A 54,896-nucleotide genomic window follows, 5' to 3' on the forward strand; every position below is an offset into this window, starting at 1 on the left:
CTCCACAGCAGCCACCTTGATGCCGTGCAGGGCAGCACCCTTTTGCACGTCTTGCAACCAGCCTTCGCCGTAGGCGTCGCTAAAGCCGATAAAGGCAATCGTCTTGACGTTGTTGGCCTTCATGTGCTCAAACAGCGCCGAAGACATCACATTGACCGAGTGCGGCAGCGGAAACACCCACTGGATTTGCTTGGGCTCAAACGGGGCCAGCGCAATCTGCGGTGTTTTGCTGGCTGTGGCGGCTTCGGCAATAGCCAGGGAGGTGGGCACGGTGGTAGAACCGATGATGGCATCTACCTTGTCCGAATCAATAAAACGGCGTGCATTTTTGGCCGCTTGGCTGGGGTCAGAGGCATCATCCAAGACGATGTAGTTCACCGGCAAGCCACCCAGAGTTTTGGGCAACAGCTCAATGCTGTTTTTTTCGGCAATACCCAGCGAGGCCGCTGGGCCGGTGGTGCTCAGTGATACCCCCACGTTAATGGTTTGTGCCTGCGCCAAAGCGGGCAGGGCCAAGCTGGCGGCGATAGCCAGAGCAGTGAGTGCGTTACGACGTTGCATGGATTTGTCTCCTGTGGATTTAGTGTTGTGTTGTGTGAAAGAAAAAGCAGCGCCACTGGCCTGCACAGTGCTGGTGTTAGCGCATGGGTCGGATTTCCCAGCCGCAGTCGCTTTGCAGAATGGCGGCGGTAGTGGCGCGGCTGTTGGCCTTAGACGCCAGCAGCACGTAGTGGCCGGTGTGGTCTTCGGGCTGGGCAATAAACTTGAGCGGCATAGCGTTGGCTACGCTGTCTTCAAAGCCCGGAATTTCGGACAGGCGCTTTTCCTGCTTGCCCAAGCTGGCGGGGCCGCGCAGTGGCGTCACGGTGCCGCCGGGGGCTACGCCATTGACGCGCACATCGGGGGCAAACTCATAGGCCAACTGTTTGATAAGACCCACACCGGCGTGCTTGGAGGCCACATACAGCGGGCCGCCGCCTCCGGCATAAAACGCCGAGTTGGACAGGGTAAAAATCATGCTGCCGCCGCTGGCGCGCAGGTGCGCTGCCGCCGCGCTGGCCGCCAGCACATAGCCTTTGACGTTGACACCAAAAATCTCGTCAAAGCTCTCGGCCACCTGTTCGGTGGACATCCTTTCCAACTTGGCAAAGAAATCCCACACCCCGGCATTGCCCACCAGTGTGTCGAGCTTGCCAAAGCGCGCCACCGTGGCCTCCACGGCGGCTACGTTGTCGGCAGGCGAACGCACATCACCAACCGAGACCACCACCTTGTCGCCAAACTCGGCCACCAAGCCATCGGCTTGATCGGCGCTGCGCACCATCACGCCGACACCCGCACAGCCTTCGGCAATAAAGCGCTTCACTACTGCCCGGCCGATGCCCGAGGCTCCGCCTGTGACCAAGGCCACATAACCATTTAGCCAACCCATAACCGTTCCTTGTTTATGTACAGAAAACAACCCCGGCGCGTGGCCGGGGTATGAGCGCAGGGTGCTGTAGCACCCCGGCCTTAGAGGAACGTGTTGAGGTTCTTGGACATGAACACCGATTGGGTGATCAAGATCTTGCGCCGGGCAATCTGAAAGCTCTCACCTACGGCGCGAATCACGTCTTCACGGCGGCCCACCAGCAGGTCGTTGTCTTTTTCGACCCGGCTGCGGTAGTTGACAAAGCTCGAATGCACGACAAACTCGCCGGGCTGCTCGCCTTGGTAAACCTCAATGCCGCTAACCACATGGGCGTGGCGCGTAGCCGGGTCTTCAGCCCACGCGCTGGGCTGCTTGAAGCGGGTGATACGGCGGGTCAAATCCAGCAGGTTGTCGTTGTACAACGCGCCGCCGTCGATTTGGTAAGCGCCCTTCTTGTCGTAGCGGCGGCGGTTTTCCATCGTCGGCATCCAATAGTGGATGTCTTGCGCCAGCAGAGCCAGCCAGTCGTCCCAGCGTTCGTTGTCCAACAGGCGTGCTTCGCGGTACAAAAACTGCTCAATGCGGCGCTGGGTTTCAGCATCCACAGAAATCTCGGCTTGGGGTGTGGCGACGGCGTTCATGCGGTCTCCTTGGTGCTGGTGGTGGGCAGGGTGGGAACGTCACGTTGGGGCACGTCTTGCCATTCCTGCGCTTTCATCAGATCGAGCCAGCGCTGGTAAAACGCGCGCTGATTGGCTTCATTGACCTGACCCCGAAACACATTGCATGGCAGGTCGGTGTCGGTGATGCGGGTGTTTTGGCCCAAGCCCAAATACAGGTCTTGCTGACGCGTGACAAACCCGGCATTGGTCTTGGTGCTGTATTCCCAGTTCTCGCCGTCGTCCATCTCAAACACACCGGAGGGGCTGAAGGTCATCATCGTGCCCTTGCGCCACTTGTCTTTGATCTCTTGCGGAGCCTTCTTGTTGACGAATGTCCAAGTGTGCAACTCGATCTGGCCGGGGCCACGGGGGTGCCAAGTGCGGAAGGTGTTTTGACCGGGCAAGAACGAGGTGTTAGGAAACAAGGTGCAAGACGAGATGGCACCAATCATCTTGGAGCGCACTTCACCCAGACGCTCTTGCACCTTGGGTTGCAGCACGTACAAGTACTTCATCAGGTCTTTGTCGCCCAGCGTGGCACAGTTGCCCACGATGTCTTGGTTGAACTCCCAACCATGGCCGTTAAAGTTGACTTGGTACGACTCATGGGGCAGCTTGTGGACTTCGGCCACCGAGCCGCCGACCATCGCCTTGGCACCGGAATCGTGCGTCCAACCTGCGTGCAAGATGTCGCCGACGAAGTTTTCCGAGGCGTATTTCCAGTTGCACTGGATGACAGACTTGACGCAACCACCAACAAACTCGGTGCCGCCTTCGTCCATATCAAAGATGGCGTCGAGGTAGTAGCGGAAGTCGCCCAGATACTCGGCCAGCGGGGGCGCGTTGGGGTCGAGCGTGGCAAAAATCAGGCCCTTGTAGCTGTCAATCTGCGCCACCGGGTGCAGACTGTGCTCGTTCTTGTCCATGCCCGTGGCTTCGTAAGCCTCGGAGGCATGCATCCCTTTCAGGCCGCCATCAATACCAAAGGCCCAGCCGTGGTAGTTGCACACAAATTGGCGGGCGTTGCCCAGGTCGGCAAACGTCACCTTGTTGCCACGGTGCGGGCAGGTGTTCAAGAAGCCACGGATGCTGTTGTCCTTTTGGCGCACGATGATGACGTTGTCTTCACCCATGTAGGTCGAGACAAAATCGCCCGACTTGGGGATTTGCGACTCGTGGCCGACAAACAGCCAGCAACGGGCAAAGATCTTTTCCAATTCCTGCTCGTAAATGTCGCGATCCCAAAAGATGTCGCGCGACATGCGGCCCTTGTCCAGATCCATCATGCGATCCAGACGGGCAATGGCCTCGGCCACGGGCCGACGCTTGAGCCGCTCGGGCAGGGATGTATTGTGTTGACTCACGTTGTTTGCTCCTTAAATGCCGCCAGCCGCTTCGTCGGCTTCTTGGCTCAAATCCACCAGCACATCGTCACCTTGCGTTGTCACCTTGTAGGTGCGCAACGCCACTTCACAGGGCCAGCCCATAGGCTGGCCGCTGGGAATATGGAAAGTCCCGTCATGCACGGGGCAGGCAATCAGATCGCCATCAACGATCTCGCCTTCAGCCAGCGAGGCCGTAGCGTGGGTGCAGCCGTCTTGGGTGGCATAAAAGGTGCCATCAACGTTGTAGACCGCCAATTCACAGGCACCGACCAATTGCTTGCGCACCTGCCCAGCGGGCAGTTCGCCTTTTTTGAACAGGTAAATGGGTTGTTCAGTCATGGGCCAACTTTCAGGCGGCGTGCAACTGCACAAAGCCCAAGCCCGTCACCCATTCGGGCACGGCGGCGTAATCGATGATTTCGCCCTTGGCACCGGGCATCGCGCCCATCGCACAGGCCCACTGGCGGATTTCCATGCCACCGTTGCCGCCGTTGGCCAAGATGTAGTCGTCGCTCAGGGCTTCCATCGCGGCCAAGTCGCCGCGCACGGCGTAGTCCATGATTTCGCGGTCAAAGGCTTCATTGACCTTGCCCATCTCTGGCACGCCCACCCAGTGGCTGATGCCACCGCTGCCAATCACGACCACGCGCTCGTCGTCTGGGCTGGCTTCAATGGCGGCCTTGATGGCCGCGCCCAACTCAATCACGCGGCGCATCTTGATGAACGGATCAACCCCCGAAGCCAAGTACACCGGAATGGTGCCGATCTGCTGGCCCTTGGCACGCACCGGCTCAATGATGAGTTGGTTCGGAATCGCCACAGCATGGTCTACGGTGAAGGCGCGGCCCACCGCCCAGTCAAAGCCGTTGTCCTTGCCGTGCTCGGCAATGAAGCTGGCCAGTTTTTGGTTGTCAGGAATCACGCCCCTGCGCAGGCCGGGCAGCGGATCAATCGGGCCATCGACGTCGCCAGTCCCAATCAGGTACTGCGGCAGGCAGCCGGTGCCAAACAACATATAGTGGTCAGCACCAATCACCACGGCGCTGGTGGCGTTCAGACCGGCCAGACGCTCAGCACAGGTGGCAAAAGCCCCCCACATACGCTGGGCAACAGCCTCTTGCGGCGCATTGGGCGCAATGAACATCACCGGATCGTGCGGCACTAAAAAGCCGCCAACAATTTTTCCCACAGCCAGTCCTTGGTTTATTGCTTGAGGGCAGCAGAGAACACCGGCTCTGTTGCGCTGGATTCGGGGCGTAGGGCCTGCATGTAGGCCACTGGCGAACGGTTGGGGGCGTTTTCTTGCCAAAAGCCCATCGTCAGCATCGGATGTACGCCATGCTTTTGCATCGCGGCCACATCAAAGGTTTGCACCCAGTGGCGCTCCTCGTCGGTCAGGGCATAGCGTTCGAGCAGCTTGTCGCTCTCTTCTTTAAAACGCTGCTTGATGCTGCGGTCAATGCACAGTTGGTACAGCAGCTTTTCCACCACATTGCGGCTCATGGAGTGATTCCTCTTAAGCGCAAAAATCGCGCACCAGTTGCAAGAAGCGGGCGCGGTGCTCGGTTTGCACCCAGTGGCCGCACTGACCGAACAGATGGAATTCAGCCTTGGGAATGGCGTTGGCCAACATCCAGCCGCATTGCACCGGCACCACCTTGTCTTCGCGGCCATGCAGCACCAGCGTGGGCGCTTGCACCTTGGCTAGCACGGCTTCAGGGAAGCCTTTGAGGACGGTCGGGCCATCCGGGTTGGGCTTGGGGATGAGCTGGCTCAGGGCCTCTTGCGCGCCGGGGCGGGCGCTGGCCTCGTAGCGGGTGCGGATCATCTCTTCGGTGATGATGGATTGGTCGTACGGGAACAGGCGCATCGTGCGTTCCATGTTCTCCATCGACGGTTCGTACTCGGTGGCCGAACGCAGGCCGGGGGTTTGCTCAAACTCGCCCGCAGGGGTGCCCAGCAGCACCAGCTTCTCAACACGGTCGGGGGCAAAGGTAGCCAAACCAATGGCCAGCGCACCACCAAACGAGTTACCCACAAACGAGGCTTTGTCGATACCCAGCGCATCCAAGATACCCAGCAGATGGCGCACCCACAGCTTCATGTCGTACTTGCTGTCGGACTTGAACTCGGTAAAACCAAAACCGGCAATGTCGGGGGCAATCACGCGGAACTGGTCAGCCAAATCGGGCATGACCTTGCTCCAGTTCGTCCACGCCGAAACGCCGGGGCCGGAGCCGTGCAACAGAAACAGCGGCTTGCCCATGCCCGCCTCTAGGTAGTTGGTCTGGTGATCGGCGGCGACCACGGTCTTGCCGATGCCGGGGTGATGGCTCATGAAATTTCCTCCATACAGATGTGTATGTGTATGGAGCGCGATTTTGATTTATCTCAAACTCTGACTGGACAGGGTATTCCCTAGTGCAGCTTGATTTTTATACAATTTCTTTTTAAAAACAAATGGTTGCTTATCAATTTTGATAATTCCCAAGCGAAAAAGTACAGCTTTCTGCCCTACCACGGCAAAGGCCCTAGGGGTAGGCAGGGTGGGGGGCCGTCCCTAGAATGACGCCCCACCTTGTGTCTTCCCACGCCATGCCCCACCCACCTGCTTCTTCTGCCGATGCTGCACACGATGTTTCGGCGTCGGCCCCCGCCAAAGTCCAGCTCACTCCAGCAGACTGGATTGCCGCCGCCACCCATGTGCTGCGCGATAAAAGTATTGATGCGGTGCGTGTAGATGTGCTGGCAAAAGTGCTCAACGTCACGCGGGGTAGCTTTTACTGGCACTTTAAAGACCGCAACGACTTGTTAGAGCGCGTGCTGCAACGCTGGCGCGATGCAGCCACCGAGCAGATCATCGAGCGCTTTGAAAAAACGCCGCCCGAGCAGCGCATCCGTGAGTTCTTAACACTGCCCTTTCGTGGCCAAACCGCGCAAAACTCGGCCTCGATAGAGCTGGCTATCCGTGCTTGGGCGCGGCGCGACGCACTGGCCCGCCAAGCGGTAGAGACCATCGACAGTCACCGCCTAGCCTACATCGCCCAATGCTTTGGCGAACTGGGCTTTAGCCCTGAAGAGGCCAAAATGCGCGCGTTTTTGGTCTATGGCTACATGGTGAATGAATCGCTGCTGCGCACCCAAGGCAATGAGCAAGAGCGCTACGCCCGCCGCGCGTTTGTTGAGCGCACCGTGCTGGCACGTTGAGAATACTGACAGCCGCTAACGGGGCGATACTGGCGACTTGTGCCCCCACCTTTCTAGGCAACGCCAAAGCATCCACGCAAACGCTACAGCACACAGGGCCAAGGCCAATCCACTGCTGATCCAAAAAGTGGCTGCTGAAGGCTGCGCGGGCCACGGGCCCACACCGTGGTAGGCCAAGGCGTAGCCACCGCCCAGCCCCGCACACCACAGCAGCACGCTATAGACCAGCAGCGGTGCCACGGTGATGCCATAGCAGCGCAATGCAAACAGGCAAAAGCATTGCACTGCATCGAGCAGATGGTAAAGCGCCACCCAACCCAGCAACTGCGCCGCCAGTGCCACCACTGCCGGGTGTTCAGAATACAAACTAGCAATAGAGCCTTTAAAGCCCCACACTGCCACTGTGAGCACACAAGCCATCAGTGCGACCAGCCCAAAGCCGGTCAGGGCGGCATGGCGGGCATGGGCCTCTTGGCCCGCGCCACGCCAAAAGCTGATGCGGGCGCTGGCGGCAATCGCCAGCGACAGCGGCACCATGTAGAGCACGGCAGCCAAGTTGGCCGCAATCTGGTGGGCACCTGCTGCTGTGGTGCCTTGGCGGGCAATGAACAATGCCATCAGCGTGAACGAGGTCACCTCCACCAGCACCGTCAGCCCGGCAGGCACGCCCAAGCGCAAAAACCGCCACAATTGCAGCACATCGGGGCGCTCTAAGCGCTGCCACAGGTGCAAGGGCAAGTAAATTTCTTGCGTGCGCGACAGCCAAACGGCCAAGCTGAGCATGGCCGCATACACCACTAGCGTGGCCCAAGCACAGCCCACGGCGCCCAATGCTGGCACGCCCAAGCCGCCAAAAGTCCACCACACCGACAGCAGCACCTTGAGCGGCAGTGCCAACACCTGAATCCACGTAATCAGCCGGGGATGACCAATGGCTTGGTTCAGGGTACTAAACAGCCGAAACAGCAAGGTCAAAGGCAAGGCCAAAGCCAACACGCCCAAATACTGGCCCACCATAGGATGCAGTAGCGCGGGCACTTGGGCCGCTGCCAGCAAAGGCTCTGGGTGCTGGAGCACTGCCGCCCCCAGCGCTGCGGCCAGCAGCCCCAAATACAGGGACTGGCGAAACGAGACCCCCATGCGCGTATTTTGCTGCGCCCCACGCAACTGGGCCCAGACCGGCAACAAAGCTTGTAACACCCCGACCAGCCCTACTGAGATACTAAGAAAAATGGCCGAAGCTACCGACAGCGCCGCCAGCGACGCCTCGGCATGGCGTCCGGCCACGATGGTGTCGGTGATGCCAAAGGCCATTACTGCCAGTTGCCCCACCAGCACCGTGCCCGCATGGCGCGCAATGGTGGCAAGGTCAGACCAGCGCTGGGGCATGGGGGGCTGGGGTACAGCAGGGGAGGGGACATTCATGCGGGCGCGCTTCTCCATCTCAAGGATGCAGGCCCGCCACGGCGGCCAACAAGGGCGCTGGCGACACAGCCGTGGGCGACTGAAACGGATTGCCCTGCACCAGCACGATGGCCGCCGTGGGCGCGGCGGCCAGCGCAAACAACAACACCGCCACCAATGCGGCGCGCGGCTGCGTGACATGCACCACCGCAATCGACAGCAACGTGACCAAGCCTAAAAAGCCCATTGCTAGCCATTTGAGCGGATTGACATGCGTTTGGCTCAGGCCCGCACGCACATCGCGCTGATCGCGTGTGCTCATCACCTGATCGAGCATCAGCTTTTGCACCACGGCCCCAGCACTGGCTGCGGTAGTGGGGCTGGCCAGCAGCGTCAACAAAGCATCAGCGTGCTGCGCAACACTGGTACTGCTGCGCCGCTGGGCCAGCAAAGGCCACTCGCTGGCGCTGGCTTGGGCGTAGGCCACGGTGGCCGTTTGCACCTGTTGGCGCAACGGCGGAGCCAGCGTACCCGACAGAGCGGCCAAACTGCGCAGCGCATCGGCCTCTTTAAACACTGCATTGGCGGCACGGTCGCGGGCGCTCCAAGTGTCATTGGCTAAAAAAGCCAGCGTCAGGCCAAACAGCACACTGATGACATTGATAAAAGGCGGTGCCACACCGCTCAGTGTGCCCAGCCAAGGGCCGGTACGCGGATGGTGCAAGCCACGCTGGACCAACGCGGCAGCCAAGCAAGTGCCAGCCACCGCCAACCCGGCATAGCCATAGTGGTCATACATTGACCAATCAGCCGTCAAGTGCAACAGAATGTCAGATTGTTGTTCATCCATGGGCAATTAAGTAAGCAAATGTAAGTGAATCCAAAGAAAATTATTGATAATTTCCTTGGCCGTGCTCATGCGTACAAGCGTCTGCATGCTTCATACCTGTGTTGGTTAGGGAGAAAACTCATGCGATTTGATGATATGCGGGTATCGCATAAGTTGTGGGGCGCGATTTTTGGCTTAGTGCTGGTGATGATGGCAGCCCTCTTTTTTATGCAGCAACGGGCCAACACAGCCATGGTGCAAGTGCTGCGCGATATAGCCCACCATGAAGAGATGATTACCTTGGCAACGCGCTGGGAGGGCCTGACCGAAGTAGTAGTAGAGCGTATCGCTGCCACGATCACAATTGAAAACCCCGAAGTCACCAATGCCCTGAACCAACGTTCTGCCGCTAACTCGGCCAGAGTCAATGAAACACAGGCCCGCATCCGTGAGTTGGCGACTTCCGAGCAAGACAAGCAGGCACTAGAGAAAATAGGCCATGCCCGCACTGCTACCTTGGCACTGTTCAAAAAAATTCCGGAGATCAAAGCCAACGGCAACATGGAGACGGTCGTCAGATTTTCTAACGAGCAGTTTTTGCCCGCCGCAGCGCGCTATGTGGGTGCCCTGCGCGAGTTTGTACAACTGCAAGAAACGCAACGCGATACACGACTACAGCAGGCTGAAGAGGCCCGCCAGCACAGCACTTGGCTGGGGGTGGGTGTAGCGGCGCTGGTGTCGCTAGTAGCCGTGCTGCTGTCGTTGGCGCTAGTGCGCTCCATCACCGACCCTCTGCATCATGTGGTGAAAGTGGCCCAGACTATTGGAGCTGGCGACTTGGCACAAACAATACAAACGCAACGCCAAGACGAGTTTGGTGATTTGATACGCGCCTTTACCCAGATGTCCGAACGCCTGCGCAGCTTGGTGGCCGAAGTGCGCGCTGGTGTCGATTCGGTATCTGCAGCGGCAGGACAAATTGCCAATGGCAACCACGACCTCTCAGCACGCACCGAGCAAACCGCCGCCAATTTACAGGAAACAGCGGCTAGCATGGAGCAGCTCACGGCCACCGTCACCCAATCAGTGGATACGGCACGCCAAGCCAACCAGCTAGCCAGTACGGCAGCGCAATCGGCCCAGCGCGGTGGTGAGGTCGTCAATCAGGTGGTCAGCAGCATGCAGCAAATCACCGATAGTTCGCGCAAAATTGCCGACATCATCAGCGTCATTGATGGCATTGCCTTTCAAACCAATATTTTGGCGCTCAATGCAGCGGTAGAAGCGGCACGCGCGGGCGAGCAAGGCCGGGGTTTTGCCGTGGTGGCCTCTGAGGTACGCAGCCTGGCTGGGCGCAGTGCTGCAGCAGCCAAAGAGATCAAGGCACTGATTGATACCTCGGTGGCTAATGTCGAGGCTGGCTCGCAACAAGTAGCCCAAGCGGGCCAGAGCATGAGTGAAATTGTCAGCAGTGTGCAACGCGTCAGCGACCTGATCGGCGAGATCACTGCCTCATCTACAGAGCAGCGCGATGGCATTGCCCAAGTCAATGTAGCCGTGACCAAACTAGACCAAATGACGCAGCAAAACGCGGCGCTGGTCGAAGAGTCTGCCGCCGCCGCCAGCGCTATGCGCGATCAGGCACAACACCTGTCGAAGGTGGTGTCTGTGTTTAACGTTGGTGCATCTTTGGCCGCCAGTCCAGCCAGCACCAGCAGCGCACCACGTCGCCCCGCTGCCTCACCACCCGTACGGGCCAAAGCCGTGTCCGCGCCAGCAGCACGCACCACTGCGCGGCCAGCGGTGGCAGCACCAGCACAGCCTAGCGCACCGCCCAAGGCAGCGCCTGCGCGCATTGCTCCACCAGCGCCCGCACTAGCGCACCGCAGCACCACGAGTGCAGACGACGACTGGGAAAGTTTCTAAGCACGGGGCTTAGGCACCCCCAACGTAAGGGTTACTTTGGCGCTCACGGCCAAAGGTGCTCTCAGGGCCATGGCCTGGAACAAACACGGTTTGATTGCCCATCGGCCACAGGCGCTGGGTGATGCTGTGAATCAATTGTTCGTGGTTGCCTTGCGGAAAATCGGTGCGGCCAATGCTGCCCGCAAACAGCACATCGCCCACAAAAGCGCGGTCAATCTGCGGCGCATGGAACACGACATGGCCCGGCGTGTGGCCGGGGCAGTGGCGCACTTGCACCGTCTCGTTGCCCACAGTCACGGTATCGCCATCGGCCAGCCAGCGCGTAGGCGTAAAAGGCTGGGCGGGTGCAAAGCCAAAGCGCTGGCTTTGCATGGCCAAACCATCAATCCAAAACTGATCGCCAGGGTGCGGCCCCACGATGGGCAAATGCAGGCGCTCGGACAGCTCGCCTGTGCCACCAGCGTGGTCGATATGGGCGTGGGTGAGCCAAAGCTGGGTAAGCGTCAGGCCCAAGCGTTCAATTTCAGCCAACAAGCGATCAATCTCGCCACCGGGGTCAATGATGGCCGCTTGGTGCGTGGCATCGCACCAAACGATAGAGCAGTTTTGCTGAAACGGCGTGACAGGAACGGTCAGGTATTGAAGCATAAGAAGGCGCGGCCAAAGCATGGCGCAGTGTGCAAGGAAAGCAGAACGATAGCGCAAGCTTGCCACAAGCTCCACGGTGTGCGTTGGGCACATGCACATCTCAAGAGGCCCACTCCCCCTAAAGAGAGCAGGAGAGGAACAGACAATTTAGTTATTGCCAAGCAACATCAAGATGATTAAAAATTTCTGTTCAGAATAAATCGTTCTTATGTTCGCATCTGCCAACCCACACGGGGCTGGTTGGATATCTCCATTTCTTTTCTCTACAAAGGTTTTTCATGAGCGCAAACAGCTTGGATCAAGACGTCTCTTCTGTGGCCTATGCACGCCACATTGGTACTGCCGTTTTATACGTTGGCACAGATGGCACTTGGTCGGTAGGCCGTGTCGGACAAAAAGTCAGTGAGTACCAAAGCGTTAAGTTCAACGGCCAAGGTGGCGTCCACGACGACAGCTTCGAGGTCACGGCGCTGGCAGCAGAGTTGCGTAACGATGGTGGCTACGTTTTGTATCTGCAAAGCAACCAAAATCCGGCACAGTTCTTCGAAGCCACCACCGATGCCCAAGGCAACCTCACGGGAGCCAAAGCCCTCAGCAACGCCGAACTGTTTGCCGCCGAAGTGCGCTACGGCATCGACCTAAACTACAACGGCGGGCTGGGTGATGCAATGGTGCTGGTCGATGCTGGCAGCGTTAACCTGTATCTAGACGGCTTGGGAGGCTACCAGTTACAGCAGACCGATGGCAGCTTCCGTCCGTTGCAGTTTGCTGGCCAAGCTGTGACCCTGGACATGCTCGAAGGCTTTGAAATTGAAACCGTGGTACCCAAAACGGGTGGCGGCTACCAGATTTATGTCCGCGATGAGGACGACAATCTGTTTGAATTGGGCACCGATCAGGCTGGTGGCGTCGATGCCGGGACAATCCACACAGTAGGTTCTGCCCAAATAGCAGAACTAGAAAAAAGCTTGGGCGAAGACATCAACGCGGGCGGCGACACACCGGTGGCCGCAGGCTGGACTTCGCTGCTCAAAACAGCTGGAGTCAAAGCACAAGTAGAGGCCCTGACGGCCAACCACGCCAAAATCAACCACGCTGGGCTGGTCAAGATCGTGGATGCGGCCATTGATTCTGCCGGTGGTGCTAACAACCAGATCGGAGCCGATCTGTTCAACGACCTCAAGGCCATTGCAGCCCGTGGCAAAGAGTTGTTTACGGCACCTGATCTGGCAGGCACAGAAACCGGCTATTTGCTGGATGTGTTCAACCAACTGGTCAATGGCTCCAAAGCCAACAATTTCTATACCGGGGGCCAGACGCAAACCCAAACCTTGGGTAACCTCAGCCCCAGCGCCACAGCCAGCACCTTGCAAAAGCTAGAAGCCAAATGGCTGCTGGGCCAAGACCTGCCCAACCCCACCACAGAAGGCGATACCGCCAACCCCAATGCTGCTGCGGCCTCCGGTGTCTACAAAGCATTCAATGCCGAGTTGATCAGCGGCGCTTCTGCATTTGACGTCAATCAGGGCAGTGCTGGCACTTGCTACCTACTGGCGTCGATGGCCGCCGTGGCCCAAGTCAATCCCACCGCCCTCAACAGTGTGTTTGTCGCCAATGGCAGCAGCACTGACGGGTTGCAAACTTGGGGCGTGCGCTTTTTTGACACCAATGGCAAAGTCCATTGGGTCACCGCCAATAACCAGTTTGTCGTTAAAAACCCCGAAGACACCGAAACCGCTTATAGCAAGGTCAAAGGTGTGGACGCTCAGGGCAACCAGACAAAAGAACTGTGGGCACCGCTGCTAGAAAAAGCCTACGCCCAAGCCAATGAATTGCAGATTTTTGGCCGCACTACCCAAACCAACTCTATGCTGGCCATTGAGGGCGGTTTGGCCGAGGCTGTGGTCAATGTAGCCGGTGGCAAAGTGACCACCTTTACCGACGAAGTCACCACCTACAACGGCAACAGCATCCTCCAAACCAGTGTGGTGCCCACCGGCAGCACCGCCTTAGAGCAATACACCAAAGCCATGAATGAGGGCAAGGTGTTGTTTATAGTGTCTGGTGCCACCACCAACGATGCCAACGGTGCCAAGCTGTTTGTGCCCGGCCATGCCTACATGGCCTACGATGCAGATACCAGCAATCCATCTAACACCTCAGTCAAGGTGTACAACCCGTGGGGGGTCTCGGTCTCCACAGCCCAAGAGCCAACACCGACCTATCTGGCCCCGTTTGACATGGATGTGGCCACACTGGTGGGCACCGATGGCATCAGCGTTTGGATCAGCGTTTGATCTGCTAGCGCCTCTGGTGCAAGGCAAGTTGCCATCCTGCCCGCCCTGACCGTAGCGGCGGGCATTGGCTGTTTAGCCAAGCCAGATCAAACAAGGCCCAATGGTTCAGGGCCATCCACTGCACCACCCGACCCAAAAGCTGCCCCACGCTAGCAGCATGGGCTAGTAACTGCGGGGATTATTGGAGCACGTTGGGCAAGGCGGGGTGGCCTTTAGCCCGGCGTGCTTGTTGCCACCCCTGTAGCGCGCCAGCGAGCTGGCGCGACCAATAGAAAACATTTCGGGCATGGCCGTCCTCGTAGAAATGGGCTTGGTGAAGAAATTTCCTGATATCGAGCAACGTCTGGAAATATTTTGACGGAATCAATTGATCCTGCCTCCTGTGTTCTTCTATAACCGCCCCCAGTCGGGCACAATAAAACCCAGAAAATCTATCACTCTCGGGGGATCTCCTATGGTTAGCAGTTTGCGCACGCGCCTCACGCTTTTTAGCATTGCCATCACCACTATTTCTTTGTTGGTGCTCACGGGTGCAATGCTGTGGATGGTGCGCGATCATCTGCTCAAGGCCCAAGATCAACGCATGAGCGAACTGACAAACATTCACGCCGCCGACTTGGCTGCAATGGTCAAGGACAAGCGTAAAGCCACCAGCGCCATTAAAGCGGCAGTGAACACAGCGCAAGACCCTTCGGCACCGGCACCCGACCCGATTCCGATGCTCAAGGTTATCAAAGAGGCAGGCGGACTCGATGGTGCATTTTTTGTCTATTCTGACAAGCGCTTTGCTTTCATCCGCAAGATGCCTGCAGACTTCGATGGTACCCAACGCCCTTGGTACAAGCAGGCAGTGGCAACGGGCGGATCCATCCTGACCGCCCCCTACATCGATATGATTTATAAAAAGCTCACCTTCGCCTTTGCCGAGCCGGTAATGCACAACGGCCAAGTGATTGCGGTGGTGGGCTCGAACATGACCATCGACAGCATCAACCGCACCATCGCTAATATCCACCCTACCGATAAAAGCTTTGCCTTTTTGATCAATGACGATGGAAAAATTTTGGCCTACCCCAAGGCCGATCTGGTGCTCAAGCCGGTATCGGCCATTGCACCCAGCCTCAATACCGAACTGATCCAACAATTGACCCGCCAAGGCGGCTATACCAAGGTCGCTATTGATGGTGCCGACCACATGCTTTATGCAGCCAAGGTCGAGGGCACCCCTTGGCTGTTAGCCATTGGCGTGGACTACAACGAAGCCATGCACCCACTGCACCAGCAGTTGCAGGTGGCTGCCCTCATTGCCGTGCTGTGCGTACTGGCTGCTATCGTGGTGGTAAAAACGGTGGTCGGCAGCCAGTTGCAGCGCCTGACCCGCGTGCGCGACGCCCTGCAAGACATCGCCAGTGGCGAAGGTGACCTGACCCGTCGTATCTCGGAAAGTGGTAACGATGAACTGACACACATTGCCAAAGCGTTCAACCAGTTTGTGGACAAAATGGCCTTGGTGCTACAGCAGATTCGCTCCTCGTCTGACGCTGTGCGCATGGCTTCGCACGAAATTGCCAATGGCAACCAAGACCTGTCTATCCGCACCGAACAGCAAGCCAGCTCCCTGCAACAAACCGCTACCGTAATGGAGGACTTGACCACCACCGTGCAGCAAAACGCCGAAAATGCCCGCCAAGCCAATCAACTAGCTAGTGATGCCTCTCAAATCGCTGCCCACGGCGGACAAGTGGTTGGACAGGTAGTGCAGACCATGGGCGGCATTGACACAGCATCGCGCAAAATTGTGGACATCATTAGCGTGATTGACGGCATTGCCTTCCAGACCAATATCTTGGCGCTCAATGCAGCGGTAGAGGCGGCCCGTGCTGGCGAGCAAGGCCGGGGTTTTGCCGTCGTAGCCGCCGAAGTGCGCACGCTGGCACAGCGCAGTGCCAATGCTGCCAAGGAAATCAAGACCCTGATCGACGCTTCAGTGGCTCAAGTCAATGCCGGCAGTCAATTAGTGCATGATGCCGGGGAGACGATGGAGAAGGTGGTCGAGAGCATCCGCCGTGTCAGTGCCATCGTTGCTGAAATCAGCGCCGCTAGTCAAACGCAGAGCAATGGCATTGCTGGAGTGGGCCAGTCTGTGACGCTGATGGACCAAAGCACGCAGCAAAATGCGGCCTTGGTTGAACAGGCTGCTGCGGCAGCGCAGTCGCTGCAGCAACAAGCCAGCCAGTTGGCTAACGTGGTAGCAGGCTTTAAGTTGTCTGGCGAGCAGTCCCCTGCAATGCAGGTGCCACCAGCGCGGCGCTTACGCTGACAGGCCACTGGGGGTTGCAGTGATGCTGCTCCCAGTGTTTCAGGGCTTTATTGCTTTTGAGGAAATAAGATATGCAACACACCGAAGCCCTCAAATCCATTCGCAATAAAATTGTCCCCCTTTTGCTGTTAGTGCCGATAGCGTTCTTTGGCTTTCACAGCTTTACGCGCATCAAAACCGGCGAGGTGGGGGTGCGGGTAGACTTTTCAAAAGAAGTACAGCCCGGAGAATTATTGCCTGGAAGTTGGAATCAAAACCTGATTGGCACTATTTTGACATTTCCGGTGCGTGATATCACCATCTCACTCGACAACAAAACACCCCTCACCGCTGATAATAGTGCCTTGGCCGATTTTGATATTTCGGTGGTTTATGAGATCAACCCCGGATCGGTGGCCGAGCTATATTCTAAAAAAGCCAAATCGTTTCACCAGATTAGTGATGGTGATTGGTTGCTCATGTACAACTATGTTGGCACGCTGGTTAATAATGCAGCATATAAGGCAATACGCCAATACAAGGCATTGGAAGTAGCCGACAACCGTTCTAAGCTAGAGCAAGAAATCCGCCAGCACGTGGCGGAGCAATTGGCTTCTGAAAAACTAGAAAATGCCATTCATATCACGGTGGTGCAAATTCGCAACGTACAACCCAACGCTGAAATTTTGCGCTCGGCCACCGAGTATGTTCGGGCACAAAACGAATTGCGTGTCAAAGAAACCGAAGTAGAAATCGCCAAAAAAGAATCTGAGCGCATGGCAGCATTGGCAGTCAATAGCGCACAAAGCATTGCTTATATGCAGGCACAAGCACAATTAAAAATTGCCGAAGGTATTGCAGCAGGCAAGGTCAATACCATTGTGGTACCAATGGATTTTCGGGGAATGGTCAATATTGGGGCCAAGAATTAAGCAACGCGACACCACTGCTCAATCAGCCAGTGGATGAGGCAGCGGCTCTAGCGGTGGTGCAGCTTCGTCGTGAGCGCCGGGCAGCACCAAGCGGCCATCGCGCAGCGCTTGCAGCAGCAGGTGTGGCGTCGTGCAGATGTGCGCTTCCAGCGCCAGCGCAGCACGGGCTTCGTGTCCGGCCAAGGCCAGTTCGTAAATTTCGCGGTGCTCGGCATGGACATCGCGCAACAAGCCCGGCAGGCCCATCGCGTAGCGCCGGTAGCGCTCGCTGTGGCGCGACAGCAGGCGCAATACCTTTTGTGTCCACGCTGAGGGGCGGCCATTGAGCAGCGCTTCATGAAAGCGCACGTTTAGCGCTTCCCATTGCGGGCGTTGCGCGGCGCGGATGGGGTAATCGACGGCATTCAGGGCGGCATAACTGGCGTGCAGGGCTTGCCGCCAAGCCTCGCCGCCATAGCGCATGGACTGGCGCAGGCCCTCGGTTTCAATCAGTACGCGCAAGCGCGTGAGTTCTTCTAGGTCTTCGATGGCAATGGGCGTGACGCGAAAGCCGCGCTGGCTTTCGGCAGTCACCAGCGCATCACTGACCAAGCGGGTGACGGCTTCGCGCAGCGTCCCAGCGCCCACGCCGTATTGCTGACGCAAGTGCTCAATGCGCAGCTTACTGCCCGGTGCCAGTTGGCCCTCGATGATGGCATGGCGCAGCCGGTTGTAGGTTTGTTCGGTCAGGGTACGCGAAGGGTCGCTGCCATCATCGGGCATGTCGCTGATCGTATCGGGAAGAAAAAACGCGCGTTTGACCATCAGCACATCCAGAATATCAGGACGGCGCGCGCTCGTTCAGGCGCGACAGCCGGTAGCTCAGTTGGGGCCGCGTCAGGCCCAAGGTACGCGCTGCGGCAGACAAATTGCCACCGGCACGGGCCACGGCCTCGCGGATCAGGGTGTCTTCTAGCGCTTCCAAGGATAGACCGCTGTGCAACAGCGTATCGTATAGCTGTGCCGATTGTGCCGCCGGGGCGGCCACGGTGCGCTCGAGCGCGCCACGGGCGTTCACAGTAGCACCGGCCTGCACAGTGATGTGCGGAAACAGCATGTCGGCGTCCACACTTTCATCCGAGGGCGTGAGGATGACGCCGCGTTCAATCAGGTTTTCTAGTTCGCGCACATTGCCCGGCCAGCGGTGGGCGCGCATCGCCAGCAGCGCCCGGTCGGTAAAACCGGCCAGCCGTTTGCCGTGGCGCACGGCATACTTTTGCAGCAGGTACAGGGCGATGAGTTCGATATCGTCCACCCGTTCGCGCAGGGCCGGAATGCGGATCGGATAGACATTGAGCCGATACAGCAAATCGCGCCGAAAGCGCCCCTCTTCCACAGCTTTCTCTAAATCGACATTGGTAGCCGCTACCACGCGCACATCCACGCGCCGGGCTTCGTGCCCGCCCAAGCGTTCAATCTCACCCGTTTGCAACACGCGCAGCAGTTTGGCCTGTGCTGGCAGCGGCATTTCTCCCAGCTCATCCAGCAGCAAGGTGCCACCATGGGCGCGCTCAAAGCGGCCAATGCGCAGTGCCGAAGCCCCGGTGTAAGCCCCCTTTTCTGCGCCAAAGAGTTCGCTTTCGATCAACTCGGCGGGCAAGGCCGCGCAGTTGACGGCCACAAACGGTTTGTCGGCCCGTGCCCCCATCGCATGCAGAGCGCGAGCAAAACGCTCTTTGCCCACGCCGGTCTCACCAGTCAGCAGCACCGTGACCTCGGTGGCGGCAGCCTTGCGCAGCAGCGCCGCCGTTTGCTCAAAAGCACGCGAGCGGCCAATGATGCGGCCCAGATCATCAGCGGGCTGCTCCAGTTGCGTGCGCAGGCTTTGCACTTGCGATTGCAGTTCATCAAGCTGCACCAGTACCGAGTCGGGGTTGTAGTCGCGGGCCATCGCCTCGGCGTCGGGCCATTCTTCGGCAAAGCGGCCCTCAATGCGGCAGTGGGTGTGGCCGCAAGCGGCGCATTGCACCTCTTTAAACAGCACCGAGCGCTTAAAGAAGGCACTGGTGTAGCCGGAGGCATAACCCAACAACATCCAGCAGGTGGGTTCGTCTTGCGGGCCAAAGTCGCGCAACTGCGCTTCGACTTCCCAACTGTGATCCCAGCGAAAGCGCCCACAAAAGTGCCCGGCTGCCTCATCGACCTCAAAGGTTTCGGGCGTGACCTGCACCGCCCCTTCAAGCATGTGCAACTGTAGGCCCACCGCAAACATGTCAAACACCGTAGCACCGGGGCGCACTTGGCAAGCCAGCAGGGCATCGCGCTCGCCAGAGGCATAACCGGCGCGCAGCAACAGGCGGCGGGTTTGGGCAGGGCCTAGGGTGTTGATCAATTCACGCCGCAAGGCGTGCAGGGCTGCTGCATGTACCAACAACATGCGCTGGCCCGACAGCCAAATGCGGCCATCGCCCGCCGAAAAATGCACCAACCGACGCAGGTCGGCATCCGAGGGAAGAGCAAGGTTTTGGGGGGCAAGCATGGGCAAACTATCGATAAATTTGCAGGCAGTCCAAACAGGGTTAACCCTGAAGAAAAAGCAAATTCATCAAATCAACCATTGGAATAAGCTTATTTTCACCAAATCATCATATTGCGCCGCAACATTTTTTGGAAGATGAAATGGAGGTAGCGCCGGGTTCAGGTACCACCCTAAAAAATAGCCGATTTTGTAGGGACAAACCCTGATTTTATCGACATTTTTGCTTTTTTCGCCCTCAGTGGCACAGCTCCTGCAATGCTGAAGGCACCAGCCCAACCCGCAAGGAGCCCGCACATGACCCTACAGCCTGCCACTGCCGATGCCATCGCCTGCGATGTCTCGCGCCGGTTTGTTCGCGTGCTGCAAATGCGCGCCAACGGCTTGGTGGAGTTTGAGTTTTCTATCGGCTGGCCTGAGTTGGCCGTCGAGCTGATGCTGCCCCGTCCAGCCTTTGATGCCTTTTGCCAGGCCAACAACGTACAGCGCTTAGACGATGGCACAGCCACCCCGGTTTCCACCCCTGTTTGAGTTTGAGGAGACAAAGCAAGATGAATATCGATCTGCAAGCGCGTGAAATCAAGCCGCTGCGCAACACCTTTGCCCGCGTAACGCCCTACAGCGGCGACAAGCCCGCCTCGCGCTACCAAGAGGCTACTTTGGGCGTACAACCCACAGCCAACTTCCACTACCGCCCAACGTGGGAGCCAGAGTTTGAGCTGTTTGACAAAGGCCGCACGGCAGTGAAGATGGCCGATTGGGACGCCCTGCGCGACCCACGCCAGTACTACTACGCCAACTGGACGATGGCCCGTGCCCGCCAGCAAGAGGCCATGGAGTCCAACTACCAGTTTGTGGAGTCGCGCAACCTGATCGCCAAGACCAGCGATGCCCTGCGCGCCAAAGCGGTAGAAGTGCTGATGCCCCTGCGCCATGTGGCTTGGGGTGCCAACATGAACAACTGCACCATTTGCTCACGCGGCTATGGCACGGCGTTTACCGCCCCGGCCATGTTCCAAGCGATGGATCAGTTGGGTGTGGCCCAGTACCTGACGCGCTTGGGGCTGGCGCTGGGTGAGCCCGGTGCCTTGGAGGCTGGCAAAAACGCTTGGATGCAAGACCCCCGCTGGCAAGTACTGCGCCGCTTGGTAGAAGACACCTTGGTGGTGAACGACCCGTTTGAGCTGTTTGTGGCGCAAAACTTGGCGCTCGACGGCATGGTGTTTCCGCTGATCTACAACCACTTTATTGATGAGCAACTGGCCGTACAGGGCGGCACCGCCGTCGCCATGCTTACCGCCTTTATGCCCGAATGGCACACCGAAGCCAACCGCTGGGTCGATGCCGTCATCAAAGTGGCAGCAGCCGAAAACGCCGACAACCAATCGCTGATTAGCGGCTGGTTCCAACGCTATGCCGATCAAGCCCAAGCCGCCTTGGCTCCGGTGGCAGAGATGGCCTTGGGCGCTGCCGGTGCCGAAGCCCTGTTGGCCGTGCGCGAAACCCTCAACGCCCGCGCCCGCAAGGCCGGTCTAACCCTCTGAGAAAGTTTGTGATGACCGAACCCGTTTCTAAAGTTTTCATTGCCTTTCAGGACAACGAAGAATCGCGCCCGATTGTCGATGCCATCTTGGCCGACAACCCCGAAGCCACCGCCGTGCATTCGCCCGGTTTGGTCAAGATTGACGCCCCCGGCCGCTTGGTAGTGCGCCGCGAAACCATTGAAGAGCAAACCGGCCAGCGTTTTGACCTGCAACAGATTCACGTCAATCTAGTCACGCTGTCGGGCCATATCGATGAAGACGACGACGAACTGTCGCTCAGCTGGCTGCGCTAAAGCAGCCGCCACCCTCCCCCTATTGCCGCACCCCAAGGAGACAACACCGTGGACGCACCCGTTACCAAAAAGAAACTCGGCCTGAAAGAACGCTATATCGCCATGACACGCGATTTGGCTTGGGACACCACCTACCAGCCTATGGACAAGGTGTTCCCCTTCGACAAATACGAAGGCATCAAAATCCACGACTGGGACAAGTGGGAAGACCCCTTCCGCCTGACCATGGATGCCTACTGGAAGTACCAAGGCGAAAAAGAGAAAAAACTCTATGCCGTGATTGAGGCGTTTGCCCAAAACAACGGCCAGTTGAGCATCTCCGATGCGCGTTATGTCAATGCGCTCAAGCTGTTCATTCAAGGCGTGGTGCCGCTAGAGTATTACGCCCACCGTGGTTTTGCCCATGTGGGCCGCCACTTTACTGGCGCTGGTGCCCGTGTCGCCTCGCAAATGCAGGCGGTGGACGAGTTGCGCCACTTCCAGACCGAAACCCATGCCCTGTCGCACTACAACAAGTACTTCAACGGCATGCACAAGTCCAACCACTGGTTTGACCGGGTGTGGTACCTGTCGGTGCCCAAGTCGTTCTTTGAAGATGCGCTGAGCGGTGGCCCGTTCGAGTTCCTCACTGCGGTGAGCTTCTCGTTTGAGTATGTGCTGACCAACCTGCTGTTTGTGCCCTTCATGAGCGGTGCGGCGCACAACGGCGATATGTCTACCGTGACTTTTGGCTTCTCGGCCCAGTCCGACGAATCACGCCACATGACCTTGGGCATTGAGTGCATCAAGTTCATGCTGGAGCAAGACCCCGACAACGTGCCGATTGTGCAGCGCTGGATTGATAAATGGTTCTGGCGCGGCTACCGCGTGCTGACGCTGGTGGCCATGATGCAAGACTACATGCTGCCCAAGCGCGTGATGAGCTGGAAAGAAGCGTGGGAGATGTACGCCGAGCAAAACGGCGGCGCGCTGTTCCGCGACTTGGCCCGTTATGGCATCCGCGAGCCTAAGGGCTGGAAGCAAGCCTGCGAAGGCAAAGACCACATCAGCCACCAAGCGTGGAACACCTTCTACAACTACTGCGCTGCAGCGCCCTTCCACACTTGGATTCCTAAAGAAGACGAGATGCAGTGGTTGTCTGAGAAGTACCCAGACACCTTCGACAAATACTACCGCCCCCGTCTGGAACACCTGCGCGAGCAGCAAGAGCAAGGCAACCGCTTCTATAACAAGACGCTGCCCATGCTGTGTACCACTTGCCAAATCCCGATGGTGTTTACCGAGCCGGGCGACCCGACCAAAATCTGCTACCGCGAGACCGACTACCAAGGCGACAAGTACCACTTCTGTAGCGACGGCTGCAAAGAGGTGTTCGAGCACGAGCCAGAAAAGTACATCCAGTCGTGGCTGCCAGTACACCAGATTTATCAGGGCAACTGCTTCCCAGAGGGCACTGACCCCACGGCTGAAGGCTTTGACCCGCTGATGGCTGTGTTGCAGTGGTACCAGCTCAACGTGGGGCAAGACAACTTCGATTTTGAAGGATCGGAAGACCAAAAGAACTTTGCAGCTTGGCGCGGTGAAGAACTGCCCAGCGCAGACCAAGGAGCCAAATAAATGAGCGTCGTTGCCCTCAAACCCTACGATTTCCCGGCCAAGGATGTGCGCGCCAACTTTCCTGCGCCCCTGCTCTATATCGGTTGGGAAGACCATCTGCTGTTTTGCGCCCCGGTGGCTTTGCCTTTGCCCCCAGATATGCCCTTTGGTGCCTTGAGCCAAGCGGTGCTGCCCGGTGTTTATGGCTACCACCCCGACTTTGCCAAGATTGACTGGGATGCGGTGCAGTGGTTCAAATCCGGCCAGCCTTGGACGCCCGACCCGGCCAAATCGTTGCAAGACAACGGTCTCACGCACAAGGATGTGATTCGTTTTCGCACCCCCGGCCTGACCGGCATTGCTGGCACTTGCAGCTGACCCTTGACCCCTGAGTGGCCGCTGGGTGCTGCACTGCGCTCAGCGGCGGAGAGACTTTTATGAGCTACCAACTCACCATCGAACCCCTAGGCACCACCATTGAGGTGGAAGAAGGCCAAACCTTGCTCGATGCCGCCTTGCGCCAAGGCATCTATATCCCCCATGCCTGCGGGCATGGCCTGTGCGGCACCTGCAAGGTGCAAGTGACCGATGGTGAGGTAGACCACGGCCCAGCCAACCCATTTGCCTTGATGGAAATGGAGCGCGACGACGGCAAAACACTGGCCTGCTGCGCCACCTTGCAGTCGGATGCCACCATTGAGGCCGACATCGAAGACGAACCCGATGCCCAAGTGATTCCGGTGCGCGACTTTAGCGCCACCGTAGCGCGCATTGAGCAGCTCACCCCGACCATCAAGGCGCTGCACTTGCGCCTGAACCAGCCCATTCGCTTTCAGGCCGGGCAGTATGTGCAGGTGCAAATTCCGGGCGTAGAGGGCGGGCGCGCGTTCTCGATTGCCAATGCCCCCGGTGGCGACGGCCAAAGCAGCGAGATTGAACTCAATGTGCGCTTGGTGCCCGGCGGTGCAGGCACCACTTGGCTGCACGAATCCCTGCATGAAGGCGACACGGTGCAAATCACCGGCCCCTATGGCCGTTTCTTTGTACGCCAATCGGCCAAGCTGCCGATGGTATTTATGGCCGGTGGCTCTGGCCTGTCCAGCCCACGCTCGATGATTTTGGAGCTGCTGGCCCAAGGCTGCACCGAGCCGATCACCTTGGTCTATGGTCAGCGCTCGCTCGACGAGTTGTATTACGACACCGAATTTCGCGCACTGGCGGCGCACCACACCAATTTCACCTATGTGCCGGTATTGTCTGAAGTGCCCGAAGGCGTGGAGTGGACGGGCGCGCGCGGCTATGTCCACGAGGCGGCCAAAGCGCACTTCAATGGCAACTTTTCTGGCAACAAGGCCTATTTGTGTGGCCCGCCGCCGATGATTGAAGCCTGCATTGGCACGCTGATGCAAGGGCGTTTGTTTGAGCGCGACATCTACACCGAGAAGTTTCTCTCGGCGGCCGATGCGCAAAAGACGCGCAGTCCATTGTTTCGCAGTATTTGAGGCGGGGGTGCCGATGAACCCGCCTGCTTCGTCTTGTCTGCGCATCACCGTAGCCCAAACCGGAGACTGTTTTGACTGCGCCCCCCATGAGAGCCTGTTGGCCGGTATGTTGCGCCTAGGGCGCAAAGGCATTCCGGTAGGGTGCGTCAATGGCGGCTGTGGCGTGTGCAAGGTACGCATTCTGGAAGGCCAAGTGCAGCCGCTGGGGCCGGTCAGCCGTGCCCACGTTAGCCAAGCCGAAGAGGCCCAAGGCTACACCTTGGCCTGCCGCGTCGCCCCTACAGCGCCGGTGCATCTGGAAGTGACGCCCCTGCTGCGCAAACCATTTTTGGGCCGCGCGCTGGGCGCGCCCACCCCGGCAGCAGCCTGAACCCTGCTGCCGTCTTTTCCCACGATTTCCACAAAAACGATTCACCAACCAAAGGAGACAAGCAATGGGTGTTTTAAGAATTGGCCATGTCAGCATTCGCGTCATGGACATTGACGCCGCCGTCAAGCATTACGAAGACGTGCTGGGCCTCAAGACCACGATGACAGACGATGCAGGCAATGTCTATCTAAAGTGCTGGGACGAGTGGGACAAGTATTGCCTGATCTTGACCCCCAGCGACCGCGCCGGTATCAACCATGTGGCCTACAAGGTGCAAGACGACGCCGATCTGGACGCCCTGCAAACCCGCATTGAGTCTTGGGGTGTCAAGACTGCTTGGTTGGAAGAAGGCCATCTTCCCTCTACAGGCCGCATGTTGCAGTTCAACCTGCCCAGCGGCCACGACATGCGCTTGTACGCCAAGAAAGAATATGTCGGCACCGATGTGGGCACACTCAATCCCGATCCGTGGCCCGATGGCATCCGGGGTGCTGGCGCACATTGGCTGGATCACCTGTTGCTGATGTGCGAGATGAACCCCGAGGCGGGCATCAACAAAGTGGAAGAAAACACCCGCTTCATGAAGGAGTGCTTGGACTTCTTCCTGACCGAGCAAATTTTGGTCGGCCCCAATGGCGATATGCAAGCCGCTACGTGGATGGCACGCACCAGCACACCGCATGACATCGCCTTTGTCGGTGGCCCCGTCAGTGGCCTGCACCACATTGCATTCTTCTTGGACTCTTGGCACGATGTGCTCAAGGCCGCCGACGTGATGGCCAAGAATCGCGTCAAGATTGACGTGGCCCCCACGCGCCACGGCATTACGCGCGGTGAGACCATTTACTTCTTTGACCCCAGCGGCAACCGCAACGAGACCTTTGCCGGTTTGGGCTATTTGGCCCAGCCCGACCGCCCCGTAACCACTTGGAGCGAAGACCGCTTGGGTAGCGGCATTTTCTACCATACCGGCGAAGTGGTGGCTTCGTTCACCGACGTCTACACCTAAGCCCTGAACCGCCCTTTGTACTCCTCTTGGTGGGGGGCGTTACCTGCATTGCAGGGCGTCCCCCGCATTACTGTCTGAAAGAAAGAAAAGCGATGAAGAAGAATGTGATTGCCAGCGCTGCACTGGCGCTGTTGGCTAGCCTCTCGCCCTTGACCGCACAGGCCGCAGGCCACTATGTGCCGGGCGTCGAAGGCGCACAGGCGGCCAGCGTGCCACCAGCGGGCTTTTATTACATTGGCTATTTGGTCAACTACAACATCAATAGCCTGCGCGCTCCGGGCACCAACAATGACATCCCCGGCCACAACACCGGCACCGTCACAGCGTTGGCTAACCGCTTTGTCTGGATGACCGGCCACAAAGTGCTGGGCGCGGACTATGGCGTCGAAGCCATCGTCCCGCTGATGCGCACCTCACTCACCTTCAATACCCCCGGCATCTCTGACAGCCGCTCCGGCGTGGGCGATATTTATGTCGGCCCGCTGGTGCTGGGCTGGCATGGTGAGCAGTGGGATGCCGTGGCCGCCGCTGGGGTTTGGCTCGATTCGGCCAGCACCAGCAACCCGGCCTCACCCGGCAATGGCTACAAGAGCACCATGCTCACCGGTGGCCTGACCTATTATTTTGACCCCGCCAAAACCATCTCCGGTGCCGCTTTGATGCGCTTTGAGCGCAATGGCCGCAACGACGCAGGGTTCCGCCACGGCAACCAAGTGACGGTAGAGTGGTCACTAGCCAAAGCCTTTGGCCCAGTGCAGGCCGGTGTAGTGGGTTACAGCCAGTGGCAAACCAGCAACGACAGCGGTGTGGGTGCCAGCCTGAACAAGTCTTCGCGCCATGCGCTGGGCGGCGAGCTGGTCTATCCAGTGGCCCCTGGGCTGGCGCTCAAGGGGGCCTTTTATAAAGAGCTGAGTGCCGAGGCAGGTTCCTCGCCTTTGGCTAAAGGCTCTTTGGTGCGCCTGAGCATTGTCAAGGCGTTCTAACCACGTAGCCACGGGGCGAGATGTGTGCACACAGTGCCCATCCCGCCCATTCTTTTGCTGGCTATGAATCCTTCGTGAATGACGGAGAACCTATGCGCCTGCCCGATCTGACTTCTTCCCTTCCCCGCAATGCCTTCAAAGATGCTTTGGCGGCAGGCCAGCCACAGATTGGCCTTTGGCTGGCTACGGCAGATGGCTATTTGGCCGAGATGCTGGCGGGCACGGGTTTTGACTGGCTGCTGATTGATGGCGAACACGCCCCCAATGATTTGCGCGCCGTGCTGGCGCAGTTGCAGGCCATTGCCAGCGCGGCCAGCACACTACCAGCAGGCGTAGCGTTGCCGCACCCTGTGGTGCGTTTGCCCTCAGGCGATCCGGTGCTGGTCAAGCAATTTATGGAGCTGGGGGCGCAAACCCTGCTGGTGCCGATGGTCGATACACCAGAGCAAGCGCTCACACTGGCGCGCGCCATGCGTTACCCCCCCAGCGGCACGCGCGGCATGGGCAGCGGCTTGGCCCGCTCCTCGCGCTGGAACCGTTACCGCGACTACATCCACGAGGCCAATGACCAAGCCTGCCTGCTGGTGCAGGTTGAAACCGTGGAGGGCCTCAGCCACATTGACGCCATCGCTGCCACACCCGGCGTGGACGGCGTGTTCATCGGCCCGGTCGATTTGTCTACCTCGATGGGCTACCCCGGCCAGGTCGATCACCCGGAGGTGGTGGCCGCTATTGCGCACGGCATTGCGCGCACTCGGCAAGCCGGTAAGGCCGCCGGTATTTTGTCTACCCAAGAAGACCAAGCCCAGCATTGGCTTGATGCTGGGGCCTTGTTTGTGGCGGTGGGCGTGGATATCAATTTGCTGGCACTGGCGGCACAATCTTTGGCGGCGCGCTTTCGCCACGGTATGGCAGCCCCCCAGCCCTCCAGCGGCGGTTACTGAGCTGGGGCAGGCTGGATGTGGCCGTTGCTGGGTTCATTCCGGGGCCATGCTGGCGCTATGGCACACATCGCTGATACCACTGGGCAGGGTGATGGCACCACTGCGCAGGGCTTGGGCCAGCAGGTCGGGGGTGGCGCGGATATGCGCTTCCAATGCCAGCGCGGCACGGGCTTCGTGCCCTGCCATCGCCGCCTCAAAAATGGCCGTGTGCTCACTATGCACATCGCGCATGGCACCGGGCAGGCCCATCGTGTAGCGGCGGTAACGCTCGCTGTGGCGCGAGAGCAGGCGCAGCACCTTTTGTGTCCACGGCGATTGCTGACCCGACAACAGTGCTTCATGAAACCGCATGTTCAGCGCCTCCCATTGCGGGCGGTTTTTGCGCTGAATCGGTTGCTCCAGCGCCGACAGGGCCTCATAACTTTGGCGCAGCGCTTCGCGCCATGCCGCGCCGCCGTGGCGGATGGATTGGCGCAGCGCCTCCAACTCGATATGCAAGCGCAGTTGGGTAATGTCTTCCAGCTCTTGCGGCGTGATGGGCGTGACGCGAAAGCCGCGCTGGCCTTCTGCCGTCACCAGCGCATCACTGACCAGCCGCGTGATGGCCTCGCGCAGCGTGCCCGCACCCACGCCATAGCGCTCTTTCAGGTGCTCGACACGCAATTTATCGCCGGGCAGCAACCTGCCTTCAATGATGTCGTTGCGCAACTGGGCATAGGCACGCTCAATCAGCGTGCGCGATGGGGCAGCGGGGTCGTCCAAGGCCAGGCTTGCATCCGTCTCTAAAGCTGATTTCATGGTTATTCTCGATATTATTGATGTGGTCATACCCCAAAAGGAGGGAAGTTATACCTTGCAAGATGGGGCCATGAGGCACGCACCCTGTAGCCGACGATGTTCCTGTGCATTCCTTGGTCTATTAAGGTCATATTATGAAAAGATGCATCCTTTCTACTGGCTCAGTCATCCTAGGTGTTTTCCCTTAAATATCGAGATTTTTTACCAGCGGCCCATCAGAATCTGGCATATTTCATAGGTCACCGCTGCACTTGCGTCAAAACCTGCCCCTGAAAGCCTGCGCTTATGGCCAGTTACACCATCACCATCGAAGAAACCGGGCAAACCTACCGCTGCTCCGACGAGTTGTCGCTGCTGGTGGGCATGGAAGCCTTGGGCAAGAAGGGAATTCCGGTGGGCTGTCGCAACGGGGGTTGTGGCGTTTGCAAAGTGCAGATCGTTCAGGGGCAGTATGTGTCGCGCGTCATGAGCCGCGACCATGTCAGCGCCGAAGACGAAGCCCAAGGCCGGGTGCTGTCATGCCGGGTACGCCCGGCCAGTGACATCACCTTGCGCGTGCTCGGAACCATGAAAAAGAACGTCTGCGGTCTGGTTGGGGCAGCAGACGCCTCTGTTGTCCACTCAACCTAAAAAATCTGGAGACACTCCATGGCAATCACTGGTGTTTTGCGCCCTGGACACGCGGTTTTGCGCGTGTTGGACTTGGACGAATCGGTACATTTTTATACCGAAGTGCTGGGCCTGAAAGAAACGGGCCGCGACAAGTCGGGCCGTGTCTACTTCAAGTGCTGGGATGAGCGCGACCACCACAGCTTTGTCATCCGCAAGGCCGACCGGGCTGGCATGGATTGCTTTGGCTTCAAGGTGCAAAACGCTGCGGTGCTCAACACCTTGGAAGGCCGCCTGCGCGAGTACGGCGTCGTCACTGAGCGCGTGCCTGCCGGTGAAATGCTAGAGACCGGCGAGCGTGTGCGCTTTCACTTGCCCACCGGCCACCTGATCGAGCTGTATGCCGAAAAAACCTCGGTGGGCAATGGCTTAGGCGATATGAACCCCGAAGCGTGGCTGGCCGACCAAAAGGGCATCTCGCCCATCCGTATGGATCACGCACTGATTTACGGTGGCGACATCGACGGCAACCGCAAGCTGTTTGAAGACGTGCTGGACTTCACCTTGGTCGAGCGCGTCAAGCTCGAAGACGGCGTGACCGATTTGGCTACTTGGCTGACCTGCTCGAACAAGGCCCACGACATCGCCATGGTGCGCCACTCCGAAGACAACAAGCTGCACCACGTTTCCTTCTTGCTGGAAACTTGGGAGCAGGTGCTGCGCGCCGCCGACATCATGTCGATGAACCGCGTCTCGATTGACATTGGCCCCACCCGCCACGGCATTACCCGTGGCACCACCATCTATTTCTTTGATCCCTCCGGTAACCGCTTGGAAACCTTCAGCGGTGGCTACCAGTGGTACCCCGACCACCACCCCATCACTTGGACATGGGATCAAGTGGGCCGTGGCATTTTCTACCACGACCGCAAGCTCAACGAGGCTTTCTTGAGCGTGTTGACCTGATATGAGCATGGCACCCGAACTTGTAAGCGTGGTGCAGCACAACCTGTCTTGGCAAGCAGCACACGCTGCCGCCGGGGCTGCCGCCGAGGCGGCGGCCCAAATGGGGGTGCTGGTGAACATCGCAGTAGTCGATTGCAGCGGCCTGCCCGCTGCTTTTGTGCGCCTGCCCGGCGCACCTTTGCATTCCATCGACATTGCCAAAGACAAAGCCTATACGGCAGTCGGTTTTGGCCTGCCTACCAGCCGCTGGCACAAGGTGCTACAGCAGCACTCTGCCGCCGTGCGCGAGGGCCTGCCACAGCGCCCGCGCTTTGTCGGTTTTGGCGGCGGTCTGCCCATCGTCATCCACGGCCAGCGCGTCGGTGGCATTGGCGTGTCGGGTGGCAGCGAGGAAGAAGACGAAATCATCGCCCAAGCGGGTTTGCGCGCGTTGGGCTTGGCGTAATCGGCCAGCAATCAACAAGGAATTTCCCATGAAACAGGTACTCAACTTTATCAACGGCCAACATGAGGCCAGTGAAAAAACTTTCCCTAAGCACTCGCCACTGAACAATGCAGTGATTGCCGATGTGCATGAAGCCAGCCGCGCCCAAGTGGACGCTGCCGTAGCGGCTGCCCGTGCCGCACTGGATGGCCCTTGGGGCAAGATGACCGTGGCCGAGCGCGTCGAGCGCCTGTACGCTGTGGCCGATGGCATCAACAAGCGTTTTGACGAGTTTTTGGCCGCCGAATGCGCCGACACCGGCAAGCCCCGCAGCTTGGCTAGCCATATCGATATCCCCCGTGGTGCGGCCAACTTCAAGGTGTTTGCCGATGTGGTGAAAAACGTCGCTACCGAATTTTTTGAAACCGCCACCCCCGATGGCAAGAGCGCTATCAACTACGGCTACCGCACCCCCGTGGGCGTGGTCGGCGTGATTTGCCCTTGGAACCTGCCCCTGCTGCTGATGACATGGAAAGTCGGCCCAGCGCTGGCTTGCGGCAACACCGTAGTCGTTAAGCCCTCAGAAGAAACCCCACAAACCGCCGCCCTGCTGGGCGAGGTGATGAACGAAGCGGGCATTCCCCCCGGCGTTTACAACGTGGTGCATGGCTTTGGCCCCGATTCGGCGGGCGAGTTTGTCACCACCCACCCCGGCGTGGATGCCATCACCTTCACCGGCGAAACCCGCACCGGCGAAATCATCATGCGTGCCGCCGCCAAGGGTTCGCGCCCGGTCAGTTTGGAAATGGGCGGCAAAAACGCTGCCATCATTTTTGAAGATGCCGACTTTGACGCCGCCATCGAAGGCACGCTGCGTTCGGCTTTTGTCAACAGCGGCCAAGTGTGCTTGGGCACCGAGCGCGTCTATGTGCAGCGCCCGATTTTTGATAAGTTTGTCGCCGAGCTGAAAAAGCAAGTCGAAGGCTGGAAAATTGGCCTGCCCGAAGATGCCGACACCAAGCTTGGCCCCGTCATCAGCAAAGAACACCAAGCCAAGGTGCTGTCGTACTACAAGCTGGCGGTGGAAGAAGGCGCAACGGTAGTGACTGGCGGCGGCGTGCCCAACATGGGCGCAGGCTTCTCTGAAGGTGCTTGGGTACAACCGACTATCTGGACGGGCCTGCCCGAAACCGCCCGCGTGATTAAAGAAGAAATCTTTGGCCCCTGCTGCCATATTGCCCCCTTCGATACCGAAGAGGAAGTGCTGGCCAAGGCCAACGATAACGTCTATGGTTTGGCCACTGCCATCTGGACACGCGACGTCTCGCGCGCCCACCGCGTGGCGCAAAAGATGAAGGTTGGCCTGTCGTGGGTCAATAGCTGGTTCTTGCGCGATTTGCGCACGCCATTTGGTGGTGCCAAGCAATCGGGCATTGGCCGCGAAGGCGGCGTGCATTCGCTGGAGTTCTATACCGAACTCAAAAACGTTTGTATCAAACTCTAAGGACTAGGCCATGAGCAACCCGGAAATTGCCGGTTCTGTCATGGCTGCTGGCATCCGCACCAATGTGCACGATGTCGGCAGCGGCCATCCTGTGTTGCTGATCCACGGCTCTGGCCCCGGCGTTTGCGCTTGGGCCAATTGGCGTTTGGTAATGCCTGAGCTGGCACAACAAGCCCGCGTCATTGCCCCCGACATGGTGGGCTTTGGTTTTACCGACCGCCCCGAAGGCCAGCCGTACAACATGGATGCGTGGGTAGCGCAGGCTGTGGGCGTATTGGACGCCTTGGGCATCGCCAAAACCGATTTGGTGGGCAACTCCTTTGGCGGTGCGCTGGCGCTGGCCCTGACCATTCGCCACCCAGAGCGCGTGCGCCGTTTGGTGCTGATGGGCAGCGTGGGCGTGCCCTTCCAGATCACCAAGGGCTTGGATGATGTCTGGGGCTATGAGCCTTCGTTTGAGAATATGCGCCGCATCATGGACGTGTTTGCCTACGACCGCAATTTGGTCAATGACGAACTGGCCCGCCTGCGCTACGAAGCCAGCATCCGCCCCGGCTTTCAAGAATCGTTCTCGGCCATGTTCCCAGCGCCACGCCAACGCTGGGTAGATGCCATGTGCAGCGCCGAGGCCGACATCCGCGCCCTGCCGCACCAAGTGCTGATCGTGCATGGGCGCGATGACCAAGTGATTCCGCTGTCCACCTCACTGACGCTGTCGCAGTGGATTGCGCGCTCGCAACTGCACGTTTTCGGCCAGTGCGGCCACTGGACGCAAATTGAACATTCGGCCCGTTTTGCCCGTTTGGTGCGCGACTTTTTGGCCGAGGCTGGCCCTGCCGAGCCAACCCCCTTGAACCCTTGAGGACTGTAATGACCCCTGAACTGATTGAGCAGCTTGGCGACGAGCTTTTTGACGCGCTGCAAGGCCGCAAAACCTTGGCCCCGCTGACCAGCCGCCACCCCGACATCACCATTGCCGACGCCTACGCCGTGCAGCAACGCATGATGGCGCGCCGTTTGGCCGCTGGCGAGCGTGTGATTGGCAAAAAAATCGGCGTTACCAGCAAAGCGGTGATGAATATGCTGGGCGTGTACCAGCCCGACTTTGGCTGGCTCACCGATGGCATGGTCTACAACGAAGGCGAAGCTATCCCCGCCGACACCCTGATCCAGCCCAAGGCCGAAGGCGAAATCGCCTTCATGCTGAAAAAGACACTCAAAGGCCCCGGCATCACGGCGGCTGATGTGTTGGCCGCCACCGAAGGCGTGATGGCCTGCTTTGAGATCGTCGATTCGCGCATCCAAGATTGGAAAATCAAAATCCAAGACACCGTGGCCGACAACGCCTCTTGCGGTGTGTTTGTGCTGGGCGACCGGTTGGTCGATCCGCGCGACGTCGATCTGGCCACCTGCGGCATGGTGCTCGAAAAGAACGGCGAGATCGTGGCTACTGGAGCAGGCGCGGCGGCACTGGGCCACCCAGCCAACGCTGTGGCTTGGCTGGCCAATACCTTAGGCGCGCACGGCATTGCACTGGAAGCCGGTGAGGTGGTGTTGTCAGGCTCGCTGGGCATCATGGTGCCCGTCGTTGCTGGCGACAACCTGCGTGTGACGATTGGCGGCATCGGCGGTTGCTCGGTGCGCTTTGTCTGATTTTTTGGAAAGAACTGCAATGGCAAAAATCAAATGTGCCCTGATCGGGCCTGGCAACATTGGTACCGACTTGCTGGCCAAGCTGCAACGCAGCCCCGTGCTGGAGCCGGTGTGGATGGTGGGTATCGACCCCGAATCTGACGGCCTCAAGCGTGCCAAAGAAATGGGCCTCAAAACCACCGCCGAAGGCGTCGATGGCTTGATCCCCCACATGAAGGCCGACGGCGTGCAAATCGTCTTTGACGCCACCAGCGCTTACGTCCACGCTGAAAACAGCCGCAAAGTGAACGAACAAGGCGCGCTGATGATCGACCTGACGCCAGCGGCCATTGGCCCCTACTGCGTGCCCCCAGTCAACCTGAAAGACCATGTGGGCAAGGGCGAGATGAACGTGAACATGGTCACTTGCGGCGGCCAAGCCACCATACCGATGGTGGCCGCAGTGAGCCGCGTGCAGCCCGTGGCTTATGGCGAGATCGTGGCGACCGTGTCGTCCAAATCGGTCGGCCCCGGCACACGCAAGAACATCGATGAATTTACCCGCACCACCGCTGGCGCAGTGGAAAAGGTGGGCGGCGCTAAAAAGGGCAAGGCGATCATCATCGTCAACCCCGCCGAGCCACCGCTCATCATGCGCGACACCGTGCATTGCCTGACCGAAAGCGAGCCAGACCAAGCGGCCATCACCCAGTCCATCCACGACATGATCAAGGAAGTGCAAAAGTACGTTCCTGGTTATCGCTTGGTCAATGGCCCGGTGTTTGATGGCAACCGCGTCTCCGTCTTCTTGGAAGTAGAAGGCTTGGGCGACTACCTGCCCAAATACGCGGGCAACCTCGACATCATGACCGCTGCGGCTGCCCGCACCGCCGAGATGTTTGCCGAAGAAATGATTGCTGGCCGCCTGACCCTCAACCCCGTGGCCGCCTAAGGAGAACCGCAACATGAGCAACACCCTCAAAGGCAAAAAAGTCCGTCTGCACGACATGACCCTGCGCGACGGCATGCACCCCAAGCGCCACCTGATGTCGCTGGAGCAAATGAAGTCCATCGCCACCGGCTTGGACGATGCTGGCATTCCGCTGATTGAAGTCACCCACGGCGACGGCTTGGGCGGCTCTTCCGTCAACTATGGCTTCCCCGCACACACCGACGAGGAATACCTCAGCACCGTGATCCCGCTGATGAAGCAGGCCAAAATCTCGGCGCTGCTGCTGCCCGGTATTGGTACTGTCGATCACCTGAAAATGGCGCACGACTTGGGCGTGAGCACCATCCGCGTGGCGACCCATTGCACCGAGGCCGATGTGTCTGAACAGCACATCAGCTTGGCGCGCAAGATGGGCATGGACACCGTGGGCTTCTTGATGATGGCGCACATGAACTCTGCCTCCGGCTTGGTCAAGCAGGCCAAGCTGATGGAAGGCTACGGCGCTAACTGCATCTACGTCACCGACTCAGCAGGCCACCTGCTGCCCGACGGCGTGAAAGAGCGCCTGAGCGCCGTGCGCGCCGCGCTGAACCCCGAAACCGAATTGGGCTTCCACGGCCACCACAATTTGGCGATGGGCGTAGCCAACAGCTTGGCAGCAATTGAAGTCGGTTGCAGCCGCATCGACGCCGCTGCCGCTGGTTTGGGCGCTGGCGCAGGCAACACGCCGATGGAAGTGCTGGTAGCCGTGTGCGACCTGATGGGCATTGAAACCGGTGTTGATGTGTTCAAGATCCAAGACGTGGCCGAAGATTTGGTCTTCCCGATCATGGACTTCCCAATTCGCATTGACCGCGACGCCCTGACGTTGGGTTATGCCGGTGTCTACGGTTCTTTCTTGCTGTTTGCCAAGCGCGCTGCCGTCAAGTACGGCATCTCGGCCCGTGAAATTCTGGTCGAAATGGGCCGCCGTGGCATGGTCGGTGGTCAAGAAGACATGATCGAAGACACCGCCCTGACGCTGGCCAAAGCCCGTGGTTTGAAAGTTTCCTGAGGAATTGCTATGGCACTGAACGCATCCACGCTAGACCAACTGGCCCAGCACCTAGAAAACTGCCAATTGCAGGCCCAAGACACCCTGAAGATCACCGAAGCCCACCCAGAGATGGATTGGGACGATGCCTACGCCATCCAAGACCGCATCCTTGCCAGCAAGCTGGCCAAGGGCGCGCGCGTGGTGGGCTACAAAGCTGGTTTGACCTCGCACGCCAAAATGAAGCAAATGGGCGTCACTGACCCCGTGTTTGGCTTTTTGGTCGATGAATACGTCGTGCCTGAAGGCGGCGAGGTCAAGGTCAGCGAGCTCATCCACCCCAAGGTGGAGCCAGAAATCTGCTTTATCACCCGCACCGAACTCAAAGGCCCCGGCTGCCACATTGGCGCGGTGCTGGCGGCCTGCGACGTGGTGCTGCCCGGCATTGAAGTGATTGACAGCCGCTACCGCGATTTCAAGTTTGACCTCAAGAGCGTGATTGCCGATAACACCTCGGCCTCGCGTTTTGTCGTGGGTGGCCGCATTGCCTCGGCGCGTGATGTCGATCTGCGCACGCTGGGCGTGGTGCTAGAAAAAAACGGTGAACCCGTGGCTTTGGGTGCTGGCGCTGCCGTGCTCGGCCACCCTGCCGCTGCCGTAGCGATGTTGGTAAACCACTTGGGCCGCCGGGGCCAATCCTTGCCTGCCGGTAGCCTGATTTTGTCGGGCGGCATCACCGAAGCCGTGCCCGTGCAAGCGGGTGACAACGTGACCTTGCGCATCCAAGACTTGGGTAGCGTCTCGGTGCGTTTCGTCTAAGCACCACGCGATTCCAACGGCTGCACCAGCCGTACCACGGGGCCGCGCACTGCGTCGGCCCCGTTTTCTTATGGCGATTTTGAGGAGACAAACCCCATGAGTTCTGAGTTTCAACCGCATCGGCGTGCTGCTTTGCGTTGGACGGCGGCCGCAGCGGCTGGCGTCGTAGCCCCGGTTTGGGCGCAAGCCAGCGACTGGCCGAGCAAGCAAGCCATCAAGCTGATCGTGCCGTTCCCAGCCGGTGGCCCCGCCGATGTGATGGGGCGCTTGGTAGCCCAAGTCTTGGGCACCGCCCTCAAGACCACTGTGGTGGTAGAAAACAAAGCGGGTGCTGGGGGCAACTTGGGCACAGACCAAATTGCCAAGGCCGCTCCTGATGGCTACACCTTGGGCCTATCGGCGATAAGCAGTTTGGCCATTGCGCCCACGCTACAACCCAAGCTGCCCTACAACGTAGAGCGCGACCTGCTACCAATCTCTTTGGTCGGTGTGGCCCGTGGTGCGCTGGTGGCACATCCGTCAGCGCCCTTCACTGATCTCAAAGGCCTGATTGCCTATGCCAAGGCCCATCCGGGCAAGCTGGCCTATGGCAGTTCTGGGGTAGGTACCTCCAACCATTTGCAGGGCGAGTATCTGGCGATGCGGGCTGGCATTGAACTGCTGCACATCCCGTACAAGGGCACGGCACCGTTGGCACAAGACCTGCTGGCAGGGGCCATTCCGATGGCCTTTGAAAGCTCTTTGGTCACGGCAGGCCCCAATGTGCAAACGGGCAAGCTCAAGGCGATTGCCATCACGGCCCACGGCAGGGCACCTTTGCTGCCCCAAGTGCCCACCCTAGAGGAGCAAGGCATCACCCCGTTTGATATGCCCACTTGGTTTGGTCTGGTCGGCCCAGCGGGTTTGCCCAAGGCAATGGTCACTCAGCTAGAGAAAGTGTTGGCCGAAGGCTTAAAAACCCCCACCATGCAAGAGCGCTTTGCAGCCATTGGTGCCGATACCCGCCCCGGCACTTCGGCGGCGTTTGCCCGCTATATCCGCGAAGAAACCCAGCGTTACGCCACCATCATCCAACAGGCCAAGGTCACTCTGGATTGATGAATAGATGGATGGATACATCCTGTGAATTTTTTAACCCCTGTTTGGAGATAACACCATGCCCTTTGCCCAAATCTACATGATTGAAGGCCGCACTGAAGAACAAAAGCGCGCCGTGATCGAAAAAGTCACCCAAGCCCTGCACGAAGCCGTAGGCGCTCCCAAAGAGAATGTGCGCGTCTGGATTCAGGATGTGCCCAAAGAGAACTGGGGCATTGCCGGAGTCAGTGCTAAAGACTTGGGGCGCTAACAGCGCAGCGCCTGAAAGGCTCAAACATTGGTGGCGGCCAACACTTCGCTCATGCTGGTCAGCCCTTGCAGCGCCTTTTCGATGCCATCTTGGCGCAGGGTGCGCATGCCCGCCAGCAGCGCCGACTGGCGAATCTCCATGGCTGGGGCGCGGTGGCGGATGTGTTCACGGATGGTGTCGTCACTGGCCATCAGTTCATGGATGCCAATGCGGCTCCGGTAGCCATGCTGGTCGCAATGGCTGCAGCCGTGCGCGCGCCACAGCCGGACTTCTCCTTGCGTTGAACCATAATTTTCGCGCCAGCGCTCAATCAATTGGGTTCGGGCCTCTGGTGTATTTTGCAGTGGCGAGCCGCTGCTGAGGTACTGCGAGGCCAAGCGCTCTAGCGGCTCTTGGCTCAGTACCAAAGGGGTAGCACATTGAGGGCACAGGCGGCGCACCAGCCGCTGCGCCAAAATAGCCAACAGCGAATCTGAAAAATTGAACGGATCAAGGCCGATTTCCAGTAGCCGCGCAACGCTCTCTGGGGCCGAGTTGGTGTGCAAGGTCGAGAGCACCAAGTGCCCAGTCAAGGAGGCTTCTACGGCGATGCGTGCAGTCTCTTCGTCGCGCATTTCACCAATCATGATGACATCGGGATCAGCGCGCAAAAAGGTGCGCATGGCTGCAGCAAAAGTCCAGCCAATGCGCGGGTTGATCTGCACTTGGCGCAGGCCCGACTGGCTTATTTCAATCGGGTCTTCTGCCGTCCAGATTTTGCGGCCCTCAGTATTGATGTCGCGGATGACTGAATGCAGCGTGGTGGTCTTGCCGCAGCCCGTGGGGCCACACACCAGCAGCAGTCCATAGGTCTTTTTTACCGCCTCGCGCAGTGCGGCCAGATGGGTCTTGTTCAGACCGATCTGCTCCAAGGGCAGCGGTTTTGCACCGGCCAGCAGCCGCAGCACCACATCTTCTAGCCCATGCGAGGTGGGTACCGTGACCACGCGCAACTCTACCGCCGAGCCACCAAAGCGGGCAAAATCAATCTTGCCGTCTTGCGGTTTGCGGTGCTCAGAAATATCCATGCTGGCCATGATTTTGATGCGGGCCACCATCGCATAACGAAAGCGCGCTGGCAATTCCAGATAGCTCATCAGCTCACCATCCACACGCAAACGGATACGCACGTTTTGGGGGTCGGGTTCGGTTTCGATGTGGATGTCGGATGCGCGGTGGGCAATGGCCTCCTCTATCACGGTGTTGATTAAGCGCACCAAGGTGTTGTCAGATTCACTGACGACATCGGTCTCGACGGCATCGTTGTCTGGCAGCGAGCTGCTCAGGTTGCTCACTAGCTCGCGTGAGCTGGCCCGTACTTCATTGCCATTGTGGTTGGCGATGGCTGGTGTTTTGGCGGTGGCGGCAGGGTAGGTACGGTAGGCATTGGCAATGGCTGGCATCAGCGTACCGGGGGCAGCCTCTAATGGAATGAGGCGGCGTTGGGTTAAAAAGCGCAACTCATCGAGCAAAGCACGATCTGCCGGGTCGGCCATGAGCACCACCAAGGCATCCTCGCGGGCCAGCAATGGCAACACCGATTCGCGCTCGGCCACAGCGCGCGGCACCAGCGCAAGCGCCACCGGGTCAGGCACCAACTGGCCCGGATGCACTAGATGCTTGCCCAGCCAAGAGCCAATCACGTCCTGCAATTGTGCCGGACTGACATGGCCGTATTCCACCAAAATTTGGCCGATAGAGCGCTGCTGCCCTTGCTCGCGCTCAGCCTGTTGGATTTTCAGGCTCTCGGTCAAGGCAACGGCATCCAACACCTTGGCCTGCACCAGTGCCTCACCCAAATGCCGCGCCTGTCCTAAGGTGGGGTGTGGGGTGGTAGCTAAAGCCCACAATTCGCCTGGATTGTGCGGCGTGAAATACGGTGCAACGACAGCGTCAGAAAAATCGGGCATGGTGGATGAGAGATGTAACCAGATGTTGACATCTGTATACGTATACCCTACCAGCGTTCGCGTTACCAACGCTCACAGCCCAAAACCTCATTGCCCAAGGTAGCCGATCAACCCACCCTTGGCCGGGTGCCATTGCAGGCCGGGTAATCCACACAGCCCCAAAAGCGCTGGCCCACTTGCGGGCCTTTGCGCACCAAGCGCAGCAGCATGGGCTGGGCGCACACCGGGCAGTTAGGCACGCCCCCGGCAGCACCCAACGGTGCCTGTGGGGGTGTGGCCGCCACAGGCGCAGGGGTTACTGAGGCTGCTGGGGGGGGGGGCCGCACTTTGGCCACAGGCACCGGGGGGGTAGCTACTGGGGCTGGGGTAGGCGCTGGAGCTGCCGGAGCTGCCCGCCGAGGCTGCGGCGATGCTGCTGGGCGCACGGGTGCTGCCACTGGCGGCGTTTGTGCCACCGGCACCGCCTGCGCTGGACGCTGGCGGAAAATCTCTTTGGCTTGGGTTTGGTGCAGCCATTGCAGCAGCGCCGGGCCATCAATCAAGGACAGGTTGCGCCCTTGGGCAAACTCGCGCGCGGGCTTGGTAAAGCGCCCCGACGTGACCACAAAGCCGCCATCGGCCCCTTTGGCTGTCATCAGGCCAAACATCTCGCGCACCACCTCAACACTGACGCGAAATGCCTTCCACTGCTTGCACTGCACCAAAAATTTCTCGCCATTGCGGCGCAAAATCAGATCGACGCCGCCATCGGCACCACCGCCGCCAGTCTCCTCAACATGGTAGCCCAAGCGCCGAAACACCTCGCCCACCAGCACCTCAAACTCTTGCCAAGTGATGTCGTCCAGCGCATCGGCTGCCGGGTTGGCCGTGACCTGTTGCAACAGTTGCGTGCGCTTGCGCTGCTCACCCAACGCCAGCCACGCCCCAGCCAAGCACAACGCTGGCAGCACATACTGGCCGATAGTAGCCAGCCCACGCAGCAGCAGCGTGCCACTGTGCTGGTACAAACCCGCCAAACTGTGGACTTCAGGCCGGGGCTGGCTGGCTACATAGTGCAAGCCGATAAAAAAGGCCACGGCCAGCAGCGCCCCCAGCCACCAAGGCAGCCAAGCGGCCACGCCAATGGCGCTGCGCGTCCAAGCCTGCAACTCACCAATCGCCGTTGGCTCCTCTGGTTTACGGCGTGCCATGCCTTAGCCTCCGCCGCCTTAACCTAGGTGCTTACCAATAATGCCTGCCAGCTCAAACATGGTGATCTGAGGCTTACCAAAGACGGCCAACAGTTTGGCATCGGCATTGATGGCGCGTTTGTTGGTGGCATCTTGCAAGTTGTGCGCGTGCACATACACCCAGATTTTTTTAATCACCTCGGTGTGCAGGACGGGGTCGGTGCCAATCACCTCTGCCAGCGCAGCACTGGGCCGCTTGCCAGGGGCCAGCGCACGCGGGGCCTTGGCTACTTTGGCGGTGGTTTTGGCCGCTTTCTTGGCGAGGGCTTTTTTGGCAGGAGCAGCTTTTCCGGTTTTTTTGGCGGCAGCGGCACCGGCCTTGGGTGGGTATTTGGACTGGCGCGGCTCAAACTCAAAATTGACCTTGCCTGCCGCCTTATCCCAAAACAAAAATGCTTTAAAAGTTCGGCGCTTACGCAAGCTGTAAAACTTGTCGAGCAGATCGGTTTTGCCCGTGCTCAACAGCTTTTGCATCTGCTCGCGCTCTACCGGCTGTTGCAAGATCACGGTGCTGCTCTTGAAATCGCAGGTGGCAGCCGGTTGCGCTGGCGTTGGCACGGTATGGCTGCATACGTAGTGGCTGCCGTGCTCGTACACCGGAGCACCGCACTGTGGGCAAGCCCCCAGAGATTGCTGGCCCGCAAAATCCACCAGCTCACTAGTATCGAGAGCGTTTTTGTCTTCGCCGAAATCAAATTCGAGTTTGTAATTGTGGGTCTCCTCGTCGTAGACAAGCACAATTTCGGCCACAAAGGGCCAACCTGTTTTTTTGGAGCGGAAACCCTCCAGTGGGCCAATGTGATGGCTGGCCAGCAATTGTTCGGCCTCTGGCGGCTCAAAGGTGCGCCCGGCGGGCGACTTGCCAAACGAGAAGCCACAAGAAGGCTCGCCCCCCAGCTTGCCCACGCAGGCATAGCGGCGGTAGTTCTCTTTCACCACGCCACCACAGTTGGGGCAGGGGGCGGCCAACTGGGCATAGTCGCCGGGGATGGTGTCGCGGTCGTACTCTTTGGCTTTTTGCACCATGCGCTCGGTCATGGCGGCAATCTCAGCCATAAAGCTATCGCGGCTCAGTAGGCCCTTTTCCATCTGCGCCAGCTTGTATTCCCATTCGCCGGTCAGGTCAGCGCGTGACAGCTCTTTGACGCCCAAGCCACGCAGCAGCGTCATCAACTGAAACGCTTTGGCGGTCGGGATGATTTCGCGCCCTTCGCGCAGCATGTATTTTTCAGTGAGCAAGCCCTCAATGATGGCGGCGCGTGTGGCGGGCGTGCCCAAGCCCTTGTCGCGCATCGCCTCGCGCATGGTTTCGTCTTCTACCTGCTTGCCCGCGCTTTCCATCGCCCCCAACAAGGTGGATTCCGAATAGCGTGCCGGGGGTCGGGTTTTGAGCGCTTTAGGCTCCACCTGCTGCGCCAGCGGCTGCTCGCCGGGCTGCACCGGCACCAAGTTTTGGCCCTTGTCGCCGTCTTTGGCTTCGGGCACTTCGCTGGCGGCATCTTTGCCATAAATCGCCAACCAACCGGGCTTGACCAGCACTTTGCCCTCGGTTTTGAAGTGGTAGCTTTGCCCAGCTTGCTCCACCTTGCTGATGCGGGTCGTGACCAAGTATTCGGCGCTAGGGAAAAACACCGCCATAAAGCGGCGCGCTACCAAATCGTAGAGCTTTTGTTCCAACTCACTCAAATCCCCCGGAGCCTGCAAAGTCGGGATGATGGCAAAGTGATCCGACACCTTGCTGTTGTCAAAAATACGCTTGCTGGGCCGGATATAGCCTTGGTTGAGCGCGGTTTGCGCGTGCGGTGCCAAATGCGCCATGCCGCTGCCTGCCAGCATGGCAAAGGTTTGCTGGGCCACCGGCACATAGTCTTCGGGCAGGGCGCGCGAATCGGTGCGCGGGTAAGTCAGGGCCTTGTGGCGCTCGTACAGGCTTTGCGCCAGCGCCAGCGTGGTTTTGGCCGAAAAGCCAAACTTGCTGTTGGCCTCGCGTTGCAGGCTGGTCAGGTCAAACAGCAGGCCACTGGCTTGGGTGGCTGGCTTGCTCTCTTCCGTGACTTGGGCAGGGCGGCCCCGCGTGGCATCGGCAATGGCTTGGGCTTGTTGTGCCGACCACACCCGGTCGGCGCGCTGCTCAGGATCGTCGGTTTTTTTCCACTGCGGATCAAACCAGCGCCCCGGATAGTCTCCGGCTTGGGCGGCAAAGCTGGCGTGAATTTCCCAATAATCGCGGCTGATAAATTTGCGGATTTTTTCTTCGCGCTCCACCACCAGCGACAAGGTGGGCGTTTGCACCCGGCCCACCGTGGTCAAGAAAAAACCACCATCGCGCGAGTTAAACGCCGTCATCGCCCGTGTGCCATTAATACCGACCAGCCAGTCGGACTCGGAGCGGCTGCGCGCCGCATCGGCCAGCCCCTGCATTTGCGCATCGCTGCGCAACTGGTTAAAGCCATCACGAATCGCCTGTGGCGTCATCGATTGCAACCACAGCCGCTGCACCGGCTTGCCCAGCGGCGCGGCCCCTCCGGCGTACTGCTCAATCAGACGAAAAATCAACTCACCCTCACGCCCAGCGTCACAGGCGTTGATGAGCTCGATCACATCATTGCGCTGGGCCTGCTTGACCACGGCGCTCAAGCGGCTTTTAGTTTTTTCTACCGGCTGCAATTCAAAGTAGGGCGGAATCACTGGCAGATGGGCAAAGCTCCACTTGCCGCGTTTCACGTCAAACTCTTCTGGGGCCTTGATTTCTAACAAATGGCCTACGGCGCTGGTAACCACATAGCGCTCATTCTCAAAATGGTCGTCGTGCTTGTCAAACTTGCCCACCACCGGGGTGAGGGCGCGCACAATGTCTTGGGCTACCGAAGGCTTCTCGGCAATGACCAGGGTCTTGCTCATGGGGCAATTTCTCTCTATCGGAAAATTTTTGCACCCGGCCTAGCGGGCCGGGCGCTTCTACAATCTGGGTTCTTCGCGCGTACACGCGCACGCGCATGTGTGCCCATTAAACTTAACAGAGTTTTGCTATGCCCCGCACCGCGCCTTCCATCAGCCCTTTTGGGGGCCGCCGCATCCAAACCCGCCGCTCAGGGGTTCATGGTAAGGGCGTCTTTGCCCTGCAAGACATCGCCGAGGGTGAAGCCATTATCGAATACACCGGCCAAGTTATCACGTGGGAGGAGGCACAAAACCGCCACCCGCACGACCCGCTGCAACCCAACCACACCTTTTACTTCCATGTCGATGAAGACCGCGTGATTGATGCCTTCTTTGGCGGCAACTCCTCGCGCTGGATCAACCACAGTTGCAACCCCAACTGCTACGCCGATGAGCGCGGGGGGCGCATCTTTATCACCGCCCTGCGCAACATTGCCGCAGGCGAAGAACTGAACTACGACTACGGCCTGATGCTCGACGAGCGCTACACAGCCAAACTCAAGGCTCAATACCCTTGCTGGTGTGGCACCAGCGCCTGCCGAGGCACCTTGCTCGCTCCCAAGCGCGGCTGGATGCCACCTATGCCCGGCAACAGTCCCAAGGGGGGCGTATGAGCGCCCCGCTGCGCTGGCCCGCTGAGGCCCTCTGGGAGGCCATCGCCCCACAATGGCCTGGCTTTACTGTCGAAGTGCTGCCAAGCATCGACTCCAGCAACACCGAGCTGATGCGCCGCGCCCGCAGCGGCCAATACGACCCGATTTTGCTGGTAGCTGAAGAGCAAACCGCAGGCCGGGGGCGGCTGGGCCGCCAATGGCAAGGCCAGCCGGGCGATACCTTGATGTTCTCGCTGGGCCTGCCGCTGGCACCGCGAGACTGGTCGGGCTTATCACTGGCGGTGGGCGTGAGCGTGGCCGAAAGCCTGCAACCCGTGCTGCCCCCTGCGGGCAGCAGCCAACCGCGCCTGAGCCTGAAATGGCCCAACGATCTGTGGCTGTGCAATAGCCACGGCGAGCGCAAGCTCGGCGGTATTTTGGTTGAGACGGCCAGCTTTGTGGCCCCACAAACGCAAGTGGTGCCCATGCACACCAGCCCGGCCACGCGCTATGTGGTGATTGGTATTGGGCTCAATCTGCGCCCACCAGACCACAGCGGGCTGTCTTTGCCTGCTGCGGGCCTGCAAGAGATAGATGCCCACATCGACGCCCCTGCTGCCCTGCTGCGGGTGGTGCCCCCCCTGCTGGCCATGCTGCAAGCCTTTGAGCACTATGGCTTTGGCCCGGTGCAAGCGCGCTTTGACCTGCGTGACGCCCTGCAAAACCGCAGCGTGGTGCTCAGTGATGGTCAAACCGGCACCGCGCATGGCGTGGGCGAAGACGGCGCGCTGCGCGTCATGACGGCGCAAGGGATGCAGTGCATCACCAGCGCTGAAATCAGCGTGCGCCCGGCCAGTGCCGCTGCCACCCTGCCCGCCTAACCTGTTGTTGCCATGTTACGTTTTACCGTTTTGATTTTGGCACTGGCCAACGCAGGCTACTACGCTTGGGCGCATGGGCTGATGCCCTTGGGCCAAAGCACCAGCAGTGCCGAGGCCGAGCCTCAGCGCCTAGCGCAGCAACTGCACCCCGACGCCCTGCGCATCGTGCCCAAGGCTGGCGCAGGCACCCCCGCCCCCGAAGAAGCTCCCAGCACCAGCACTGCCACCAAATCTGCGCCAGTAGCCGCTACGCCCCCGGCAGCATCCCCCGCACCGGCACAGGCACCGACACCGGCACCCACCGCCCCAACTGCCGTGCCAACGCCTACACTGACACCAGCAGCCATAGCAGTCACAGCCGCAGCTGTGCCAGCCCTGGCTCTCGCTGCTGCCCAGTCAGAGAGCAAACCTGAAGCTAAAACACCCGCCAAAGCCGAGCCTAGCGCCATCTGCTTGCAGGCTGGGGCCTTTAATGCGGCACAGGCCGATGTGCTGCGCAGAGCCTTGGGCAGCAGCCTGCCCGCAGACAGTTGGAGCCTGAGCAACGCCACCCTGCCGGGGCGCTGGATGGTCTATATGGGCCGCTTTCCTGACCTCAATACGTTGGATAAAAAACGTAAAGAGTTGCAAGCGCGCGATGTGCCTTATGACCGACCGCAGATTGCTGCACTGGAGCCGGGCCTGTCGCTGGGGCGCTACTCCACCGAAGAGGCTGCCGAGCGCGCGCTGGCCCAGTTGGGCACCAAAGGCGTGCGCAGCGCCCGTGTGGTGCCAGAACGCGCCGAAACTCCGGCCTTTGTGCTGCGCCTGCCTGCCGTTGCGCCAGACGCCCGCCAGCGCATCAACGCTACCCTGCGCCGGGCACTAGCGGGCAAAACTTTGCGCCCCTGCTAGCACCACTTTCTCACACGGCGTTCTCAGAGGCCCCCTGTGGCCTTGAGAGAAGCCAAGGTGCTTTGCTGACTTTTAAGCGTATTGGCGCGCTGGTTGAACGTGGAAAGCGACAGCCCCACATTGCCGTCTGCGGCCAGTTCTTTGGAGGCGGTTTTGTCCACTTGCTTGCCCATTTTGACCAGCGTGGCCCGGACACCCGTGGCGTCGGCTTTTTGGGCGGCATCGAACTTTTTGGTGTCTAAAGACAGCGTGCCATCGGTGCCCACGCTAAAGCCGATTTTTTTGAGTGCCTCTAGCGCGGGTCGGTCTGCGCTGATAGCATTTTGCAAGCCTTTATTGGTGCGGTTGGCGCTGGAAGTAAGCGCCATGTCACCGGGAGCCGCCGCCGTGGTTTTGGCGGTGGTGAGGGCACTGTTAAACGCAGTGACAAAATCAGCGGCAGCAGTTTTTTCTGCGGCACTGGTCGCGGTGGCAGACAACCCGCCCAGCGCGTGGGCTGCCAATTGCGCTCCGGATACCGATGATTTGAGTTTGCCCAAAGACGAAAGCTGCACGCTGGTGGCATCCACTTGCGCTTGAATGCGTTTTTCGGCTTTTTCCAGCCCAGCCGTGACGGCTGCACCCACCTTATCCGCCGCTGGGGAGCTGGTTTTTGCACCCACCCCCGTGTACTTGGCGGATGCACTGGTAATGACGAAATCGTTGATATTCATGATACGTCGCTCCTACAAAGGGCCAGTCTATACCTCGTGCGCAGATTTATCTAGCCAAACCTTTTTCACATTGAAGGAGTCTTTGGCAAACTGGTATGTCATGGGATGAGGTTAGTCCACATTCGTCCCCAATAGCAAGGCGCGGACTCGTTCATATTCTTGGATTCGGGAAAAATCCTTCTCAGTTGGGTGGGCGATTCGGCTGATATCCATGTTCTCGGCGTTATCTGCGAGTTTGACGGTGCGCGCCACCCGATTTTCTGTGGCCCGTGCGGCGGCCTCCATGCGGCTCTCACCGTGCCGCTTGGTGAGCGCCTCCACGGCGGCCACCACGGTTGGAGAGAACCCTTCTTCGGCCAGTTGCTCTAGCGTGATGCTCGTGTCCTCCACCACATCGTGCAGTATGGCGGCGATGCGCTCTTCTTCTGTACTAACGCGTAGCATCACGCGCAGCGGATGGAGGATGTAGGGTTGACCAGCCTTGTCCACCTGCCCAGCGTGGGCTTGAGCAGCTAGGGAGATGGCGCGTTCGAGTGTTGACATACCGACTCCGGCCCCTTTCTAGGGTGAGGACAGTTCATGCACAAACACCAAGTGCATGTTGCTTGAATTGTTTGGTTGAGTGCAAAGTTAGCAGCCCATAATTAATCAGAATCACCTTCAAAAACATCTGGAAACATCAATTTTACAGACTCTGGAACAACATTTAACCATGCTGCAATAACTGCTTCTTCGTCAAACTCTTCACCACCTTCATAATCGATGGCTTCCAAAAACCTATCGCCCACCGAATTCAGTGCGTAATACTCTCTGCAACCATACTCGTGAAATATACTCCCATAAATTTCAACATTATTTCCATTTTTAACAAGTAGTTGTATAGCATCCATCCATTCATCCCCGAATATCTGAATACGAATAAAACCTTCTTTCTGTTCAATTTCTTCAACGTAAAAATCTTCTCTATCTTTATATTCCAGCATAGGATTGCTGCCTGCCAACAAATCAACTCCAGCGAAAGAGAATAGTGCTGACATAGCATTCCAAGGCACAACATCAGAATCGATTTTTATATCCGAAATTATTTCTGACGGGGCTTTAATTAAAATACTACCGAATGCTTCTGGCATAATTAATCTCTCTTTCTGTTGATGGTAATCATTGTAGAACCAAACAAGGTAAGCAGCAACTGCAATCGATTGACTTAAGCTCCGGGTTATTCGGAATAGCGCGATAGAAAATTCAATCTAAAAAAGAGCCTGCCTATTTACTTTTGCGACTGGTTCGCAACCAGAACCAAATTTCAAGACCAAAACCAAGGACTAACAGAAAAACGCTGCCCATCGAAAAACCGAATCCCTGCGCAAAGAATGCACCAAGAATTATTAGGAATGTTATTAAATGTTGCATAGAATGGACTTCAATAAGAATATTTAAATTTGAGAATAACCAATACCTGAGTTCAGTCGCACAGCGAAGAGTCATCGGATTTGGCGAATCTTTAGGCCGTTTTCGGAACCTAGAAATATTTTCGACTTCCATAAGGTAATAATTCAAGATAAACACCCCGATAGACATATTTTAATATTTTGCAGTTAACGAGAATCTCATAATACACTGCTGCTCTGCACTTTGCGATTGATTGTTCGATTTACCGCATAAGTGGGCTAATTGCGGCTGGGCTGCTGAACCCTCTATCGCTTTTCCGAGAACTGAAGCCTTCTAGATCCAGCGCTCACCATGAACTGAACTGCCATCAAACACAGTTGCGTCTATGAAATTCGTTCCGCTTACTTCTGGGTAAATTGCAACATCCCCAACTGAGGCGAATACAGATTTCGAAGGATGAACGTTTCCGGTCAGATTCAGTTGAAGGGGTGACGTGCTCATAAGTAATTGGATCTGTGGTGATCTATGTTTTCGGCTTAACGAATTAAGGTAAGCGGCTACTGGAAACTGTCCGCTTGAGCGTCGAGTTAGCACCAGTGCCAACGCACCAGCTACGAAACTCCAGCAGCATAGTCGCAAAAATAAACCTGCAACGAAGCCCCATGCAATTCATTACAGAACTAGGATTCTATTTCTTTTATTTCATCCAAATGAAACGCCTTGATATCAGCATAACTCGAATGAAGCCAGATATAAACAAGCATTTTCTTGGGAAAATCTACATTTATCCTGGGGTCGTCATCGTTTTGGCTGTCATCATTTGCGAAATAAGATTTAATAAAAAGATCAGCATAATCATTATGCTCTCCAAAAAATTTATGAACGCGCTTTTCAAAATCTATTTTATTAATAATAATTTTGCCAGTTCTATCAAACTCGGATTGCTCTTCCTCAGTCTGCATCCAGAAATGAGATGCGAACGACATATTTACCGACCTATCACGAACATGATCTGAGAACAAATCATCACTGACTGCAATCTCTTCAATAAACTTACCGATAGCTTCTTCAGGGTTTGTAGCCACAACAATACAGAACTCTTTCTCTTCAAATTGACTTTCAACATAACCGATTAAATATTTATTTCGCATACATTCCTCTATTCTAAAAATAATCCGGCTTTATATAAACTACCTAACCTTGGAAATCAGCGGCACCGGTATGGCATCCACTGGATTGACTTATTAGTCACCATTCTACCTCTTAATTTCAAAAATTATTTTATTTGCGTCACTGCTAGTTTCGAAGCTAAAGCTAACTACGTCTGGATCATATTTTAAGCCCTCCTCGGCGAAATCTTGGCAGCTAAGGTTTCCCCATGTATCTTCGTAACATATGGAAAATACTTTAGCCTCCAAGCCCTTTCGATTGAGCAAATAATTACCAAAATTTCCTTTTGATAAAGTATTTGATATTCCGGATAAAAATGACAACTCCACATTATTGTCATGGCTTTCGATGCCGATCCATTTGTGAATTTTGAATTTGATGTCGGAATATTCGATTCCGTTTACGGTTAATTTGTGGTCATCAAAATTTCTCGTTAGATTTTTAACTTGAATTGATGCGCTAATTAATAGCGCAAATTGTGATCGATTAATTTTATTTAAGGCCTGGTTATCCTTCATCAGCTCCGATAATAAATTTACTGGATCTTCCACATTAAAACCGACAGCCTCATTTAATATCTTTATAAATTCTTTCACTGAACAATGATCCTTCAGATAGTGTTCTTCGGTCTCTTTATAGTAATAACTCTTATTTGAAGCACACAAAACAGTGATTGCTGGATTTGTAAAAAAATTAATGTCCTTCTTTTTATAGCGCGACAACTCACTTCCATGGATGTCGCTGGAAAATGAAAATAAAACAGTTGGTGATCGACCACCAATTAATTTGAAATTTTCAAACTTCGAAATTGTTGTCTTGAGTTCGGTGGCATTTAATTTGCTTTTAACTTCAAAAACATATTTAACCGCCTCTACAGGCACAAAGGCCAAGTCACTTTTTATGTATACTGGCAGTATCTCGTCATCATATATAAAAATATCTACTTCATTGGATTGCTCGCCTTTTGCATTTTCAATTATGCCCTTTGTAATCCTGTATCTTTGAGGGATCACCTCTCTTATTAATGAGGAAAGCTCGCTCTCATTCAAACCACCTTTAATCCCTTGATGCATAACGTCTTTATTTACTTCAAAGTCACTCTTTAAGGTTTTTATTTTGGAATTAAACTTTTCCGAAATTATGCTCATGACTAAAAATTCCTTATAGTATTTTTTACGCTATAAATGAGGTAACTAGAATTAGACGATAGCCCCACACTGGCGATCAGTCGCATAAAATGAAACCATCCTATCCCACCCATAGGAAAAATCCAATAGCCCACCATTTCAACGAACCCAAGATTTGGCAAAATCCAGTCTCACCCTACACGCCCAACACCGATGCCACACACCAACCCAAACTACTAGGGCCTATGCGCGTTTATTGGCTCAAACAACATTACAGCACCCCCACAGTGCAAACCATCTGTCGATGGGGTGCAATGTTTCATTTTGTTTCATAAAAAACGGTATTCATAAGAGGTAGGGGCGTTCTGAAGCCACTTGGCCGTTGGCATCCCTCCGTGTGGATGGATAAAAAACGGGGCTTGCAGCCACCCGCTCCTAGCCGTTAGACTCGCGCCGTCCCGCAAAAAAAGCGGGGCACGGGTTTGGAACCCCGGTTTTCACAGGCGCAGCAAGCCGTACCCCATCTGGAGCAGCGGCTTTTTTGATGGTTGTCATGCTGCGCGCACGGACACGCTTTTGGGCGGGCCGTGCAGGGGCACCCGCAAGGGTGCGCCGGTACCTGTGGCCGGTGTTCCAACCCTGCATGGCCTGCCACCCTCGATTGGAACCGAGGTTGTCAGGCTCCCTCAAGTCCCACAGGAGCCGATCATGGCTGACACCTTTCACACCACAGCGGCCCCGCCGCCGGGCATTGCTCCGCCCCCCATCACGACACAGGTCTTGCAACAGACTTTGCACGCGCTGCACACCTTGCTGGCCGAACCACCGCACAGCCGCGCCGGTTCTTGGAGCCAACAGCGCCAGCGCGCCCTGCTGTGGCGCAACCGCCAGCCTTTGCAACTGCTGGCCGGTTTCCGTGCCGATGGCAGTGCAGATTTGCTGTGTGCTGCCATGCGCTTAACCGCGTCCTAAGCGCCCCCCCGCGTCTTTCCTCCCCGGTGGCTCGCCACTGCCTGACCGCCACGCAGCGGCCAGCGGGTGCGCCTGTGCGTTTGTGTTTTTCTCTGTTGTTAGAGAGGTCTTGCCATGACCGAAGTGTTTTCTATTGCCCGCGCCAGCCTGCGCATGGGCCGCGCTGCTTGGCATATTGCTTTGCCCAGTGGGGCCAAGTTGGTATTGCTGTGCATCATTAGCCATTACAACGATGCGCGGGGTTGTGCCTTTCCATCACTGGCGCGCTTGGCGCGGATGTGTGGGCTGCACAAGCGCACGGTGCAAACACACATCGCGCTGCTGGTGCAAAAAAGCGTGCTGCAAGTGGATAAAGCCCCCGGCCTTTGCACCCATGTGTACCGCATCAACGAGGCCGCTTTGGCCCCACTGCCCAGCGCCGCAGAAGGTGCCGGTGCAGAAAATCTACCCACCGGGGTGGCGATTTTTGCAGCGGGGGGTGGTGATTCTTACGACCAGCGTGCAGAAATCACCACCCAGAACGGAAGCAACGAAACCCAACAGAAAAAGACAACGGAGCCACCAACCCCGACCAAGCCTTGCCCAGCACCACCACCGCCCAAGGCAGAACCATCCTCGTCGTCGTCATCGTCATCGTCATCGTCATCGTTGTTTTTGCAATCTTTGCCCAGCCCAGAGGATCAGGCTGCTTTGCAGGCTTGGCAACAGGTGCGCCGCGCCAAAGGCCGCCCCGCCTTGCCCAATGCGCTGCAATGCCAACAACTGCTCCACCATGCCGCCACTGTGGGGCAGTCTTTGGGCTGGGTGGTGCAAGTGATGGCCCTGAACGATTGGGCTTCGTTTGATCCGGCTTGGCTGCACAACCAACGCCCCGCGCCACGGCTGCCCACCGCAGCAGTACCGCCCAGCGCTGCCGCGCAGCAGCCACCTGAACCGCAACCGCCAGCCCCGCCCCCCGTCACGCCCGAAGAAGCCGCCCAAGCCAAGGCCCGCATGGCCGCTTGGTTAGCGCAGTGGCGCGGCCCAGAGCCTAGCCAGCAGTGTGTGCCCATCGTTCCCTGCGGTGTGCCGTGGGCCGACACCATCATTGCCGATGCCTTGCGTGGTGCGGTGGTTAGCCATGCTGCGCTGCAATGTGCCTGCACGGTGGCGAAGGTGCCAATGCGAGCGGTGCGCGCTGTGGCCAAAGCGGGCACTTACGCGCATGGGCCATCAAGGCAGCAAGTGGCGTAGCGTAGAAGTGGCGTAGTTCTGTTTGCAGGCTGCGCCGGTGGGCGTTATGCCTCGTCACACTCTACCGGCAGGGCAGGAAAGCGCACGGTAAACAAGGCCCCCGGCGGGGTTTGGCCGGGGTGGGCGTCGTCCAAACTGACCTCGGCACCATGTTGGCGGGCAATTTCCAGCACAATCGGCAGCCCCAGCCCAGAGCCATCGGCCTCCGTGCCCAAGGCGCGGTAAAAGGGTTGGAACACCAGCTCGCGTTCAGCCTCTGGCACCCCCGGCCCAGAGTCTTCTACCTGCAACACTAGGCTTTGCGTTTCTGGCTCGGTCAGCACGCGGGCGGTCACTACGCCCGGATGCTCGGCGGTCGAGGGCGTGTAATGGATGGCGTTGTCCACCAAATTGCGCACCAGCTCCATCAGCAAGGTCGGGTTGGCCTCTAACCGCACGCCTGCATCACCGGGTTCGGCACCGTCATAGCCCAAGTCAATGCGCTTGTCTAAGGCTCTGGGCACCGAGTCGCGCACCACCTCAATCACCAGCCGCGCCAAATCGCAAGGCTCGCGCGGCATCACGGCACCGCTGCCCTCGGCGCGAGCCAGCGCCAGCAACTGATTCACGGTATGGGTGGCGCGGATGCTAGAGCGCCCAATCTGCTGCAAAGACCGTTTGAGCTCCTCGGTGCTGGTGCCCTCGCGCTGGGCCAAGTCGGCCTGCATACGCAGCCCGGCCAAAGGCGTTTTAAGCTGGTGCGCCGCATCGGCCAAAAAGCGTTTTTGTGTTGCCAAAGAGTCGTGCAGGCGGTTGAGCAAATCGTTCACCGCATCCACCAAGGGCGCAACCTCCAGCGGCACCGCCTTGTGGTCTAGCGGGCTCAAATCATCGGGGCTGCGGGCGCGGATGCGCTCTTCCAGTTGGTGCAGGGGCCGAATACCACGCGCCAGCGCCAGCCACACCAGCAACACCGCCAGCGGCAAGATGACGAACTGCGGCAGCATCACGCCCTTGATGATTTCGGTAGCCAGCACGCTGCGTTTTTCTCGCGTCTCGGCCACTTGCACCAAAGCTAACCCTTTGCTGGTGATGGGCAAACGCACCCAAATATAGGCCACGCGGATATCAATGCCACGCAGTTCAGCATCGCGCAGCCGCACTTGCGACGTGTTGGGGATTTCATCTTCTGGCGGCATGGGCAAATCACGCTCGCCCGATAACAACTGGCCGCGTGGCCCCACCACTTGGTAGTACACGATGTCGGAGTCATCGGCGCGCAAAATCTCGCTGGCCGGTTGCGGCAGATTGAACTGCACCTTGCCCCGGTACACCGTGACCAATTGCGCCAGCGCTTGGGCGTTGTACTCCAGCGCCCGGTCAAACGGCTTGTTGGCGATGCCTTGGGCCACCAGCCACGTCAGCGCCAAACTGATAGGCCACAACAGCAGCAGCGGCGTGAGCATCCAGTCTAGGATTTCACCAAACAAGGAGCGCTGTTCGCGCTGGAAGATTTTCAAAGCAAAGACCACGAAAAAAGAGGGCCGCTGCTGCCGTCAGCTCGGAATTTTTTCTAGGCAGTAACCTAAGCCGCGTACGGTGGCAATGCGAATGGGGTCTTTTTCGATTTTTTTGCGCAGGCGGTGGATATATGTAGGGACTTGCATTTGAAAAGCGTCAGGCCTGCATTCAGCGCATTTCTGGGCCAACATTAACTGCGTCTATCAGCGCCCTCAGGCCAGCATTAAGTGCAACTGAACTTGCGTTTGACGGCGCAGGCCTGCATTGCATGGCCGCCGGCCAACATTAAGTGCAACTACCGAGCCTTCACCAACCCGCCTTGAACGCCTCCTTTAAATCGGCAGTCCAGCCATCTGAAGCTCTGCACGCAGCTCGGCTGTGCGTGTGGGATCGAGCTGGTTGGCGAACAGGGCTTTGATTTCAGCCGGCTTGGCGTTGAACTGCTCCACCAAGTCCTTGATGCGG

Annotated in this window: 55 protein-coding genes (1 of these 55 only partly in view); 31 read left to right on the plus strand and 24 right to left on the minus strand. The window is 58.0% G+C overall.

The features are described from left to right. The 8 genes from BMX55_RS09635 to BMX55_RS09670 all read right to left on the minus strand — a co-directional run. A protein-coding gene (locus tag BMX55_RS09635; RefSeq protein WP_091456603.1) for an ABC transporter substrate-binding protein crosses the window boundary here: on the minus strand, positions 1–561 show its 5' portion. Its footprint begins 579 nt before the window's first position; only the first 561 of its 1,140 coding nucleotides appear in the window; it begins with the start codon at positions 559–561; its stop codon lies off the left edge, out of view. Positions 562–637: 76 nt separating this feature from the next. Further along, positions 638–1,432, minus strand: coding sequence for a 3-(cis-5,6-dihydroxycyclohexa-1,3-dien-1-yl)propanoate dehydrogenase (gene hcaB, locus BMX55_RS09640; RefSeq protein ID WP_091456606.1), 795 nt, complete (start codon positions 1,430–1,432; stop codon positions 638–640). Between the two features lie 80 nt (positions 1,433–1,512). Further along, a complete protein-coding gene (locus BMX55_RS09645) occupies positions 1,513–2,052 on the minus strand; it encodes a 3-phenylpropionate/cinnamic acid dioxygenase subunit beta (RefSeq protein ID WP_091456610.1) in 540 nt (179 codons plus the stop codon). Next, a complete protein-coding gene (locus tag BMX55_RS09650; RefSeq protein ID WP_218144476.1) occupies positions 2,049–3,437 on the minus strand; it encodes an aromatic ring-hydroxylating dioxygenase subunit alpha in 1,389 nt (462 codons plus the stop codon). Before BMX55_RS09650 ends, BMX55_RS09645 begins: the two co-directional genes overlap by 4 nt. A 12-nt stretch (positions 3,438–3,449) precedes the next feature. Further along, positions 3,450–3,797, minus strand: coding sequence for a non-heme iron oxygenase ferredoxin subunit (locus tag BMX55_RS09655; protein ID WP_091456613.1), 348 nt, complete (start codon positions 3,795–3,797; stop codon positions 3,450–3,452). Positions 3,798–3,807: 10 nt separating this feature from the next. Beyond that, positions 3,808–4,647, minus strand: coding sequence for a DODA-type extradiol aromatic ring-opening family dioxygenase (locus tag BMX55_RS09660; RefSeq protein ID WP_091456615.1), 840 nt, complete (start codon positions 4,645–4,647; stop codon positions 3,808–3,810). Between the two features lie 14 nt (positions 4,648–4,661). Continuing rightward, positions 4,662–4,961, minus strand: a complete 300-nt coding sequence (locus tag BMX55_RS09665) for a hypothetical protein (protein WP_091456618.1) — start codon at positions 4,959–4,961, stop codon at positions 4,662–4,664. Between the two features lie 13 nt (positions 4,962–4,974). Further along, positions 4,975–5,796, minus strand: coding sequence for an alpha/beta fold hydrolase (locus BMX55_RS09670; RefSeq protein WP_091456621.1), 822 nt, complete (start codon positions 5,794–5,796; stop codon positions 4,975–4,977). A 257-nt stretch (positions 5,797–6,053) separates the two neighbouring features. On the opposite strand from BMX55_RS09670, the gene BMX55_RS09675 reads away from it, so the two are divergent. Next, positions 6,054–6,665, plus strand: coding sequence for a TetR/AcrR family transcriptional regulator (locus BMX55_RS09675; RefSeq protein ID WP_091456624.1), 612 nt, complete (start codon positions 6,054–6,056; stop codon positions 6,663–6,665). 15 nt (positions 6,666–6,680) lie between these two features. Here BMX55_RS09675 and BMX55_RS09680 read toward each other — a convergent pair whose 3' ends face one another. Together BMX55_RS09680 and BMX55_RS09685 are read right to left on the minus strand one after the other, a co-directional pair. After that, the gene (locus BMX55_RS09680) at positions 6,681–8,090 is read right to left on the minus strand and encodes an MATE family efflux transporter (RefSeq protein ID WP_245751360.1); all 1,410 of its coding nucleotides are present in this window, start codon (positions 8,088–8,090) and stop codon (positions 6,681–6,683) included. Between the two features lie 19 nt (positions 8,091–8,109). Beyond that, entirely contained in the window at positions 8,110–8,919 is an 810-nt protein-coding gene (locus BMX55_RS09685) for a bestrophin-like domain (RefSeq protein WP_091456627.1), read from the minus strand. Between the two features lie 120 nt (positions 8,920–9,039). Here BMX55_RS09685 and BMX55_RS09690 point away from each other — a divergent pair, with 120 nt between their 5' ends. Next, positions 9,040–10,824 carry a methyl-accepting chemotaxis protein gene (locus BMX55_RS09690; protein WP_091456629.1) on the plus strand — a complete coding sequence of 595 codons (1,785 nt, stop codon included), beginning with the start codon at positions 9,040–9,042 and terminating at the stop codon, positions 10,822–10,824. A 9-nt stretch (positions 10,825–10,833) separates the two neighbouring features. On the opposite strand, the gene BMX55_RS09695 is transcribed toward BMX55_RS09690, so the two are convergent. After that, positions 10,834–11,472: an MBL fold metallo-hydrolase gene (locus BMX55_RS09695; RefSeq protein ID WP_091456632.1), complete on the minus strand. Its 639-nt coding sequence runs from the start codon at positions 11,470–11,472 to the stop codon at positions 10,834–10,836. Positions 11,473–11,750: 278 nt separating this feature from the next. Here BMX55_RS09695 and BMX55_RS09700 point away from each other — a divergent pair, with 278 nt between their 5' ends. From BMX55_RS09700 to BMX55_RS09710, 3 genes are all read left to right on the plus strand, one after another. Beyond that, positions 11,751–13,769, plus strand: a complete 2,019-nt coding sequence (locus BMX55_RS09700; RefSeq protein ID WP_091456637.1) for a C2 family cysteine protease — start codon at positions 11,751–11,753, stop codon at positions 13,767–13,769. Between the two features lie 454 nt (positions 13,770–14,223). Continuing rightward, on the plus strand, positions 14,224–16,089 hold the full coding sequence (locus tag BMX55_RS09705) for a methyl-accepting chemotaxis protein (RefSeq protein WP_091456639.1): 1,866 nt from the start codon (positions 14,224–14,226) through the stop codon (positions 16,087–16,089). A 71-nt stretch (positions 16,090–16,160) separates the two neighbouring features. Beyond that, the gene (locus tag BMX55_RS09710) at positions 16,161–17,000 is read left to right on the plus strand and encodes an SPFH domain-containing protein (RefSeq protein WP_091456642.1); all 840 of its coding nucleotides are present in this window, start codon (positions 16,161–16,163) and stop codon (positions 16,998–17,000) included. 18 nt (positions 17,001–17,018) lie between these two features. Here the strand turns inward: BMX55_RS09710 and BMX55_RS09715 are convergent, their stop codons facing one another. Both BMX55_RS09715 and BMX55_RS09720 read right to left on the minus strand, forming a co-directional pair. After that, a complete protein-coding gene (locus tag BMX55_RS09715) occupies positions 17,019–17,804 on the minus strand; it encodes a GntR family transcriptional regulator (protein WP_091456647.1) in 786 nt (261 codons plus the stop codon). A 16-nt stretch (positions 17,805–17,820) separates the two neighbouring features. Beyond that, on the minus strand, positions 17,821–19,518 hold the full coding sequence (locus BMX55_RS09720) for a sigma-54-dependent Fis family transcriptional regulator (protein WP_091456650.1): 1,698 nt from the start codon (positions 19,516–19,518) through the stop codon (positions 17,821–17,823). A 294-nt stretch (positions 19,519–19,812) separates the two neighbouring features. Here BMX55_RS09720 and BMX55_RS09725 point away from each other — a divergent pair, with 294 nt between their 5' ends. From BMX55_RS09725 to BMX55_RS09770, 10 genes are all read left to right on the plus strand, one after another. Then, positions 19,813–20,046: a phenol hydroxylase subunit gene (locus BMX55_RS09725; RefSeq protein WP_091456803.1), complete on the plus strand. Its 234-nt coding sequence runs from the start codon at positions 19,813–19,815 to the stop codon at positions 20,044–20,046. A 20-nt stretch (positions 20,047–20,066) separates the two neighbouring features. Further along, positions 20,067–21,059 carry an aromatic/alkene monooxygenase hydroxylase subunit beta gene (locus BMX55_RS09730; protein WP_091456653.1) on the plus strand — a complete coding sequence of 331 codons (993 nt, stop codon included), beginning with the start codon at positions 20,067–20,069 and terminating at the stop codon, positions 21,057–21,059. A gap of 11 nt (positions 21,060–21,070) precedes the next feature. Beyond that, entirely contained in the window at positions 21,071–21,352 is a 282-nt protein-coding gene (locus BMX55_RS09735; protein ID WP_091456656.1) for an MmoB/DmpM family protein, read from the plus strand. Positions 21,353–21,400: 48 nt separating this feature from the next. Further along, the gene (locus tag BMX55_RS09740; RefSeq protein WP_091456660.1) at positions 21,401–22,969 is read left to right on the plus strand and encodes an aromatic/alkene/methane monooxygenase hydroxylase/oxygenase subunit alpha; all 1,569 of its coding nucleotides are present in this window, start codon (positions 21,401–21,403) and stop codon (positions 22,967–22,969) included. Continuing rightward, on the plus strand, positions 22,970–23,326 hold the full coding sequence (locus BMX55_RS09745) for a phenol hydroxylase subunit P4 (RefSeq protein WP_091456665.1): 357 nt from the start codon (positions 22,970–22,972) through the stop codon (positions 23,324–23,326). It begins immediately after the preceding gene. 59 nt (positions 23,327–23,385) lie between these two features. Next, a complete protein-coding gene (locus BMX55_RS09750; RefSeq protein ID WP_091456667.1) occupies positions 23,386–24,450 on the plus strand; it encodes an NADH:ubiquinone reductase (Na(+)-transporting) subunit F in 1,065 nt (354 codons plus the stop codon). Between the two features lie 13 nt (positions 24,451–24,463). Further along, complete coding sequence (locus BMX55_RS09755; protein ID WP_091456670.1) at positions 24,464–24,820, plus strand: 2Fe-2S iron-sulfur cluster-binding protein; 357 nt, start codon at positions 24,464–24,466, stop codon at positions 24,818–24,820. A gap of 64 nt (positions 24,821–24,884) precedes the next feature. Next, positions 24,885–25,829 (plus strand): catechol 2,3-dioxygenase, encoded by a 945-nt coding sequence (locus BMX55_RS09760; RefSeq protein ID WP_091456673.1) that lies wholly within the window; start codon positions 24,885–24,887, stop codon positions 25,827–25,829. A gap of 92 nt (positions 25,830–25,921) precedes the next feature. After that, complete coding sequence (locus BMX55_RS09765; protein WP_091456677.1) at positions 25,922–26,812, plus strand: SphA family protein; 891 nt, start codon at positions 25,922–25,924, stop codon at positions 26,810–26,812. A gap of 92 nt (positions 26,813–26,904) precedes the next feature. Then, on the plus strand, positions 26,905–27,756 hold the full coding sequence (locus BMX55_RS09770) for an HpcH/HpaI aldolase family protein (protein ID WP_091456808.1): 852 nt from the start codon (positions 26,905–26,907) through the stop codon (positions 27,754–27,756). Between the two features lie 33 nt (positions 27,757–27,789). On the opposite strand, the gene BMX55_RS09775 is transcribed toward BMX55_RS09770, so the two are convergent. After that, complete coding sequence (locus tag BMX55_RS09775) at positions 27,790–28,554, minus strand: GntR family transcriptional regulator (RefSeq protein ID WP_091456680.1); 765 nt, start codon at positions 28,552–28,554, stop codon at positions 27,790–27,792. Positions 28,555–28,839: 285 nt separating this feature from the next. Between BMX55_RS09775 and BMX55_RS09780 the strand changes: the two genes are divergently transcribed. From BMX55_RS09780 to BMX55_RS09830, 11 genes are all read left to right on the plus strand, one after another. Then, positions 28,840–29,184 (plus strand): 2Fe-2S iron-sulfur cluster binding domain-containing protein, encoded by a 345-nt coding sequence (locus BMX55_RS09780; RefSeq protein WP_091456684.1) that lies wholly within the window; start codon positions 28,840–28,842, stop codon positions 29,182–29,184. Between the two features lie 18 nt (positions 29,185–29,202). Continuing rightward, positions 29,203–30,129 carry a catechol 2,3-dioxygenase gene (locus BMX55_RS09785; RefSeq protein WP_091456687.1) on the plus strand — a complete coding sequence of 309 codons (927 nt, stop codon included), beginning with the start codon at positions 29,203–29,205 and terminating at the stop codon, positions 30,127–30,129. 1 nt (position 30,130) lies between these two features. Next, a complete protein-coding gene (locus tag BMX55_RS09790) occupies positions 30,131–30,574 on the plus strand; it encodes a GlcG/HbpS family heme-binding protein (RefSeq protein WP_425432063.1) in 444 nt (147 codons plus the stop codon). A gap of 28 nt (positions 30,575–30,602) precedes the next feature. Then, positions 30,603–32,057, plus strand: a complete 1,455-nt coding sequence (locus tag BMX55_RS09795; RefSeq protein ID WP_091456690.1) for a 2-hydroxymuconic semialdehyde dehydrogenase — start codon at positions 30,603–30,605, stop codon at positions 32,055–32,057. A 10-nt stretch (positions 32,058–32,067) separates the two neighbouring features. Beyond that, the gene (locus BMX55_RS09800; RefSeq protein ID WP_091456693.1) at positions 32,068–32,919 is read left to right on the plus strand and encodes an alpha/beta fold hydrolase; all 852 of its coding nucleotides are present in this window, start codon (positions 32,068–32,070) and stop codon (positions 32,917–32,919) included. Positions 32,920–32,927: 8 nt separating this feature from the next. After that, positions 32,928–33,710, plus strand: a complete 783-nt coding sequence (dmpE, locus tag BMX55_RS09805) for a 2-oxopent-4-enoate hydratase (RefSeq protein WP_091456697.1) — start codon at positions 32,928–32,930, stop codon at positions 33,708–33,710. Between the two features lie 19 nt (positions 33,711–33,729). After that, positions 33,730–34,641: an acetaldehyde dehydrogenase (acetylating) gene (locus tag BMX55_RS09810; protein ID WP_091456702.1), complete on the plus strand. Its 912-nt coding sequence runs from the start codon at positions 33,730–33,732 to the stop codon at positions 34,639–34,641. Positions 34,642–34,654: 13 nt separating this feature from the next. After that, the gene (gene dmpG, locus BMX55_RS09815) at positions 34,655–35,695 is read left to right on the plus strand and encodes a 4-hydroxy-2-oxovalerate aldolase (RefSeq protein WP_091456705.1); all 1,041 of its coding nucleotides are present in this window, start codon (positions 34,655–34,657) and stop codon (positions 35,693–35,695) included. Between the two features lie 9 nt (positions 35,696–35,704). After that, positions 35,705–36,493, plus strand: coding sequence for a 2-oxo-3-hexenedioate decarboxylase (dmpH, locus tag BMX55_RS09820; RefSeq protein WP_091456708.1), 789 nt, complete (start codon positions 35,705–35,707; stop codon positions 36,491–36,493). Positions 36,494–36,589: 96 nt separating this feature from the next. Next, on the plus strand, positions 36,590–37,591 hold the full coding sequence (locus tag BMX55_RS09825; RefSeq protein ID WP_091456712.1) for a Bug family tripartite tricarboxylate transporter substrate binding protein: 1,002 nt from the start codon (positions 36,590–36,592) through the stop codon (positions 37,589–37,591). 58 nt (positions 37,592–37,649) lie between these two features. Beyond that, positions 37,650–37,841 carry a 2-hydroxymuconate tautomerase gene (locus BMX55_RS09830; RefSeq protein WP_091456716.1) on the plus strand — a complete coding sequence of 64 codons (192 nt, stop codon included), beginning with the start codon at positions 37,650–37,652 and terminating at the stop codon, positions 37,839–37,841. A 20-nt stretch (positions 37,842–37,861) separates the two neighbouring features. On the opposite strand, the gene BMX55_RS09835 is transcribed toward BMX55_RS09830, so the two are convergent. The 3 genes from BMX55_RS09835 to BMX55_RS09845 all read right to left on the minus strand — a co-directional run bounded on the left by BMX55_RS09835 (position 37,862) and on the right by BMX55_RS09845 (position 43,920). Next, complete coding sequence (locus BMX55_RS09835; protein ID WP_091456719.1) at positions 37,862–39,790, minus strand: GspE/PulE family protein; 1,929 nt, start codon at positions 39,788–39,790, stop codon at positions 37,862–37,864. 107 nt (positions 39,791–39,897) lie between these two features. Beyond that, entirely contained in the window at positions 39,898–40,980 is a 1,083-nt protein-coding gene (locus tag BMX55_RS09840; RefSeq protein ID WP_091456722.1) for a restriction endonuclease, read from the minus strand. 18 nt (positions 40,981–40,998) lie between these two features. After that, positions 40,999–43,920 (minus strand): DNA topoisomerase III, encoded by a 2,922-nt coding sequence (locus BMX55_RS09845; protein ID WP_091456724.1) that lies wholly within the window; start codon positions 43,918–43,920, stop codon positions 40,999–41,001. A gap of 128 nt (positions 43,921–44,048) precedes the next feature. Between BMX55_RS09845 and BMX55_RS09850 the strand changes: the two genes are divergently transcribed. The 3 genes from BMX55_RS09850 to BMX55_RS09860 are packed head-to-tail and all read left to right on the plus strand — an operon-like array spanning position 44,049 to position 46,327. Beyond that, positions 44,049–44,573: an SET domain-containing protein gene (locus BMX55_RS09850; RefSeq protein WP_091456727.1), complete on the plus strand. Its 525-nt coding sequence runs from the start codon at positions 44,049–44,051 to the stop codon at positions 44,571–44,573. Further along, positions 44,570–45,433: a biotin--[acetyl-CoA-carboxylase] ligase gene (locus BMX55_RS09855; RefSeq protein ID WP_091456731.1), complete on the plus strand. Its 864-nt coding sequence runs from the start codon at positions 44,570–44,572 to the stop codon at positions 45,431–45,433. Before BMX55_RS09850 ends, BMX55_RS09855 begins: the two co-directional genes overlap by 4 nt. A gap of 12 nt (positions 45,434–45,445) precedes the next feature. Beyond that, positions 45,446–46,327: an SPOR domain-containing protein gene (locus BMX55_RS09860; protein ID WP_091456734.1), complete on the plus strand. Its 882-nt coding sequence runs from the start codon at positions 45,446–45,448 to the stop codon at positions 46,325–46,327. Between the two features lie 23 nt (positions 46,328–46,350). Here the strand turns inward: BMX55_RS09860 and fliD are convergent, their stop codons facing one another. The 5 genes from fliD to BMX55_RS09890 all read right to left on the minus strand — a co-directional run bounded on the left by fliD (position 46,351) and on the right by BMX55_RS09890 (position 50,747). Next, on the minus strand, positions 46,351–47,040 hold the full coding sequence (fliD, locus tag BMX55_RS09865; RefSeq protein ID WP_091456738.1) for a flagellar filament capping protein FliD: 690 nt from the start codon (positions 47,038–47,040) through the stop codon (positions 46,351–46,353). A 111-nt stretch (positions 47,041–47,151) separates the two neighbouring features. Beyond that, positions 47,152–47,583 (minus strand): HD domain-containing protein, encoded by a 432-nt coding sequence (locus BMX55_RS09870; RefSeq protein ID WP_091456741.1) that lies wholly within the window; start codon positions 47,581–47,583, stop codon positions 47,152–47,154. A gap of 101 nt (positions 47,584–47,684) precedes the next feature. After that, complete coding sequence (locus BMX55_RS09875) at positions 47,685–48,170, minus strand: hypothetical protein (protein WP_143059613.1); 486 nt, start codon at positions 48,168–48,170, stop codon at positions 47,685–47,687. A 939-nt stretch (positions 48,171–49,109) separates the two neighbouring features. Continuing rightward, on the minus strand, positions 49,110–49,580 hold the full coding sequence (locus BMX55_RS09885) for a hypothetical protein (RefSeq protein WP_091456749.1): 471 nt from the start codon (positions 49,578–49,580) through the stop codon (positions 49,110–49,112). A gap of 105 nt (positions 49,581–49,685) precedes the next feature. Continuing rightward, positions 49,686–50,747, minus strand: a complete 1,062-nt coding sequence (locus BMX55_RS09890; protein ID WP_091456752.1) for a DUF6602 domain-containing protein — start codon at positions 50,745–50,747, stop codon at positions 49,686–49,688. A 687-nt stretch (positions 50,748–51,434) separates the two neighbouring features. Between BMX55_RS09890 and BMX55_RS09895 the strand changes: the two genes are divergently transcribed. Further along, a complete protein-coding gene (locus BMX55_RS09895) occupies positions 51,435–51,698 on the plus strand; it encodes a hypothetical protein (protein ID WP_091456755.1) in 264 nt (87 codons plus the stop codon). Between the two features lie 114 nt (positions 51,699–51,812). Continuing rightward, positions 51,813–52,931: a helix-turn-helix domain-containing protein gene (locus tag BMX55_RS09900; RefSeq protein WP_091456758.1), complete on the plus strand. Its 1,119-nt coding sequence runs from the start codon at positions 51,813–51,815 to the stop codon at positions 52,929–52,931. 44 nt (positions 52,932–52,975) lie between these two features. On the opposite strand, the gene BMX55_RS09905 is transcribed toward BMX55_RS09900, so the two are convergent. Together BMX55_RS09905 and BMX55_RS16850 are read right to left on the minus strand one after the other, a co-directional pair. After that, positions 52,976–54,430, minus strand: coding sequence for a sensor histidine kinase (locus BMX55_RS09905; RefSeq protein WP_091456815.1), 1,455 nt, complete (start codon positions 54,428–54,430; stop codon positions 52,976–52,978). Between the two features lie 36 nt (positions 54,431–54,466). Then, complete coding sequence (locus BMX55_RS16850) at positions 54,467–54,622, minus strand: winged helix-turn-helix domain-containing protein (protein WP_143059614.1); 156 nt, start codon at positions 54,620–54,622, stop codon at positions 54,467–54,469. Positions 54,623–54,896: the final 274 nt, after the last annotated feature.

This window comes from Giesbergeria anulus (assembly GCF_900111115.1).
Classification (GTDB): Bacteria; Pseudomonadota; Gammaproteobacteria; order Burkholderiales; family Burkholderiaceae_C; genus Simplicispira; species Simplicispira anulus.

Bases quoted from the DNA above. Each gene is read 5' to 3' on its own strand.
- hcaB (WP_091456606.1), bottom strand. From the start codon at position 1,432: ATGGGTTGGCTAAATGGTTATGTGGCCTTGGTCACAGGCGGAGCCTCG.
- BMX55_RS09645 (WP_091456610.1), bottom strand. From the start codon at position 2,052: ATGAACGCCGTCGCCACACCCCAAGCCGAGATTTCTGTGGATGCTGAA.
- BMX55_RS09655 (WP_091456613.1), bottom strand. From the start codon at position 3,797: ATGACTGAACAACCCATTTACCTGTTCAAAAAAGGCGAACTGCCCGCT.
- BMX55_RS09665 (WP_091456618.1), bottom strand. From the start codon at position 4,961: ATGAGCCGCAATGTGGTGGAAAAGCTGCTGTACCAACTGTGCATTGAC.
- BMX55_RS09670 (WP_091456621.1), bottom strand. From the start codon at position 5,796: ATGAGCCATCACCCCGGCATCGGCAAGACCGTGGTCGCCGCCGATCAC.
- BMX55_RS09675 (WP_091456624.1), top strand. From the start codon at position 6,054: ATGCCCCACCCACCTGCTTCTTCTGCCGATGCTGCACACGATGTTTCG.
- BMX55_RS09680 (WP_245751360.1), bottom strand. From the start codon at position 8,090: ATGAATGTCCCCTCCCCTGCTGTACCCCAGCCCCCCATGCCCCAGCGC.
- BMX55_RS09685 (WP_091456627.1), bottom strand. From the start codon at position 8,919: ATGGATGAACAACAATCTGACATTCTGTTGCACTTGACGGCTGATTGG.
- BMX55_RS09690 (WP_091456629.1), top strand. From the start codon at position 9,040: ATGCGATTTGATGATATGCGGGTATCGCATAAGTTGTGGGGCGCGATT.
- BMX55_RS09695 (WP_091456632.1), bottom strand. From the start codon at position 11,472: ATGCTTCAATACCTGACCGTTCCTGTCACGCCGTTTCAGCAAAACTGC.
- BMX55_RS09700 (WP_091456637.1), top strand. From the start codon at position 11,751: ATGAGCGCAAACAGCTTGGATCAAGACGTCTCTTCTGTGGCCTATGCA.
- BMX55_RS09705 (WP_091456639.1), top strand. From the start codon at position 14,224: ATGGTTAGCAGTTTGCGCACGCGCCTCACGCTTTTTAGCATTGCCATC.
- BMX55_RS09710 (WP_091456642.1), top strand. From the start codon at position 16,161: ATGCAACACACCGAAGCCCTCAAATCCATTCGCAATAAAATTGTCCCC.
- BMX55_RS09715 (WP_091456647.1), bottom strand. From the start codon at position 17,804: ATGGTCAAACGCGCGTTTTTTCTTCCCGATACGATCAGCGACATGCCC.
- BMX55_RS09720 (WP_091456650.1), bottom strand. From the start codon at position 19,518: ATGCTTGCCCCCCAAAACCTTGCTCTTCCCTCGGATGCCGACCTGCGT.
- BMX55_RS09725 (WP_091456803.1), top strand. From the start codon at position 19,813: ATGACCCTACAGCCTGCCACTGCCGATGCCATCGCCTGCGATGTCTCG.
- BMX55_RS09730 (WP_091456653.1), top strand. From the start codon at position 20,067: ATGAATATCGATCTGCAAGCGCGTGAAATCAAGCCGCTGCGCAACACC.
- BMX55_RS09735 (WP_091456656.1), top strand. From the start codon at position 21,071: ATGACCGAACCCGTTTCTAAAGTTTTCATTGCCTTTCAGGACAACGAA.
- BMX55_RS09745 (WP_091456665.1), top strand. From the start codon at position 22,970: ATGAGCGTCGTTGCCCTCAAACCCTACGATTTCCCGGCCAAGGATGTG.
- BMX55_RS09750 (WP_091456667.1), top strand. From the start codon at position 23,386: ATGAGCTACCAACTCACCATCGAACCCCTAGGCACCACCATTGAGGTG.
- BMX55_RS09755 (WP_091456670.1), top strand. From the start codon at position 24,464: ATGAACCCGCCTGCTTCGTCTTGTCTGCGCATCACCGTAGCCCAAACC.
- BMX55_RS09760 (WP_091456673.1), top strand. From the start codon at position 24,885: ATGGGTGTTTTAAGAATTGGCCATGTCAGCATTCGCGTCATGGACATT.
- BMX55_RS09765 (WP_091456677.1), top strand. From the start codon at position 25,922: ATGAAGAAGAATGTGATTGCCAGCGCTGCACTGGCGCTGTTGGCTAGC.
- BMX55_RS09770 (WP_091456808.1), top strand. From the start codon at position 26,905: ATGCGCCTGCCCGATCTGACTTCTTCCCTTCCCCGCAATGCCTTCAAA.
- BMX55_RS09775 (WP_091456680.1), bottom strand. From the start codon at position 28,554: ATGAAATCAGCTTTAGAGACGGATGCAAGCCTGGCCTTGGACGACCCC.
- BMX55_RS09780 (WP_091456684.1), top strand. From the start codon at position 28,840: ATGGCCAGTTACACCATCACCATCGAAGAAACCGGGCAAACCTACCGC.
- BMX55_RS09785 (WP_091456687.1), top strand. From the start codon at position 29,203: ATGGCAATCACTGGTGTTTTGCGCCCTGGACACGCGGTTTTGCGCGTG.
- BMX55_RS09790 (WP_425432063.1), top strand. From the start codon at position 30,131: ATGAGCATGGCACCCGAACTTGTAAGCGTGGTGCAGCACAACCTGTCT.
- BMX55_RS09795 (WP_091456690.1), top strand. From the start codon at position 30,603: ATGAAACAGGTACTCAACTTTATCAACGGCCAACATGAGGCCAGTGAA.
- BMX55_RS09800 (WP_091456693.1), top strand. From the start codon at position 32,068: ATGAGCAACCCGGAAATTGCCGGTTCTGTCATGGCTGCTGGCATCCGC.
- dmpE (WP_091456697.1), top strand. From the start codon at position 32,928: ATGACCCCTGAACTGATTGAGCAGCTTGGCGACGAGCTTTTTGACGCG.
- BMX55_RS09810 (WP_091456702.1), top strand. From the start codon at position 33,730: ATGGCAAAAATCAAATGTGCCCTGATCGGGCCTGGCAACATTGGTACC.
- dmpG (WP_091456705.1), top strand. From the start codon at position 34,655: ATGAGCAACACCCTCAAAGGCAAAAAAGTCCGTCTGCACGACATGACC.
- dmpH (WP_091456708.1), top strand. From the start codon at position 35,705: ATGGCACTGAACGCATCCACGCTAGACCAACTGGCCCAGCACCTAGAA.
- BMX55_RS09825 (WP_091456712.1), top strand. From the start codon at position 36,590: ATGAGTTCTGAGTTTCAACCGCATCGGCGTGCTGCTTTGCGTTGGACG.
- BMX55_RS09830 (WP_091456716.1), top strand. From the start codon at position 37,650: ATGCCCTTTGCCCAAATCTACATGATTGAAGGCCGCACTGAAGAACAA.
- BMX55_RS09835 (WP_091456719.1), bottom strand. From the start codon at position 39,790: ATGCCCGATTTTTCTGACGCTGTCGTTGCACCGTATTTCACGCCGCAC.
- BMX55_RS09840 (WP_091456722.1), bottom strand. From the start codon at position 40,980: ATGGCACGCCGTAAACCAGAGGAGCCAACGGCGATTGGTGAGTTGCAG.
- BMX55_RS09845 (WP_091456724.1), bottom strand. From the start codon at position 43,920: ATGAGCAAGACCCTGGTCATTGCCGAGAAGCCTTCGGTAGCCCAAGAC.
- BMX55_RS09850 (WP_091456727.1), top strand. From the start codon at position 44,049: ATGCCCCGCACCGCGCCTTCCATCAGCCCTTTTGGGGGCCGCCGCATC.
- BMX55_RS09855 (WP_091456731.1), top strand. From the start codon at position 44,570: ATGAGCGCCCCGCTGCGCTGGCCCGCTGAGGCCCTCTGGGAGGCCATC.
- BMX55_RS09860 (WP_091456734.1), top strand. From the start codon at position 45,446: ATGTTACGTTTTACCGTTTTGATTTTGGCACTGGCCAACGCAGGCTAC.
- fliD (WP_091456738.1), bottom strand. From the start codon at position 47,040: ATGAATATCAACGATTTCGTCATTACCAGTGCATCCGCCAAGTACACG.
- BMX55_RS09870 (WP_091456741.1), bottom strand. From the start codon at position 47,583: ATGTCAACACTCGAACGCGCCATCTCCCTAGCTGCTCAAGCCCACGCT.
- BMX55_RS09875 (WP_143059613.1), bottom strand. From the start codon at position 48,170: ATGCCAGAAGCATTCGGTAGTATTTTAATTAAAGCCCCGTCAGAAATA.
- BMX55_RS09885 (WP_091456749.1), bottom strand. From the start codon at position 49,580: ATGCGAAATAAATATTTAATCGGTTATGTTGAAAGTCAATTTGAAGAG.
- BMX55_RS09890 (WP_091456752.1), bottom strand. From the start codon at position 50,747: ATGAGCATAATTTCGGAAAAGTTTAATTCCAAAATAAAAACCTTAAAG.
- BMX55_RS09895 (WP_091456755.1), top strand. From the start codon at position 51,435: ATGGCTGACACCTTTCACACCACAGCGGCCCCGCCGCCGGGCATTGCT.
- BMX55_RS09900 (WP_091456758.1), top strand. From the start codon at position 51,813: ATGACCGAAGTGTTTTCTATTGCCCGCGCCAGCCTGCGCATGGGCCGC.
- BMX55_RS16850 (WP_143059614.1), bottom strand. From the start codon at position 54,622: ATGTTGGCCCAGAAATGCGCTGAATGCAGGCCTGACGCTTTTCAAATG.